At 45.9% G+C, this 57,671-nt stretch carries 57 protein-coding genes and 2 pseudogenes (1 of these 59 running past the window's edge); 30 read left to right on the plus strand and 29 right to left on the minus strand.

Translation table 11 applies throughout. The features are described 5' to 3' along the window. The 3 genes from MiSe_RS16350 to MiSe_RS16360 all read right to left on the minus strand — a co-directional run. The coding region (locus MiSe_RS16350; RefSeq protein WP_226581916.1) for a PAS domain S-box protein at positions 1-3,509 on the minus strand (3,509 nt) is incomplete at its 3' end. 227 nt (positions 3,510-3,736) lie between these two features. Then, a complete protein-coding gene (locus MiSe_RS16355; RefSeq protein WP_226581919.1) occupies positions 3,737-5,701 on the minus strand; it encodes a response regulator in 1,965 nt (654 codons plus the stop codon). Further along, complete coding sequence (locus MiSe_RS16360) at positions 5,701-8,796, minus strand: efflux RND transporter permease subunit (RefSeq protein ID WP_226581922.1); 3,096 nt, start codon at positions 8,794-8,796, stop codon at positions 5,701-5,703. The genes MiSe_RS16355 and MiSe_RS16360 overlap by 1 nt, the downstream gene beginning before the upstream one ends. 301 nt (positions 8,797-9,097) lie before the next feature. Here MiSe_RS16360 and MiSe_RS16365 point away from each other — a divergent pair, with 301 nt between their 5' ends. Both MiSe_RS16365 and MiSe_RS16370 read left to right on the plus strand, forming a co-directional pair. After that, complete coding sequence (locus MiSe_RS16365; RefSeq protein ID WP_226581938.1) at positions 9,098-12,238, plus strand: ATP-binding protein; 3,141 nt, start codon at positions 9,098-9,100, stop codon at positions 12,236-12,238. After that, positions 12,235-13,248, plus strand: coding sequence for a response regulator (locus tag MiSe_RS16370; RefSeq protein ID WP_226581941.1), 1,014 nt, complete (start codon positions 12,235-12,237; stop codon positions 13,246-13,248). Before MiSe_RS16365 ends, MiSe_RS16370 begins: the two co-directional genes overlap by 4 nt. 44 nt (positions 13,249-13,292) lie before the next feature. Here MiSe_RS16370 and MiSe_RS16375 read toward each other — a convergent pair whose 3' ends face one another. The 3 genes from MiSe_RS16375 to MiSe_RS16385 form a co-directional block, all read right to left on the minus strand. Beyond that, complete coding sequence (locus tag MiSe_RS16375) at positions 13,293-15,308, minus strand: efflux RND transporter periplasmic adaptor subunit (RefSeq protein WP_226581944.1); 2,016 nt, start codon at positions 15,306-15,308, stop codon at positions 13,293-13,295. 281 nt (positions 15,309-15,589) lie between these two features. Further along, complete coding sequence (gene iscB, locus MiSe_RS16380; protein WP_226581947.1) at positions 15,590-16,858, minus strand: RNA-guided endonuclease IscB; 1,269 nt, start codon at positions 16,856-16,858, stop codon at positions 15,590-15,592. Positions 16,859-17,167: 309 nt separating this feature from the next. Further along, positions 17,168-17,470 (minus strand): YkvA family protein, encoded by a 303-nt coding sequence (locus tag MiSe_RS16385; RefSeq protein ID WP_226581950.1) that lies wholly within the window; start codon positions 17,468-17,470, stop codon positions 17,168-17,170. A 456-nt stretch (positions 17,471-17,926) separates the two neighbouring features. Between MiSe_RS16385 and MiSe_RS16390 the strand changes: the two genes are divergently transcribed. The 5 genes from MiSe_RS16390 (at position 17,927) to MiSe_RS16410 (ending at position 21,818) form a co-directional block, all read left to right on the plus strand. Beyond that, positions 17,927-19,174: an RNA-guided endonuclease InsQ/TnpB family protein gene (locus MiSe_RS16390; RefSeq protein WP_226581953.1), complete on the plus strand. Its 1,248-nt coding sequence runs from the start codon at positions 17,927-17,929 to the stop codon at positions 19,172-19,174. A 140-nt stretch (positions 19,175-19,314) separates the two neighbouring features. Continuing rightward, positions 19,315-20,028 carry a MotA/TolQ/ExbB proton channel family protein gene (locus MiSe_RS16395; protein WP_373872804.1) on the plus strand — a complete coding sequence of 238 codons (714 nt, stop codon included), beginning with the start codon at positions 19,315-19,317 and terminating at the stop codon, positions 20,026-20,028. Positions 20,029-20,061: 33 nt separating this feature from the next. Continuing rightward, positions 20,062-20,751, plus strand: coding sequence for an ExbD/TolR family protein (locus tag MiSe_RS16400; RefSeq protein WP_226581959.1), 690 nt, complete (start codon positions 20,062-20,064; stop codon positions 20,749-20,751). Between the two features lie 88 nt (positions 20,752-20,839). Next, positions 20,840-21,202, plus strand: a complete 363-nt coding sequence (locus MiSe_RS16405) for a phage holin family protein (RefSeq protein WP_226581961.1) — start codon at positions 20,840-20,842, stop codon at positions 21,200-21,202. Positions 21,203-21,422: 220 nt separating this feature from the next. Beyond that, the gene (locus MiSe_RS16410) at positions 21,423-21,818 is read left to right on the plus strand and encodes a phage holin family protein (protein ID WP_226581964.1); all 396 of its coding nucleotides are present in this window, start codon (positions 21,423-21,425) and stop codon (positions 21,816-21,818) included. 411 nt (positions 21,819-22,229) lie between these two features. Here the strand turns inward: MiSe_RS16410 and MiSe_RS16415 are convergent, their stop codons facing one another. Beyond that, entirely contained in the window at positions 22,230-22,595 is a 366-nt protein-coding gene (locus MiSe_RS16415) for a hypothetical protein (protein WP_226581966.1), read from the minus strand. Between the two features lie 160 nt (positions 22,596-22,755). Then, on the minus strand, positions 22,756-24,621 hold the full coding sequence (locus MiSe_RS16420; protein WP_226581969.1) for an aspartate kinase: 1,866 nt from the start codon (positions 24,619-24,621) through the stop codon (positions 22,756-22,758). A gap of 319 nt (positions 24,622-24,940) precedes the next feature. Here MiSe_RS16420 and MiSe_RS16425 point away from each other — a divergent pair, with 319 nt between their 5' ends. Genes MiSe_RS16425 through MiSe_RS50980 form a run of 3 tightly spaced genes read left to right on the plus strand, consistent with a single transcriptional unit; the run spans position 24,941 to position 26,090 of the window. Then, on the plus strand, positions 24,941-25,627 hold the full coding sequence (locus MiSe_RS16425; RefSeq protein ID WP_226581971.1) for a Uma2 family endonuclease: 687 nt from the start codon (positions 24,941-24,943) through the stop codon (positions 25,625-25,627). A gap of 13 nt (positions 25,628-25,640) precedes the next feature. Next, positions 25,641-25,925: a type II toxin-antitoxin system Phd/YefM family antitoxin gene (locus MiSe_RS16430; RefSeq protein WP_226581974.1), complete on the plus strand. Its 285-nt coding sequence runs from the start codon at positions 25,641-25,643 to the stop codon at positions 25,923-25,925. Between the two features lie 42 nt (positions 25,926-25,967). Beyond that, positions 25,968-26,090 (plus strand): hypothetical protein, encoded by a 123-nt coding sequence (locus MiSe_RS50980; protein WP_264196526.1) that lies wholly within the window; start codon positions 25,968-25,970, stop codon positions 26,088-26,090. Positions 26,091-26,185: 95 nt separating this feature from the next. On the opposite strand, the gene MiSe_RS16435 is transcribed toward MiSe_RS50980, so the two are convergent. Continuing rightward, positions 26,186-27,001 (minus strand): helix-turn-helix domain-containing protein, encoded by an 816-nt coding sequence (locus MiSe_RS16435; protein ID WP_226581991.1) that lies wholly within the window; start codon positions 26,999-27,001, stop codon positions 26,186-26,188. 226 nt (positions 27,002-27,227) lie between these two features. On the opposite strand from MiSe_RS16435, the gene MiSe_RS16440 reads away from it, so the two are divergent. From MiSe_RS16440 to MiSe_RS16450, 3 genes are all read left to right on the plus strand, one after another. Further along, positions 27,228-27,656 carry a hypothetical protein gene (locus MiSe_RS16440; protein ID WP_226581994.1) on the plus strand — a complete coding sequence of 143 codons (429 nt, stop codon included), beginning with the start codon at positions 27,228-27,230 and terminating at the stop codon, positions 27,654-27,656. A 123-nt stretch (positions 27,657-27,779) separates the two neighbouring features. Next, positions 27,780-28,031 (plus strand): hypothetical protein, encoded by a 252-nt coding sequence (locus tag MiSe_RS16445; RefSeq protein ID WP_226581996.1) that lies wholly within the window; start codon positions 27,780-27,782, stop codon positions 28,029-28,031. A 4-nt stretch (positions 28,032-28,035) separates the two neighbouring features. Next, a complete protein-coding gene (locus MiSe_RS16450) occupies positions 28,036-28,998 on the plus strand; it encodes a hypothetical protein (RefSeq protein WP_226581998.1) in 963 nt (320 codons plus the stop codon). A gap of 113 nt (positions 28,999-29,111) precedes the next feature. Here the strand turns inward: MiSe_RS16450 and MiSe_RS16455 are convergent, their stop codons facing one another. The 5 genes from MiSe_RS16455 to MiSe_RS16475 form a co-directional block, all read right to left on the minus strand. Then, positions 29,112-29,303, minus strand: coding sequence for a hypothetical protein (locus MiSe_RS16455; RefSeq protein WP_226582000.1), 192 nt, complete (start codon positions 29,301-29,303; stop codon positions 29,112-29,114). Positions 29,304-29,387: 84 nt separating this feature from the next. Continuing rightward, complete coding sequence (locus MiSe_RS16460; protein ID WP_226582003.1) at positions 29,388-29,543, minus strand: HNH endonuclease; 156 nt, start codon at positions 29,541-29,543, stop codon at positions 29,388-29,390. Position 29,544: 1 nt separating this feature from the next. Next, a complete protein-coding gene (locus MiSe_RS16465; protein ID WP_226582005.1) occupies positions 29,545-30,000 on the minus strand; it encodes a hypothetical protein in 456 nt (151 codons plus the stop codon). A gap of 18 nt (positions 30,001-30,018) precedes the next feature. Next, on the minus strand, positions 30,019-30,411 hold the full coding sequence (locus MiSe_RS16470; RefSeq protein WP_226582008.1) for a hypothetical protein: 393 nt from the start codon (positions 30,409-30,411) through the stop codon (positions 30,019-30,021). A gap of 175 nt (positions 30,412-30,586) precedes the next feature. Then, positions 30,587-30,829 (minus strand): hypothetical protein, encoded by a 243-nt coding sequence (locus MiSe_RS16475; RefSeq protein WP_226582011.1) that lies wholly within the window; start codon positions 30,827-30,829, stop codon positions 30,587-30,589. A gap of 155 nt (positions 30,830-30,984) precedes the next feature. On the opposite strand from MiSe_RS16475, the gene MiSe_RS16480 reads away from it, so the two are divergent. Further along, positions 30,985-31,251 (plus strand): hypothetical protein, encoded by a 267-nt coding sequence (locus MiSe_RS16480; RefSeq protein ID WP_226582013.1) that lies wholly within the window; start codon positions 30,985-30,987, stop codon positions 31,249-31,251. A gap of 179 nt (positions 31,252-31,430) precedes the next feature. Here MiSe_RS16480 and MiSe_RS16485 read toward each other — a convergent pair whose 3' ends face one another. Continuing rightward, positions 31,431-31,673 carry an acetyltransferase gene (locus MiSe_RS16485; RefSeq protein WP_226582016.1) on the minus strand — a complete coding sequence of 81 codons (243 nt, stop codon included), beginning with the start codon at positions 31,671-31,673 and terminating at the stop codon, positions 31,431-31,433. Positions 31,674-31,952: 279 nt separating this feature from the next. On the opposite strand from MiSe_RS16485, the gene MiSe_RS16490 reads away from it, so the two are divergent. From MiSe_RS16490 to MiSe_RS16505, 4 genes are all read left to right on the plus strand, one after another. Next, complete coding sequence (locus MiSe_RS16490; RefSeq protein WP_226582018.1) at positions 31,953-33,311, plus strand: NAD(P)/FAD-dependent oxidoreductase; 1,359 nt, start codon at positions 31,953-31,955, stop codon at positions 33,309-33,311. A 110-nt stretch (positions 33,312-33,421) separates the two neighbouring features. Continuing rightward, entirely contained in the window at positions 33,422-33,715 is a 294-nt protein-coding gene (locus tag MiSe_RS16495) for a hypothetical protein (protein ID WP_226582020.1), read from the plus strand. A 74-nt stretch (positions 33,716-33,789) separates the two neighbouring features. Further along, positions 33,790-34,005 carry a hypothetical protein gene (locus MiSe_RS16500; RefSeq protein WP_226582023.1) on the plus strand — a complete coding sequence of 72 codons (216 nt, stop codon included), beginning with the start codon at positions 33,790-33,792 and terminating at the stop codon, positions 34,003-34,005. A gap of 71 nt (positions 34,006-34,076) precedes the next feature. Continuing rightward, on the plus strand, positions 34,077-34,394 hold the full coding sequence (locus MiSe_RS16505) for a hypothetical protein (protein WP_226582025.1): 318 nt from the start codon (positions 34,077-34,079) through the stop codon (positions 34,392-34,394). A 6-nt stretch (positions 34,395-34,400) separates the two neighbouring features. Here the strand turns inward: MiSe_RS16505 and srmL are convergent, their stop codons facing one another. From srmL to MiSe_RS16525, 4 genes are all read right to left on the minus strand, one after another. Continuing rightward, positions 34,401-35,423 (minus strand): PheS-related mystery ligase SrmL, encoded by a 1,023-nt coding sequence (srmL, locus tag MiSe_RS16510; RefSeq protein WP_226582028.1) that lies wholly within the window; start codon positions 35,421-35,423, stop codon positions 34,401-34,403. A gap of 118 nt (positions 35,424-35,541) precedes the next feature. Further along, positions 35,542-35,736 (minus strand): hypothetical protein, encoded by a 195-nt coding sequence (locus MiSe_RS16515; protein WP_307731443.1) that lies wholly within the window; start codon positions 35,734-35,736, stop codon positions 35,542-35,544. Between the two features lie 79 nt (positions 35,737-35,815). After that, entirely contained in the window at positions 35,816-37,405 is a 1,590-nt protein-coding gene (locus MiSe_RS16520) for an NAD(P)H-hydrate dehydratase (RefSeq protein ID WP_226582088.1), read from the minus strand. Between the two features lie 62 nt (positions 37,406-37,467). Further along, complete coding sequence (locus MiSe_RS16525; protein ID WP_226582030.1) at positions 37,468-38,436, minus strand: hypothetical protein; 969 nt, start codon at positions 38,434-38,436, stop codon at positions 37,468-37,470. A 114-nt stretch (positions 38,437-38,550) separates the two neighbouring features. Here MiSe_RS16525 and mnmA point away from each other — a divergent pair, with 114 nt between their 5' ends. From mnmA to MiSe_RS16555, 6 genes and pseudogenes are all read left to right on the plus strand, one after another. Beyond that, entirely contained in the window at positions 38,551-39,657 is a 1,107-nt protein-coding gene (gene mnmA / locus MiSe_RS16530; RefSeq protein ID WP_226582033.1) for a tRNA 2-thiouridine(34) synthase MnmA, read from the plus strand. A 46-nt stretch (positions 39,658-39,703) separates the two neighbouring features. After that, positions 39,704-40,174 carry a hypothetical protein gene (locus MiSe_RS16535; RefSeq protein WP_226582037.1) on the plus strand — a complete coding sequence of 157 codons (471 nt, stop codon included), beginning with the start codon at positions 39,704-39,706 and terminating at the stop codon, positions 40,172-40,174. 453 nt (positions 40,175-40,627) lie between these two features. Further along, positions 40,628-41,383, plus strand: a pseudogene (locus MiSe_RS52710) (DUF6745 domain-containing protein); the annotation flags it as partial. Positions 41,384-41,570: 187 nt separating this feature from the next. Further along, positions 41,571-42,749, plus strand: coding sequence for a sulfate adenylyltransferase (gene sat / locus MiSe_RS16545; protein ID WP_226582040.1), 1,179 nt, complete (start codon positions 41,571-41,573; stop codon positions 42,747-42,749). A gap of 66 nt (positions 42,750-42,815) precedes the next feature. Beyond that, a complete protein-coding gene (locus MiSe_RS16550; protein ID WP_226582043.1) occupies positions 42,816-45,155 on the plus strand; it encodes a caspase family protein in 2,340 nt (779 codons plus the stop codon). A 335-nt stretch (positions 45,156-45,490) separates the two neighbouring features. Further along, positions 45,491-45,970, plus strand: a complete 480-nt coding sequence (locus MiSe_RS16555; RefSeq protein ID WP_226582045.1) for a hypothetical protein — start codon at positions 45,491-45,493, stop codon at positions 45,968-45,970. A 169-nt stretch (positions 45,971-46,139) separates the two neighbouring features. Here MiSe_RS16555 and tenA read toward each other — a convergent pair whose 3' ends face one another. The 3 genes from tenA to MiSe_RS16570 all read right to left on the minus strand — a co-directional run bounded on the left by tenA (position 46,140) and on the right by MiSe_RS16570 (position 48,518). Then, entirely contained in the window at positions 46,140-46,802 is a 663-nt protein-coding gene (gene tenA / locus MiSe_RS16560) for a thiaminase II (RefSeq protein ID WP_226582050.1), read from the minus strand. A gap of 248 nt (positions 46,803-47,050) precedes the next feature. Continuing rightward, entirely contained in the window at positions 47,051-47,923 is an 873-nt protein-coding gene (locus MiSe_RS16565) for an S-methyl-5'-thioadenosine phosphorylase (RefSeq protein ID WP_226582053.1), read from the minus strand. A 442-nt stretch (positions 47,924-48,365) separates the two neighbouring features. Beyond that, the gene (locus MiSe_RS16570; RefSeq protein WP_226582093.1) at positions 48,366-48,518 is read right to left on the minus strand and encodes a hypothetical protein; all 153 of its coding nucleotides are present in this window, start codon (positions 48,516-48,518) and stop codon (positions 48,366-48,368) included. Positions 48,519-48,564: 46 nt separating this feature from the next. Between MiSe_RS16570 and menD the strand changes: the two genes are divergently transcribed. Continuing rightward, positions 48,565-50,346: a 2-succinyl-5-enolpyruvyl-6-hydroxy-3-cyclohexene-1-carboxylic-acid synthase gene (gene menD, locus MiSe_RS16575; protein ID WP_226582056.1), complete on the plus strand. Its 1,782-nt coding sequence runs from the start codon at positions 48,565-48,567 to the stop codon at positions 50,344-50,346. A gap of 169 nt (positions 50,347-50,515) precedes the next feature. Further along, on the plus strand, positions 50,516-50,977 hold the full coding sequence (locus MiSe_RS16580) for a hypothetical protein (RefSeq protein WP_226582058.1): 462 nt from the start codon (positions 50,516-50,518) through the stop codon (positions 50,975-50,977). A 366-nt stretch (positions 50,978-51,343) separates the two neighbouring features. Here the strand turns inward: MiSe_RS16580 and MiSe_RS52035 are convergent, their stop codons facing one another. The 5 genes and pseudogenes from MiSe_RS52035 to MiSe_RS16605 form a co-directional block, all read right to left on the minus strand. Beyond that, positions 51,344-52,213, minus strand: a complete 870-nt coding sequence (locus MiSe_RS52035; protein ID WP_307731444.1) for a Uma2 family endonuclease — start codon at positions 52,211-52,213, stop codon at positions 51,344-51,346. Then, positions 52,196-52,969, minus strand: a pseudogene (gene tatC / locus MiSe_RS16590) (twin-arginine translocase subunit TatC); the annotation flags it as partial. The pseudogene tatC and the gene MiSe_RS52035, both read right to left, overlap by 18 nt. Positions 52,970-53,132: 163 nt before the next feature. Continuing rightward, complete coding sequence (locus MiSe_RS16595; RefSeq protein WP_226582061.1) at positions 53,133-53,297, minus strand: hypothetical protein; 165 nt, start codon at positions 53,295-53,297, stop codon at positions 53,133-53,135. Between the two features lie 117 nt (positions 53,298-53,414). Next, positions 53,415-53,564, minus strand: coding sequence for a hypothetical protein (locus tag MiSe_RS16600; RefSeq protein WP_226582064.1), 150 nt, complete (start codon positions 53,562-53,564; stop codon positions 53,415-53,417). Positions 53,565-53,579: 15 nt separating this feature from the next. Further along, entirely contained in the window at positions 53,580-53,846 is a 267-nt protein-coding gene (locus MiSe_RS16605) for a hypothetical protein (RefSeq protein WP_226582067.1), read from the minus strand. 143 nt (positions 53,847-53,989) lie between these two features. Between MiSe_RS16605 and MiSe_RS16610 the strand changes: the two genes are divergently transcribed. Further along, positions 53,990-54,226, plus strand: coding sequence for a hypothetical protein (locus MiSe_RS16610; RefSeq protein WP_226582070.1), 237 nt, complete (start codon positions 53,990-53,992; stop codon positions 54,224-54,226). Positions 54,227-54,411: 185 nt separating this feature from the next. Further along, the gene (locus tag MiSe_RS16615; RefSeq protein ID WP_226582072.1) at positions 54,412-54,651 is read left to right on the plus strand and encodes a hypothetical protein; all 240 of its coding nucleotides are present in this window, start codon (positions 54,412-54,414) and stop codon (positions 54,649-54,651) included. Here the strand turns inward: MiSe_RS16615 and MiSe_RS50990 are convergent. Then, positions 54,648-54,770, minus strand: coding sequence for a hypothetical protein (locus MiSe_RS50990; protein WP_264196534.1), 123 nt, complete (start codon positions 54,768-54,770; stop codon positions 54,648-54,650). The two genes, MiSe_RS16615 and MiSe_RS50990, sit on opposite strands and share 4 nt — an antisense overlap. A 195-nt stretch (positions 54,771-54,965) precedes the next feature. Here MiSe_RS50990 and MiSe_RS16620 point away from each other — a divergent pair, with 195 nt between their 5' ends. Beyond that, entirely contained in the window at positions 54,966-55,166 is a 201-nt protein-coding gene (locus MiSe_RS16620; protein ID WP_226582075.1) for a hypothetical protein, read from the plus strand. Between the two features lie 307 nt (positions 55,167-55,473). Further along, the gene (locus tag MiSe_RS16625) at positions 55,474-55,710 is read left to right on the plus strand and encodes a hypothetical protein (RefSeq protein ID WP_226582076.1); all 237 of its coding nucleotides are present in this window, start codon (positions 55,474-55,476) and stop codon (positions 55,708-55,710) included. 71 nt (positions 55,711-55,781) lie between these two features. Here the strand turns inward: MiSe_RS16625 and MiSe_RS16630 are convergent, their stop codons facing one another. Further along, positions 55,782-57,671: the 3' portion of a lytic transglycosylase domain-containing protein gene (locus tag MiSe_RS16630; protein WP_226582079.1), read on the minus strand. It continues 309 nt past the right edge of the window; only the last 1,890 of its 2,199 coding nucleotides appear in the window; its start codon lies off the right edge, out of view — the gene reads right to left on this strand; it ends in the stop codon at positions 55,782-55,784.

Below are 57,671 nucleotides of genomic sequence, written 5' to 3' on the forward strand. Positions count from 1 at the left end.
TCCCTGGCAGAGCCTGGGAACGAGGGTGGCTGTGCCTGGGAATGGCGTTCCCTGGCAGAGCCTGGGAACGAGGGTGGCTGTGCCTGGGAATGGCGTTCCCTGGCAGAGCCTGGGAACGAGGGTGGCTGTGCCTGGGAATGGCGTTCCCTGGCAGAGCCTGGGAACGAGGGTGGCTCTGCCTGGGAATGGCGTTCCCTGGCAGAGCCTGGGAACGAGGGTGGCTCTGCCTGGGAATGGCGTTCCCTGGCAGAGCCTGGGAACGAGGGTGGCTGTGCCTGGGAACGAGGGTAATGGGTATTGTCTGGTGTTTTAACTTTTAAACAGACGCTTCCTTCTTGGGTAAATTTAATCGCATTAGAAAGCAGGTTAATTAATACTTGGCGTAACTTGAGATCATCGGTTTCAATGTATTGAGGAACTTCAGGCGAACGCTCAAAAATCAACTGCAATCCTTTATTGTTCGCTTTGAGGCGAAACATATCTGACAAACCGTTGAGCAAATCGTAAAGATTGAAGCTAGTTTCGTTGAGGGTGGTACGTCCTGCCTCAATTTTAGATAAATCTAAAACTTGGTTAATTAAAGCGAGCAAGTGTTCGCCGCTGCGGATAATAATGTCGAGATATTTTTTGTGTTCCGGTGCTAGTTTTGGGCTGTTGTTTATGAGTTGAGAAAAGCCCATAATCGCGTTGAGGGGGGTACGCAATTCGTGGCTCATATTCGCCAAAAAGGTGCTTTTGACACGATTGGCGACTTCAGCGGTTTCTAGAGCTTGTTGCAGCGCTGCTTGGGCAAGTTTTCGCTGGCTAATATCTTCAGCTACAGCGATCGCATATTTGGGTTCGCCATCGGGCGATCGCACTAAAGTGCCAATCAGATTTACCCAAATAATCGAGCCATCTTTGCGGATATAACGCTTCTCCATCGTGTAACTATCCATCTCTTTTTCCCACACGCGGCGAACGAGTTCTAGTTCAACATCGAGATCTTCCGGGTAGGTAATATCTTCCCAAGTTCGCTCGAGCATTTCCTCATAGCTGTAACCCACGATGTCGTAAAATGTTTGGTTGATCCGCACAAACTCACCGTCTAAACTCGAATGGCAAATGCCGATGGGCGCTTGCTCAAAAGTGGCGCGAAAGCGTTCTTCACTTTCTCGCAGTTCCAGTTCTGCTTGTTTGATATCGCTGAAATCGCGGGCGACAGCTAAGGCAAATTCGATGCTGCCATCGCAGTTAAATTCAGGCACAATCCGAACTTGATAAAATTTACAGCCAAGGGGTGAGGGAAAATAAAACTCAATCCGCTGTTCTTTCTCCGTCGCGAATACCATTTGCAAAGCGTCTTCCCAAAGCTTGGCAAATTCCAGGGGCATTCCCAACTCTCGATGGCTTTTACCAATAAATGCTTCTGGGGAGATTCCCGTTGCTAATTCTGCGGCTGGATTAACGTATACGTGGCGCAGTTGCCGTTCGAATCGAGCAATTACATCGGGGGAATTTTCCACCAAGGCTTTGAATTCTTGCTCGCGACGATATAAAGCTTCTTGCTTCTGTTTAAGTTCGGTGATGTCGCTGGCTGTTCCCGTCCTGCCGACGATATTGCCCTGTTCGTCCCGCAGCGGCATCGCGTTAAATAACAGGTGAATCGGTTTATTATCTTTGGCTATATGAGTCGTTTCATACTGGAAGATTGACTCTCCTTTCATCAGTTTTTGCTCAACCGCCGCATCTTTAATTCTTTGTTCCACTGTGAGGAAATCTGCGAACGGACGACCGAGCATTTCCATCGGATCGTAACCGTAAATTTGTTTCACCGCTGAGTTGACAAAGGTAAAGCACCCTGAAGCATCCACCGAGAAAATCAAGTCCTGGGATGTTTCAACCAAGTTGCGATATTTTCGCTCGCTGCCAGCAAGTGCCACTTCAGCTTTTTTGCGTTGGGTAATATCCATCACAATTCCCAACAGTTGGATCGCCATTCCAGATTCGTTTAAAACTACTTCTGCCCGCAGGTCAATGTAGCGAATTTCACCATCGGGTCGCACAATCCGTAACTCGTTTTCGTAGGGTATTCCGTGGGCGATCGCGCGCTGTACAATTTCCTGAAAAGTAGCGCGGTCATCGGGATAAATCATCTCCACGATTTGGGGATAAGTCGGTTCGGGTTGTTTAGGATCTAAACCAAATATGCGAAATTTTTCTTCTGACCAGCTAATTTCTCCAGTCAGGATATTAAATTCCCAACTGCCGACATGGGCAACTCGTTGGGCATGGGCAAGATTGGCTTCGCTCTTTTTGAGTTTTTCTTCTGCCAGTTTGCGATCGCTAATGTCGCGAGAAATGCCCACAACCCCGATAATATGACCTTGGGGATCTCGCCAAGGGGATTTCGTGGTTAGCAGCGTCCGCATGATGCCGTGTTGGGGTACGAGTTCTTCATAAGTTAAAGATTCGCCCGTCGTCATAACTTTCTGGTCATCTGCCATTATCTGGCGGGCTACATTTTCGGGAAAAAATGCCGTATCGTCCTGACCAATAATTTCCTCCATTGATTTAGAAAACCAGCGGCTGACTGTAGAATTCGCGACCATATAGCGCCCCTGTTCGTCTTTGACAAACACGACATCGGAGGTACTGTCAATCAGGGAACGCAACATATTGTTGCTTCTTTGAAGTGCTTTTTCTGCCTGGTTTTGTTGGGTAATGTCGTTGGCGATGGAGAGAATGCAGGGAATGTCCCCAATCTGGATCGCCTCTGCCGACACCAGCACCAATCTGATTTCGCCAGACTTGGTGCGAAACTGGCATTTTTGTTTGTAAACACTGCCCGAAGTTTGCAATGCCGCAAGGAAGCACAAGCGTTCTTCTTGATTGACCCAAAAATTGAGTGATTCAGCCGTTTTGCCCAGTACTTCCTCTGGGGTATAGCCCATCATGCTGCAAAAGCTACGGTTAACTTCGATCAAGCAATCTTCTGCCAAGCTGGCGATCGTCATCGGACTGGGACTCGACCAAAAAGCTTTGGCGAATTTTGCTTCCGAAAGGCGCAAAGCTGACTCCGCTATCTTACGCGATCGCACTTCTTGCAGAAGCAAAGCATTTTGATCTTTCAGTTGTTTCGTGAGATATCGCAGTTTTAAATGAACGTTGACCCGAGCAATAATCTCCTCATGTTGCAGCGGTTTGGTTACGTAGTCTACCGCCCCCAAACTCAACCCTTTGACTTTATCCACCGCTTGGTCGAGAGCGCTCATAAAAATTACCGGAATGTCATTCGTTGCTTTTGTTGCTTTCAAGCGGCGGCAGGTTTCAAACCCATCTATCCCCGGCATCAATATATCCAGCAAAATGATATCTGGTAAAACCCTTTGCAGTCTTTGCAGCGCTTTTTCTCCGCTCGTAGCTACCAAAACCTCAAATCCATACTCAATCAGCAAATCTGATAAAACTTTGATGTTAGTCGGTTGGTCGTCTACGATTAAAACTTGCGTCTTCTGCTGTAATTTCATAATCTATTTACCACATCTTATGAAAATTTCTTATTGATTTTAACTAGCTTAATAAAAATATAAAATAAGTTTATTTTTTTATGATATTTTCACTTTCTCAAATCCTGTACGCTTGGATTATGGTATAGTCCAAAAATTTATCCGGCAAGTTTTACGTATAATCTTATACCAGCCAAAAGATGGGCATACAGTCTTGAGATAGCCGCTCAACCAAAAAAGGGCGGGAATCAAGTTTCGGGTAGATATGGCGCGATTAGCCCAGCGATCGCATCATCATCATACTGCGCGGCAAACTGCAATACAGTGCTAGCAAATCGAGCATATTTATAGTTTAACGCTTGCAGCCGATTTGCTTGGCGAATCACTTCCTCAAAGTTACCAATTTGAGCGGCTGCGTACAGGCTAACCAACTCTTCGCCGGGAGGCATTACCAAGTCTTCTGACTCGCTGGTATTAGGATCGATGGGACTGTTTGAGGTGGAAAAAATCCAGGACAGTCCGAGAGAATTCTCTATTTTTTCTAACAATTCCTCTAGTTGGAAAGGTTTAGCAATAAAATCGGTATAGCCGGTTTGTTCGTCCTTCTGGTTCTCCAACTCGAATATCCCACCAGAGATAATCAGGATCGCCGTATGCTCAAAAGCGGGCAACGAACGCAGTTGGCGACACAGATCAAAACCATCCATTCCAGACATCTTTAAATCGGTCACAATCAAATCCGGTTGATGGACAATGGCTTTTTCTAAAGCTGCTTTACCAGAACTAGCTTCAATTAACTCAAAGCCAAGCGGCCGCAAAAGTGCCACTATGATGAAGCGTTCCTCCTCCCTGTCGTCAACGACCAAGATTTTTCGCCTTTTGCCTTCGTAACCCGTCACGATTGATTTGGGTTGTACTGGGGGTGGTGTGGGGTGTGCTTTTACAGAAATCGGCAGTGAGATCTCAAACCAAAACTTACTCCCAACACCCAAACAACTTTCTACTTGGAGAGAACCTCCCATCATCGAGACTAACTTATTGGTGATGCTTAATCCCAGACCCTCACCCGTCGCGAGTTGCGATATCTCGCCCACTTGCTCAAACCGGAGAAATATTCTTTCTAATTGGTCGCTGGCAATGCCTATGCCTGTATCTTCAACTTGAAAGCGAATTTTGGTAATGGGTAATTGGTAATTGGTAATTGGTAATGGATTATAACTTTCGCTATTACCAATTACCTCAATTTTGAAAATAACGCTGCCTTTGTTGGTAAATTTAATCGCATTACTCAACAAATTCATCAAAATTTGACGCAGGCGCTTTTCATCACCATTGACGCAATCGGGAATCTGCCCTTCTGTTTGGTAGGTGAAAAAAATACTTTTTTGTTCGGCTTTGATTTGAATGATTCTTGATAAATTAGCCAGAAAATCAGTCAAATTAAAATCTATCTTAATTAACTCTAGTTTTTGATCTTCAATATTAGACAGATCTAAAATGTCATTAATTAGACTCACCAGGTGAGAACCGCACTGCTGAATCAGGTGAATCCGTTCTTTGTGACGGGGAGTTAGATCTGGCTCGCGCAAAAGAATCTGAGCGTAGCCTAGAATGCCGTTGAGGGCGGTTCGCAGTTCGTGGCTCATGTTAGCCACAAAAGCATTTTTAGCTTGATTGGCGACTTCGGCAGCTTCTTTGGCGGCTTTTAGTTCGGCGGTGCGTTCTGCAACGGTTTGCTCTAGAGATTTATTGAGTGTTTCGAGTTGTTCGTTAAGCAGCTGTAGTGCCTGATTTTTTGCTTCTAGTTGTTGTTCTTGGGTATAGCGACGCAGTGCTTCGCTGACGGTCAAAATCAAGTCGGTTTCGTCCCAAGGTTTGGGAATATAGCGGTAGAGGTTAGCACGATTGACGGCATTGACAATGGCTTGAGTATCCGCTTGTCCGGTTAAAAGAACGGTCATGGTTTTGGGATAGTAAGTATGAACTTGGATCAGCAATTCATCTCCCTTCATCCCCGGCATCATCTGGTCTGAAATTACTAGCGCTACGTCAACATTATTTTCTTGCAACTCTGCGATAATCGCCAGGGCATCTTTGCCGCTGCTAGCAATTGCCATGTAATAATCTTTACCAAAAAATAGCCTTAACTGATCTTGGAGGATCCTTAAGACGATTTCTTCATCATCTACACAAATAATTGCTAGCTGATTCATCAAATTTCCCTATCCTTACCTCCAAATAGACGCGCCGCTGCCGACTTGGCGATCGCGTAAAACACCGGCACGACGTAAAGGCTCAATATCGTAGAAACCAACATCCCGCCCAAGATTGCCATCCCCAAAGAAATGCGGCTAATCGCCCCTGGACCAGTTGTAAATGCCAAGGGCATCGAACCTAATAGGGTAGATAATGCTGTCATCATAATCGGGCGAAAGCGTACTCGTCCCGCCTCTAGCGCTGCTTTGACAATCGGTAATCCTTGGTCGCGCAGTTGATTGGAAAATTCCACCATCAGAATCGAGTTTTTGGTGACGATGCCGATGAGCATAATTAACCCAATCTGACTGTATACATTTAAATTCATTCCCGATAGCTGGAGCGCCACAAACGCTCCCAAAAGCGAAGGCGGTACGGCGAGGAAAATAATCAAAGGATCGAGAAAGCTTTCAAATTGGGCTGCCAAAATTAGGAAAGTAAAGACTAAAGCCAACCCAAAAATAAACAGCGTCGATTGTCCTGCTTCTCTCAACTCTAACGATTGTCCCGCCAAAGCGGTGCGAATTTCTGGGGGTAGTTCTTGCCTTGCCAAATTTTCCAATGCAGCGATCGCCTCCCCTAAAGTGTATCCCGGCGCGGGAGAAGCCGTAATCGTGGCAGCACGCGCGCGGTTAAAGTGATTAATTTGCGGCGGTGTAGTCGAGGGAGTAACCGTTACCAGATTAGTCAAGGGAATTAATTGTCCCTGGTTAGATCTGAGGTAAATTTCCCGAATATCTTGCGGCGTGGCGCGGAACTGCTTTTCTGCCTGGACGACGACTTCATAGCGACGATTTCCCTGATTAAAACTGGTAATTTCCTGCCCGCCTAAAAGTATTTGCAGCGTGCGCGATATTTCCCGCACCGAAACACCTAAATTAGCAGCTTGCTCGCGGTTAATCGTCAAGGTTAATTCTGGTTTATTCAGTTTTAAATCCGTATCGGCATTGACTAATTGGGGCAGTTGTCTGGCTTTTTGGGCTAAATTTTCCGCTGTGGCGGCAAGTGTTTCCAATTCGCTTCCTTGCAATACAAATTGTACCGGCTGACCAAACCCAGACCCAGGTAATGCGGGTGGGTTAATTGGTAACACCAGCGCGTCGGTAATTTGAGAAAACCTACCAAACAATTGACCAATTGTTGCTTGTTGCGATTGTTCGGGTTTGGGACGTTCCGACCAAGGTTGCAATCTGGCAAAAGATATTCCTTGATTGACTTGTCCGACTCCAGTGCCACCGCCGAATGCACCGATAACAAAGTAAGTGCGGATATTGGGGATGGAAGAGAAAATCTTTTCCACTTGCTGCATCACCCCGTCGGTATAGTTAATCGTAACGCCTTGGGGAGCGCGGACGATGGTGAGAATTGAACCTCGGTCTTCGTTGGGTAACAGTTCCGAAGGCAATTGTAGATAAACCCAGGCAGCTAGTCCGATCGATACTAAAAAGCTGAATACGACTGCGGCTTTTAAATGCATCAACAAACGCAGCGATGATGCATAACCATCCCTGACCCGGTCTAAAACCCAATCGAAGGCGTCAAAAAACCATCTTGACCACCAGGGTAATCGGGTTTGCTGGCGCAGCACTCGCGCGCACATCGCCGGCGCCAGAGTTAAGGCGACGACGGTGGAAAATACAACTGCCCCGGCGATAGTAATGGCAAATTCGTTAAATAGGCGTCCCGTGGTTCCCGTGGCGAAACCGACTGGTAAAAATACGGCGATCAAAACAACGGTAGTAGCAATCACTGCAAAGACAACTTCCGATACCGCCGCATAAGTTGCTGGGAAGGGAGCCATCTTTTTTTCTTCCATGTAGCGGACGATATTTTCCAGCACGACGATGGTGTCATCCACGACAATCCCCGTGGAGATGGTGAGGGAAAATAAAGTCAGGGTATTAATGGAAAACCCTAAGGCGAACATCAAGGCAAACGCGCCGATAATCGAGACGGCGATGGTGACGGCGGGAACTAGAGTACCGCGCCAGTCTTTGAGAAAGAGAAAGATTACCAGGACGACGAGAAAGACAGATAGGTAAAGACTGCCCCAAACTTCATCGATCGCCAGTTGGACAAAATTGGAAGTATCGAAGGCAATTTGGTATTCCATCCCGGTGGGAAAAGTCGGGGATATTTCTTGGAATTTGGCTTTAGCGCCGTTGGCGACTTCGATGGTGTTGGCGTTGGAGAGTTTGACGACGCCTAATGCTACCGCAGGTTGACCGTTGAAGCGGACGAAAGAGCGATCGCTTTCGGCGCCAATTTCCGCTCGCCCCACATCTTTGAGCGTGACTTGAGAACCATCAGGATTGCGTTTGATTACCAACGCTTCGTATTCTGGGGGCGTTTGCAGGCGTCCCAGGGTACGGATCGAATATTCCGAACTTTGCCCTTCAATTAAACCTGAAGGAATCTCGACGTTTTCGGCGCGCAGTGCCTGCTCCAGATCCAAAATCGTCAGGTTGCGCGCTGCTAACCGCTGGGTATCGATCCACAAACGCATCGCATAACGACGTTCCCCGCCGATAGTGACGCTACTCACCCCAGGGACGGTTTCTAAAGCGTCCACAACGAAGCGGTCGGCGTAGTCACTTAATTCTAAGGTAGAAAAATTGCTACCGTAGAGAGCAAACCAGATAATCGGGGAAGCATCCCCCGATTGTTTGCGGACAATGGGTGCTTCTGCGTCATCTGGAATATTTCTAGCGGCACGGGCGACGCGATCGCGCACGTCTTGGGCAGCTGATTCGATATCGCGATTGAGTTGAAATTGTACGGTAATGTTGCTAACCGATTCCCGACTTTCGGAACTAAGGGTTTTAATTCCTTCCACACCGTTGAGTTCGGCTTCCAGAATTTCCGTTACTTCTGTTTCTACTACTTGAGGACTCGCACCGGGATAAACCGTGGAAACATTCACCACCGGCGGGTCAATGCTGGGATATTCCTGCACTGGCAGGCGGGTATAACCCACCAACCCTACCAAGACGATGAGCAACGAGCAAACAGAAGCAAAAACGGGGCGCTTGATAAAAAAGTGGGTAAACATGATGGGTCGTGGAGCGTGGGTCGTCCGTCGTGGGTCATATTCCGTTTGTAGTAGGCGCTTTAGCGCCCCCGGGGGCTTGACCGCTTGACCGATTGGCAAAATTTATCTGCCGCAGGAGCGATTGCGAAATGATTTGTGAAGCTTTAGTCGATCCTACGAAAGGGTGCGCCTGATGCCGCAACATCTGACTCACCCTGCCTATTTAATTTTATAATTATTATTCAAGCTTTTCACAATTTTTTCACGCACATGTTCCAGATCCCCCTGTAAATTTAAACTAAGTGCAAATCCCTAATCCGATATGGAGTTACCAAAATTTATACAAGCAGAACAACTAGATTTATCCAACTGCGAAACCGAACCCATTCATACTCCTGGTAACATCCAGCCCCACGGCGTCCTGCTGGTTTTACAAGACCCACAGTTAAAAATTTTACAGGCCAGTCGGAATACCCAGGAGTTTTTGGGGATGCCGGCTCAATCGTTAATTAATCGGGAATTAAGTATTTTATTTGAGGCCGAGCAAATTGATAGGTTAAACTCCTATGCATCGCAGGAAAATATAGAAATTTTTAACCCAATTAAAATATCAATTGAAGTGCATGGGCAACGGGTATTCTTCGAGGGTAATATCCATCGCAATGATGGAGTATTAATTTTGGAATTAGAGCCAGCAAACTCTAACGATACGGAATTACCTTTGGGATTTTACCAGTTAATTAAATCAACAATTTTAAAGCTTAAACAATCTTCAGACTTTCGCGAAACAACAGCAATACTTGCCCAGCAAGTCCGCAAGGTGACCGGGTATGACCGCGTGATGATTTATCAGTTTGAACCCGATGATAGTGGCTTTGTGATTGCAGAAGATAAGCCAGAAGAGCTTGAGCCTTTTTTGGGTTTGCATTACCCGGCTTCAGATATACCTGAATTGGCGAGAAAACTTTATTATAACAATTGGCTCCGGTTAATTGTAGATGTTAATTATCAGCCGGTAGAAATCTTCCCAAAAAATAATCCTATAACTAACGCTCCACTCGATTTGAGCTATTCAATTCTCAGAAGCGTTGCCCCCGTTCACGTGGAATATTTACAAAATATGGGGGTTAGTGCTACGCTATGTATTTCTCTAATCACAAAGAAAAGGCTTTGGGGTTTAATTGTTTGCCATCATTATTCGGCGAGAACCGTGACTTTTAAAATCAGGAAATTTTGCGAATTTTTAGGGCAATTAATGTCGGTAGAAATAGCGTCAAGACAGGAAAGAGAGTCGGAGCGATACCGAGAAAGAATTAAAATAATACAAGATAAGTTAAAGGGGATTTATTGCAGCATTGACCAAGGTAAACTAATAGAATATTTTCAGGAAAATGCCGAAAATTTATTAGAGTTGGTGAATGCCAAAGGGGCAGCAATTTATTTAGAGGATAATTTAACTTTACTTGGTACAACTCCACCGGCACAAGCCGTGGGGGAATTAAAATTTTGGCTGGTGAAATATAGCAGAAAAGAAATATTTTATACGAACCATCTGGCTCAACTTTATTCAAAAGCAAAGGAATTCAAAGACATAGCTAGTGGCTGGCTGGCAATTTCTATTTTTCTCAATCAAACTTCTTATCATATTTTTTGGTTCAGACCTGAGTTGATTCAAACAGTAAACTGGGCAGGAGATCCGGATAAAAATATCTCGGTTGGGTCAGAGGTCAGCGTGCAACTTTCACCGCGAAACTCTTTTCAGTTGTGGAAACAAACCGTAAGAGAAAAATCAATACCCTGGAAACAACTGGAAATTGATGGGGCAATGGAATTAAGGAATACTTTAATGCTAGCGCTTTTAGAGTTTTCTAAAGCGGCGCTGCAAACAGCAGCAGAACGAGCAGAAGTAGCGAACCGAGCCAAAAGTCAATTTCTGGCTAAAATGAGCCACGAACTGCGGACTCCCCTCAACGCAATTTTGGGTTTTACCCAACTCATGACCCGCGATACTTCGCTTTTACCCCAACAGCTAGAGCCATTAAAAATTATTAATCGCAGTGGGGAACATTTGCTCGCTTTAATCAACGATGTTTTGGAAATGTCGAAAATTGAAGCAGGCAGTTTGACACTGAATGAAACCAGCTTTGATTTGTATCAGTTGCTGTTTTATATTGAAGATTTGCTGCGGATAAAAGCTTTAGAAAAAGGGTTGGAGATTGTCTTTAAACGGAAGCCAGAAGTACCTCAATATATCATTACCGATGAAAGTAAGTTGCGTCAAGTTTTGATTAACCTTATAGGTAATGCGATTAAGTTTACTGCTTCTGGTAGCGTAATTGTGCGAGTCAAAGCGGGGATGGAAGATCGCCATTACCCTCGTTCCCAGGCTCTGCCAGGGAACGTGGCTCTGCCAGGGAACGTGGCTCTGCCAGGGAACGTGGCTCTGCCAGGGAACGTGGCTCTGCCAGGGAACGTGGCTCTGCCAGGGAACGTGGCTCTGCCTGAGAACGCCATTAGCAATTACCAATCCTTAATTTTTGAAGTAGAAGATACCGGATCTGGAATTGCTGCCGAAGAACTTGAATCTTTGTTTGACCCCTTCGTGCAAACTGAAACAGGACGCAAGTCAATGGAAGGAACTGGGTTAGGTTTACCCATTAGCCGACAATTTATCAGATTAATGGGAGGAGATATCCAGGTTCGCTCTCAATTGGGTATGGGAACGATTTTTACATTTGATATCAAATTGCGCTTGGCTGATGCGGCTGATGTTGAAACAAATTTAAACGCCAAGCGGGTGATTGGTTTAGCAGCTGGACAACCCGAATATCGCATTATGGTGGTTGAGGATGTAGAGGAGAACCGCCTTTTTTTAGTCAGACTTTTGCAAGCGGTAGGTTTTGACGTGCGTTCAGCTGAAAATGGCATTGAAGCACTTACTTTGTGGGAAACGTGGTCACCCCATCTGATCTTAATGGATATGCTAATGCCCCAGATGGATGGGTATGAAGCGACTCGACGCATTAAAGCGACGCTTAAAGGTCAGGCTACTGGGATTATTGCCTTGACTGCAAATGCTTTTAACGAGGATCGATCGGCTATTTTGCAGGCGGGATGCGACGATTTTATGCGTAAGCCTTTCCAGGAAGAAATACTCTTTGAAAAGATGGCTCATCATTTGCGAGTGCGTTATCTTTATCAACAGGACTCTCCTGGCGCGATCGCAGCCAACCAAAACCCAGATTTACCCTATAGCATCGATGCTGCGTCCTTACGGGTAATGCCCCGCGAATGGGTAGTACAGCTAAACCAAGCTGCACTGGCACTTAATCACGAACGCATTATGGAGCTAGTAGAGCAAATTCCTCAAACCGAAACCAACTTAATTACCACCTTAACAAACTGGGTTGATAACTTTCGCTTAGATATAATCATCAATTTAACAGAAACCGTACTTAAATGAATGAACTTACTGCATCTACATCCCCAGGGGATATTCTCATCGTTGACGATGCTCCAGAAAACCTGCGACTTTTATCAGCAATCCTCAAGACACAAGGATATCAAGTCAGGCAATCGATCAACGGACAACTCGCTTTAAGAGCAGCCCAGTTAAATCCACCGGATTTAATTTTGCTCGATATTAGTATGCCCCAGATGGATGGCTATGAAGTTTGTAAACATTTGAAATCTTCTGAAAAAACTCGCCATATTCCCGTAATATTTATTAGTGCCTTAGATCGCGAAGTCAATAAGGTGAAGGCTTTTGAATTAGGGGGCGTGGACTACATTACCAAGCCGTTTCACCTCAAGGAAGTATTGATGCGCGTGCAGCATCAGATTGCGCTGCATCGGTTACAAAACCAACTGCAAGCCCAAAATTCCCGACTTCAGCAAGAAATTACCGAACGTCAGCGAGCCGAAGAAGAAATTCGCTTTCTCCTAACTACCACCAAAGCGATTAGCAAATCCCCAGATTTTCACGCGGCTTTAAAGATTACCCTGCGCTATATTTGTTTGATGATCGGCTGGGATTGCGGTGAGATTTGGAGTCCTAATAGCGAGGGAACTAAACTCGAAAGCAGTATTTGGTTTGTGAGAGATGCCAAACAAGAAGCCTTGACCCATCCGAGCGAAACTTTTAAATTTGCCCATAACTTTGGACTCCCGGTACGAGTTTGGTCTTCTAAACAGCCTGAATGGATAGAAAATGTTTTAGTCCAAGACATTTCGGCTTTTCTCCGCAGCCAAATGGGGTCTAATATGGAACTAAAAACCGGGTTGGGCATTCCTATTCTTGTAAATGACAGGGTTTTAGCGGTTTTAGTTTTGTTCAAAAAAACTCGCTCTCAAGCGGAACAGCGATTAATTGAGGTGGTGAATACTGTAGCCGCGCATTTGAGCGAGTTTATTCAGCGCAAGAAAATTGAAGCTGAATTGGTTGTAGCTTATAAAGAACTCAAGCGGCTTTAGAGAATTGGTAATTGGTAATTGGTAATTCTCACCCGCACACCTGCTCACTTGCTCACCTGCTCACCTGCGCCTCTGCCCTCTGGCGATCGCTCCTCGCCGGGAAGCGGTACGATGGGAGCGCCGTCCCTCAGTTTTTGAGTGCCGGAGACGATGATTTGAGTTCCTGCTTGCAGTCCAGATACGACTTCGGCTTTGTCGCCTTTGACCAATCCTAATTGAATTGGTTGCCGTTTCGCGACGGGGGTAGGTGCAGGGGACCCGGAATTCTCCCCTGGTGCTTGGTTCCTGGCGACATACACAAAGCGCTCTTCCCCTTGGAAAATTATCGCCGTTGTGGGGATGACTACCGCATTCTGTCGCGAATTCCAAATAATTTTGGCGCGGACAAATTGCCCGTCTCTTAGCTGTCTGCTGGTGTTATCAAATGTCGCTTTGGCGAGGATGGCTTGGGATTGGGTATTGACTTGGGGTGAGATAAAGCCGAGCGGTCCAGTCGCGATCGTTTCCCCTTTTGCTCCTGTTAATTGTACTGACAGACCTGGTCGCAATTGCGACGCTCTTTCTATCGGTATCGAAAGGTGCAAATCCAAGGCTTGGTTCTGAGTCAGAGTAGTTAAGGTATCGCCTTTTCTGAGATATTCTCCCCGCTTCACGGGGATGTCGCCGATGATACCGGCAAACGGGGCGCGCAGGTTGCTGTCTTCCAGGCGCACTTCCGCTGCGCGCACTTGCGCTGCGGCTTGGGCGACTTGGGCTGAGCCTTGGGCAATTTCTTCGGGACGGCTGCCGTTTTGCAGCTGGCGTAGGGCTTGTCGTTCGCGTTCGACGGCGGCTTGGAGGCGATCGATTTCTTCGGGACGGCTGCCGTTTTGTAACTGTCTTAAGGCTTGCTGTGCTTCGGCGACGGTGGCTTCGGCTTGGGCAATTTCCTCGCGCCTAGTGCCTGATAGCAACAAGTTTAAAGCTTGCTGGGCTTCTCTGACTGCGGCTTGTCGTTGGGCAATTTCCCCTGGGGAGGTGCCATTTTGGACTTCTGCCAAACGGCGAGAAGCTTCTTCCAGGCTTGCTTGTGTGGTGCGGTATTCTGCGATTACCTCTTGCAGGCGCTGTTGGGAAATTGCTCCCTGCTGTGCCAAAGATTGATTTGCCTGCAAGCGCTGGCTTGCCAAATCTACCCTTGCTTGGGCTGCTTGTACTTGTGCTTGTGCTTGGGCGATTTGTTGCGGGTTAGATGTTTGCGCCGCCGTTAGCTGGGCTTGTGCTTGGGCCAAACGCGCCCTGGCTTGGGCAATTTCTTCTGGACGAGATCCGGCACGGGCCTCTGCTAAACGGGCTTGTGCTTGGGCTAGACGGGCGCCTGCTTGGGCAATTTCTTCCGGACGAGATCCGGCACGGGCTTCCGAGAGACGCGCTTGGGCTTCGGCTAGACGCGCTTGGGCTTGGGCGATTTCTTCCGGACGGCTACCGACTTGCAATTGTTTGAGGCGAGCTTGGGCCGCGAGTTGATTTGCCCTGGCTTGGACTAATTGGGCGTGCAGTTCCTCGCTTTCCATGCGGGCGATGATATTGCCTGGGCGGACAAAGTCTCCCGCTTTGACTAAGAGTTCGCTCAAGCGCCCGTCAATTTCTGGACGTAACGGTAGAGTGCGCTGGGCTTGCAATGTGCCGACAAATTCAGAACTCTCTTCCCAGCTGCTTGTTTGTACGACTGCCAGCTTGACCGGGACGCCTCTCGGTCCGGATCGTTGAGCCGATGCGGGGGTGGGGGTGCTTTTTGTCTGCCACCACTGCCAAGCAAAACCGCCACCTGCGACTAAAAGAAGCAATGTCAATGCTAATGATACGCCGCGAGTGCGCCCCGTTTTTGGCGCTGGTGGGGGAGTGCGGTCTGTATTTGGTAGGGTGGAAGATTGCTCGAGTTCCTGCTGGTCTGTTTCATCGGCGACGGGTGACCATAACCGTTGTGGAGACCGATCTATATCTGCACTGACCCGATCCTGTTCCAGGAGGGACGGTTTTGCAGATCCATTCACCGAATTGGAGTATTGCTGGCGATCCATCGTTTTTTTTGCTCCAGCCTTGGGGTGTTTTGCTCAACTCAGTACTGATTTTTGAGTAATTAGAAATACTTTATTTAACGCTATTGATATAACTTAACATTCTTAGCATGATAGTATTTGGTGTTTGTAGCCGTCTATCCGTAGGCAGATTTAATTTTAATCGGGGATATAGGTATAAAAAGCCACCTCCTTGCCCGAAGAGCGGGCAAGGGGGTTAAGGGTGAGAAACTGTAACTTGTTTGCTGTACAGATCTGTACATTTATGGTCATTTTGTAAAGGTTTAGGCATAGTCGTAACCATCCCGACGATGAACGGGCGTTAAATATTCCAATTTGATTGACCTCCGTTTTTTGTCGATGACGAACTCACCGTAACCATGAGACATGGGACAGACTCGTGCGGTAAAAGTCCCAAAGTATTTACCTTTTGGGACATCGGCGCGCACAATATCACCTGTGGAAAAACCGTGAATGGGACGCAATGGGCGATGCTTAATCGGATAGCCTTCCTTGTTTGTCTGGCAACGTTGTCTGCCACCGAAACCAGTGGCTTTTACTTTGAGAATTCTGGTTGTCACTAGGAATATAGTTTCAACCACACCCACACAAGCTGCATCAATCCAGTGTGCTTTTGGTAAATTAAATTGCATCCGGTTGAACTTGGTTTGTCCGCCAGTTCCAGTGGTTACAGGTAATTGGAAAGACTTCAAGACATTAAACAGTGCCCATCTGGTAGCGTTGACCGCTGCGGCATCTTTGAGCGGTGTTTTTGCCTGACGCAGCAAGCGGTGCAAAACTTCTGGCTTACTTTTAATAAAGTCTTTGATCTCCTGATTTCCTTTGGCACAGCATTTGTGGCAAGCCAAACAGAGATTTGATATCCGGTCTGAACCACCTTTGGACTTGGGTTGGATATGCTCAATTTCTAGTGGCATATCTTTGGCACCACAGTAAGCGCATTGGCGATTCCATTTCTCCAACAGGTACTCACGGCACTCATAACCTTGTAGAGTTCCCTGTTGATATTGGGTGCCAGAAATTTCTGGATTTTGAATCGCTTGCGTGTCGAACTTGACCAGTTCAAGAACAATCGCACCAATAGGAGCAAACTTTTGTAATCGTTTGACCCAGGTTGTGGTTGTCAGAACGCGATGCTGCAATGATGGAGCCAACCAACCCTGAGGACGAAAGCGGTTGAGAAACCTGGCTTGCCGATAACGAGTATGGCGGTTTCTGCGTCCTCTACGCACTCTAGATCGATGTGCGATCGCATCTTTGATTTGTTGCCCCCGATGCTGTAACTCCATTCCCCAGATCGCATTTTGTTGGTTGGTTACTAACGCTATACCTGTCAACTTTGAGCCTGGATCAATTTTGAGCGTTAGCGGATAAACATTTGGATGATCGATCGCCCGCTTTAAAATCAAAGTGAATGGATAGCGCCGATACACAGCGGCTTTTCCAGATTCTAGTAGTTTACGAGCTTTGGCTGGATGAACTGGATTGAGAGGTGTCAATTTAGCATCGATTAGCAGTGCGTAATTTGACATATTCTGTCAACCTTATTGCTAAGTAATGTTTGCAAGGACAATGATTTAAGAGCTTTTTAGGAAGGCAGCACTACAGCTATAAACCTGTTCGCTGATTACTTAACTGCCTTCGACAGAGGAGGCAGCGCGGTCTTGGGGGAAACCCCCATGAGCGACTGCCGTCATGGTGCTGGCGTTCACACCAAGGTGTCATGACTCAAAAATCGTAGCTTTCGCTGAGTCTGCACGCTCCGACTTGTCCACAAATGACTAGATGTGTCTAGTTTTGGGTAGGTTCTTCGGAGCGGGTGATTTAATTGAGAGCGATCGCTATTTGAGGGGAACGGCATCCACGTCAACGGTTTCGCCGTCTTTCTTGGCGCTAGATGCTTGATCGGAATTTTGAGTTTGACGCAGTTTGACTTGATCGACCAACAGCTGGGATACTTCAGAAACGAGCAGCGTCATCACGACTGCATCGTCAATCCAGCCCAGAATTGGCAAAAAGTCGGGGGCAAGATCGATGGGGCTGAATAAGTAAAGGAAAGTTCCCAAAATCAACCACCAGCGGTATTTGGGATTGCGAATCGTGTTGCGATACCAGTTATAAAAAGATTGGACGATATTGTTCATTGGATTGCCCTCGCAGTTACTTTTAATTGTGGCAAATGGCTTATTTAGTTGCGGGTGTGGATCTCCACACGAGGTTTTGATGGCATTACGATAGAGTAGCTTCTGGAATTTAGTTTGGAGCAAAATTGATTTTTTGTCGTCAGTCTGAGGGATAGGGAGACAGAAAAGAGGACGCTAAGGACGCTAAGGACGCGGGGAATTTTCCACTCTCGGTGTCCTGGCGTCTCAATGTCAGAGCGTCCTCTTCATTAATCTGCCCAACGGTGCTTTTTTCTTTAACTAATGAGGGGTTCGGGGAGCGATAAGTCCCGCGTTCTGAAAGGTCAGCGTCGGGATACATGGACTCCCCGCGTCGATTGAGGGGTACTGCTTCGCCGAAGCAAGCTACGATGCCCCGAAAATCGACATACGATATGCTAATTCTAACATAAAACACAAATCTGTTAGAATATCTATATGTTGAACTTGACCTACAGCTACCGAATCTATCCAGACCTTGACCAGCAAGCAAAAATGCTCGACTGGTTGGAGCAATGCCGTCACGTCTACAACTACGCTCTGGCAGAGCGAAAGGATTGGATCGGTTCGCGCAAGTGTCAGGTCAATGCTTGCAGTATCAGGCAGGAATACATTGTTCCTGCGGACGCTCCCTATCCCGACTACTACAAACAACAAAACGCGCTTACCTTAGCGAAAGAGGATATTCCACAACTCAAAGCAGTTCACTCTCAAGTGTTGCAAGATGCCTTGAAACGACTGGATAAATCGTTCAAGTTCATGCAAGAAAGAGGGTTTGGCTTCCCCCGGTTCAAAAAGTTTGGTCAGTATCGTTCGTTTGTATTTCCGCAGTTCAAGTCGAATCCGGTCAACGGGTTTGAAATCAAACTGCCGAAAATTGGAGCGATGCCCATCAACTTGCATCGACCGATTCCTGAAGGGTTTGAGGTCAAGCAAGTGCGGGTGGTATTCAAGTCGTCGGGTTGGTACGCTCAACTGATTCTGCAAGCGGATGTTTCCGTCCCTGAAGTGATGCCGCATGGTGAACCCATCGGCATTGATTTGGGGCTGGAAAAGTTCTTGGCTGTATCGACGGGAAAACTGGTAGAACGCCCTCGCTTTTTTGTGGACTTGCAAAGCAAGCTTCGATGGCTGCAACGCAAATTGAAAAACAAGAAAAAGGGTTCTGCCAATTACCGAAAAATACAAGCTAAGATTCGCATACTTCATGAACACATTCACAACGTTCGTCGTGAATTCCATTTCTTGACCGCTCACAAGCTTTGCGACATTGCCGGAATGATTTTTGCTGAGGACTTGAACCTCAAGATGACCAGTCGTGGAATGTTGGCGAAGCACTGCCTGGACGCGGCGTGGGGTAGCTTTTTGGAAATTCTCAGTTGGGTTAGCTGGAAGCGTGGTGTTTACTTTGCTAAGGTTGACCCCAACGGAACCAGTCAAACTTGCCCCAACTGTGGAACACACACCGGGAAAAAGGAACTCAGTGAGCGCGTGCATAATTGCGCTGAATGTGGATATAGAACCGACCGAGATGTTGCAGCCGCTCAAGTGGTGATGCAGCGAGGTCTTGTATTTGTAGCCGATGGACAGTCGGTGATACTGCCTGTGGAGGAAGGTTGCGTGCGTACCCCGATGAAGCAGGAAAGCCCTTCTGCGAGGAAGGGAAGCCCGCGCTCTACCCGTTAGGGTGAGCGTCGGGAGGATGTCACGTTGCCCTAAACTGGTAACGGTTCCTGGGGCGATCGCAACGTTGAGTCGGTAATGTAAGGAGGAAACGGAAAGCCGTGAACCTGATTAAAGATTTTTTCGAGAAGGGCGGGCCAGCAATGTGGCCTTTGCTGGTACTGTCGATTTTATCCGTCAGCATCATCTTGGAGCGCTTATGGTTTTGGGCAACAACCCTGACCAAGGAACGCGAAATCGTCAACCGGGTTTTAGAGGCGGCGAGTCATGATTGGCAAGCGGCTAGGGATATTGCCAAACGGGCGACGAATAAACCGATCGGAAGATTTCTGTATGCACCGTTGCGGCTAAACCAACCCGATCCGGAAGTGTTTCGCCTCGCCCTAGAGGCGGCGGCGGATGACGAGTTGGGTGCAATGCGGCGGGGGGACAAAATTTTAGAAGCGATCGTGGCTTTATCGCCGCTGTTGGGTTTGTTTGGTACGGTTTGGGGTTTGATTAATTCGCTGCTTTCGATTAGTAAAAGCCAATTAGGCGTAGCGCCTACGGATGCGGATCCGACATCGGGAATTGGTCGGGCTTTAACCGATACTTCCCTAGGCATTGGCGAAGCGTTGATCAGTACGGCTAGCGGTTTAATTGTGGCGATTACGACTCTGGCATTCTATCGCTTGTTTCAAGTCTTTTTGTTCAACCAAATCAAGATTTTTCGCAAGTCTGGGAATGAGTTAGAGTTACTTTACCGCATGGCTTGGTCTGGTAATGAAAATGGTTATCCTGCCAATAAAAACAGCAATTCGGGAATGTCAAAGCCAAGTGTAGATAGTCCTAGCAGTAATATTGAAAGTGCTGAATAATTTTCACAACTGTCATCTTTCCCTATTTAGACCATGAAAATTAACCTGGATGCCGAATCAGAAGATGTCCGCATTGAAATCGTCCCCCTGATAGATGTTATTTTTTGCGTTTTGACATTCTTTATGCTGGCGACTTTATACTTTGCGCGCTTGCAACTCAACCGTCAGCAAGCGGTTAATGTAGATTTGCCGAAAGCTAGCACCGGCACGACGCCGCAACAACCGGATCGGCTAATTGTCCGCATCGATCCGCCTTATGGTCAAGTTTATGTTGATGATATGGTAAATCCGCCGGAGCCAATTATCTCAAAAGACCAACTGCGAGAAAAATTGCAGCAGTTTCGCGCCGCTAAGCCAGAGGGATTGATGGTTCTTTGGGCTGGCAAAGATGTGCGGTACGAGGATGTAGTTCAGGTGTTGGATCAGATGCGGCAAGTGGGAGGCGATCGCGTCGCACTGGCAACCATACCCGAATCTTTGAACCAATTACCAGGTTCGGGTTCGCTTCCCCCTACGGGTATCCCCGGCTTGCCTGGTGGTGGCGTTAATCCCGCTGTTCCTTATAATCCCTATGGCGTGCCAAATCCAGTTACCCCGTTTAACCCGAATCAGCCCCAATTGCCAGCACAACCAGGCGTTACTCCGGTTCCGCCTGGGGGGAATTTTCCCACCCCACCAGGTACAGGGGTAGCTCCCACACCCACTTTGCCCGGACGCAATTGATTAAAACATTCCGATTAATTGACTGCTTTTGCAGTTTTTTGCTGTAGGGTCGTGTTGGCTTTCCATGGGTTAATTAAGAGGTTTTGAGATGAACCCAGATCTGCTTAGACTTTTACTCACTTGGCTGGCTACAACTGCCAGTTTGCTGATTGTTTCCAGCTTGCCTTTGGGGGTGGAAATAGACAGCTTTCAAAAAGCGCTGCTTTCGGCAGCGGTTTTCGGCGTTTTGAATGCTTTTTTAACCCCAATTTTACAGCTTCTGGCTTTGCCAATCACAATTCTGACTTTGGGTATATTCGCCCTGATCGTCAATGCGATCGTTTTTGGTTTAGCAGCATGGCTCGTAGAAGGGTTTCGCTTGCGTTGGGGTATTTGGAGTGCGCTTTTAGGTTCGATTGCTCTGAGTATCATCAATAGCATCGTTTTTCAAATCGCCCGCGTCCCTCGGTAAGAAATCTAAATGTTCCCGGGAAGTCCTGCAATCAAAGAACCGCCAAGAAGCCAAGAACGCCAAGAAGAGGAATGGAGGGGGTGTCCAAGTCTGTTTGGTATTCCTGCCAAAAGGTAGAGAGGATTTACGCCATTTTGCAGATGGAACCCTTCAATCGATGCGTTACGGTACTTATTGTGGTTGTTTTTACCCCACGCCGATCAGATTTGAGGGGTTTAATATGGATTTCGTCGATATTCTGATTACTTGGTTGGTTACGGCTTCTAGTTTGCTGATTTTGACTAAACTGCCCTTAGGAATTGAAATCGATAACCCTGGCATCGCTTATGTTTCGGCTGCCGTTTTTGGCATTTTAAATACGGTTATCACTTTCTTTACTTTAACGCTGCCGAGTACCCTCACCTTTGGTTTGTACGGATTTTTGATTAAAATTCTCACCCTAGGTTTGTTCTCGTTTTTTATCAACGTTATCGCTTTGACTATTGCCGCTAGATTGGTCACCGGCTTTCGTTTGGAAAAGGGGATTGCTAGTGCTGCTTTCGGCGCCATCGCTCTCTCTTTAATTAGCAGCTTAATCTACACTCTCTTTATCAATCCCAGCCCCCCTCTTGCCTAACTCTCTCCTTCTTTTCCTCCAACTGAGATTTCCTCCCTTGGAGGATTTCTCTTTTGAGCTAAAAGCTTAATTTAGGTCATACCATGCCTAAAGATTGTACCCTATTTTTTATATAACAGGAACTAATCGTTTTTGTCAATTCCTGAAACAACGCATTTTCGTGATTTAATTGAGAATAATTTTTAATCTTTTTTAGTCGCAATAATCTAAAAGCGTGAAAATGGCGTTTTTTACAATTTGTAATATAAAAATTTTTAGTGTTTCGCAACGGTAGAATAGGGAATACAGCGAATAGGATATTTGTGAAACTGATATAGCGGTATTGAGTAGGGGCGGGTTTTACCAGGGATGTTTGGGAAAAATAAATAACTTTAATCAACCCGCCCCGGTTGTTGGGAAAACCGGGTTGCTTTAATTCAAGACCTTGCAAGCGCCTTCTAGGCGTTGCTGTAATAGGGTATTTAAAGCAGCCTGCCGTTGTTTTAAACTAACAATCTGGGGATGTGTGTCGATAAACTTTGTTTTTGCCTCGATTAGTTGAATTTCTAGTTTTTGGGCTTCATTTGTAATGGTTTGGACGCCAGGAAAGACGCCCAAACTGGCAACATCGATGGCTTTTACTTGGCGCTGACGTAACTTGTAACAAGCTGCTTGCTGAGCTTCTTGTTGAGTCCGCGCAACGTACCCGATCGGTCGAGTAGAACCGAAGCAGCTAGCTAAGGCAAGTGAGAAAGAGAAAGTTGCAATGATGAGCCAACGCGGCTTTTGTGGAAACATACGATCGGTTTTGTGAGATAGTCGCATCAAAGAAACCCGGTTTCTTCAACAACACCTTCGTCAAAATCCGACACCCTTAAGGGTGCGGCTATACAAGCAAAGCCCGCGAAGGCGGGCTGTAACAATTTCAGACCGTTATTCAAGCAACCGGGTTTCTAGGTTAAGCCGGAACTTGGATTTTCTGACTACCGGAAAGACCGAAGGCGCTGTGGATGGCTTGCAAGGCGGTGACGCCTTGGTCTTGGTCAACGACGCAGCTGATTTTAATTTCGGAGGTGGCGATCATTTGGATGTTGATTTGGTGTTGGGCGAGGGCTTCAAATAATCGGGCGGCGACACCGGGTTGTCCTTCCATTCCAGTACCGACGGCGCTGACTTTGGCGATCGCATTATCCACGACAACTTCGCCGCAACCGATTTCTTGGATAACGGCTTCCAGGGTATTCTTAGCCGCAGCTGCATCGCCAGAGGCGACGGTAAAGGCAATATCGCGACGGGGAGTACCATCAACGATGCGACAGCGTTGGGATTGAATAATCATATCGACGCTGATATTTTGCTTGGCCAATGCTTGGAATATCTTTGCCGCCATTCCCGGACGATCGGGGACGTAACGAATGGCAATGCGCGCTTGATTGAGGTCGAGGGCGACACCGCGTATTGGGGAAGAGGACGCGGGGAGGTGGGGAGGCGGGGACGCGGGGACTTCTTGACTCGACCCGTCTCCCTGTCTCCCCGTCTGGGCGTCTCTTCGTTTAACGGGGGAACTATTGACATCGAAGGTGGAACAAAGGGCGGTGATGGCGCGATCGCAATCATCGGCATCGACTACGCAGCTGACTTTGACTTCCGAGGTGGAAATCATTTGGATATTTACACCCGCATCTGCGAGGGTAGCGAACATTTGGGCGGCGACGCCGGGGCGTCCGATCATTCCGGCACCGGCGATGCTGACTTTGGCGATTTGTGCATCTACCATTACTTCAGCTGCAGAGGGGATATCGCTGTTACCTCGAAGGACGGGTGCGATCGCCGATGCGACTGCTTCGGCTTTTTTGAGTACGTTTTTGCTAACGGTAAAGGCGATATCGTTAGTAATGCTTTCGTGAATCGACTGAATAATTAAATCCACATCCAAATCTTGGGTGGCAATTTCGCCAAATAAACGTGCCGCTACCCCAGGACGATCTGGTACGCGCAACAGCGCTACTTTTGCTTGATCCGTATCGAATTCCACTGCATCGACTGGGTGAACCAATTCTAAACCTTCGATGGCGCGGGGTTGAAGTGCGGGTGCGACGACTAAAGTACCTGGTTCATCGGTCCAACTCGAACGCACAACCAAAGGTACGCCATAATTGCGAGCAATTTCTACGGCGCGGGGATGCAAAACCTTTGCGCCCAAACTTGCTAATTCCAGCATCTCATCGCAAGTAATTTGATCCATTAATTGGGCGTCTGGTACAAGGCGCGGGTCGGCGGTTAAAATACCCGGAACGTCGGTATAGATTTCGCAGCAGTCTGCACCCAATGCTGCCGCCAAAGCTACCGCAGAAGTATCCGAGCCGCCTCTACCCAAGGTGGTAATTTCTAACTCTTCCGTACAGGTAATGCCTTGAAAACCTGCGACTACGACAACTTTACCGGCATTCAGGTGGCGTTGCATCCGTTCGGTTTCAATGCGTAAAATGCGGGCGCGGGTATGTTCCGCTTCGGTGACGATGCCGACTTGCGCGCCAGTGAGAGAGATTGCGGGTTGTCCTAATTCTTGCAGCGCCATGCTGAGGAGGGCAATCGAAACTTGCTCGCCGGTGGAGAGTAGCATATCCATTTCGCGGCGACTGGGATTAGTAGAGATTTCGTTTGCCAGTTTAACCAACCCGTCGGTAGTTTTGCCCATCGCCGAAACCACGACTACCAGCGAGTTACCCGCAGAGACTGCTTTGAGCACCCGCTGTGCGACGGATTGAATGCGTTCAACCGAACCAACCGACGTACCACCGTATTTTTGGACTATAAGTGCCATAACCTGTTTTTCCCAAGCGCCTCCGTTTCAGAGATGGGTAGAGGCGACCGACCTAATTAAAGGTATCAGACTATTGGGACTAGAATCCGTATGCATTTACATTTTTTTTGATTGCACATAGAACTTACGCCAAGAAACCGGGTGTCTATGAAAGGCAGAAACCCGGTTTCTAGCGCCAAGAAACCGGGTTTCTATGGAAACCCGGTTGCGTAAGTCCTGTGCATAGATGGTGTGCGATCGCTGCTGGCGTAGGTTGGGTTTCGTTCCTCAACCCAACCCAGGCTAAAATTGCGATCAAACCCCAGTTTTTATTAATGCCATGACTGCTGCAATTCCTCAAGTCATTCAGACAGATAGCGTAGAAACTTTACACCATTGGAAACCCGCCACTTGGGAAGATTACGTAGCCTATCGCGATGATACAACTAATGAGAGAATGAGGTTGTTTTTCAACGAAAAGTATCTTTTAGTAATTGATATGGGTTGGGAAGGAATCGACCACGCGACTATCAGCGACCTGTTTACAATACTGATTGCTTTCTGGTTTAGTCAAAATCCAGGCCAAATTTTTAGTTCATTAGGGCGTTGTTTGCTTGAGAAACCTAAAAAGAAAGCAAGTGCGCCCGATTTAGTACTTTACTTAGGTAAAGACTATCCTCGTTGGCAAGAAGGAGAACCGCGTCGAATTGATTTAGATCGGTGGCGAGTTCCGGACTTGGTAGGGGAAATTGCCGATACAAGTTTGGCAACGGATCTGGATGAAAAGAAACATCTGTATGCTGAATTGGGAATTCCTGAATATTGGGTAGTTGATGTCCGAGGTCAACGGTTGTTTGCGTTTCAGTTGCAGGAAGATGGTGAGTATAAAGAATGCACTATTTCTTTAGCGCTGTCGGGATTACCTATTTCTTTATTAGCGCAAACTTTGTCCCGGTTGCAGTCAGAGACAAATGGCACTGCTGCTTTGTGGTTCGCTCAACAAATTACTAATTTAAAGACAGAGTAGGTAGGGGAAAAAGGTGCAATCGGATATCGTCGCTAAGAAACCCGGTTTTTCTAAAAAACCGGGTTTCTGGAACCAGATGCAAAAATGCCATGATAGACTCAATACAGATACACTCCCCCTGGTAAATATGCCCAAGTACCTGACTATCCAAGAAGCACAACAACAGTTAGCAAACTTGCCAAATGAATTGGTAGCTGAACCAGCTATTATTACTCAAGATGGCAAACCCGTGATGGTCGCCATGAGTTTGGAACAGTTTGAATCTCTATTAGACCTCGACAAAAAACAAACTCTTTGACAGGCGAGACGCCTATCCCACAAGAGTTATTGCCGAAGTCTATTGGAAACCATCGATATTATTGCCGAGCGAGAATTTATGGCAGAGTTGCGAGAAGGTATTCGACAAGCAGATGCGGAAGAAACGATTAGTTTAGAACAATTAAAGGCTAAGTTAGGATTTTAACAGCACCAAGTTATCCCGATTGCACAAACCGATGAGGAATAATAGCAATCAAGTGAGAGAATAGGAGCGGGTTTTGGGCGATCGCGCGTTTTTCCTCATACCTGACTCAACATTTCCAAGAACTGTTGCACAATTAGATCTGGTTGTTCGCTGCAAGAGGTGGAGTCGTAGTGCTGGATGATGGGGATACCGTGGGATTGGAGGATGCGATCGCGTTCTTGATCTACCTCACCATCAACCTCAAGAATACCCCACTTGCCCTTGTGGAAGATGAGAAAGTCAGGTTCTTGATTTTCTCTACCTTCAGTAGTTGTAAGCCTTGCTTTAGAATTGGGGAAAAAGAGAACATTGGCGCGATCGAGTGCTTCGGCAATTTTTACTTCTGCTTCTGAGCGAAATTGTAAATCATTCCAGTGATAGAATTGTTCTTCTGAGTTATTCTGAATTTCCTGTTTATCTCCATTTTCAGTTGAGTCAAAATTATCATCACATATGATTGTGCCAGTTAAATCACCTTGACATGAATCGGAATCGCTTAAGTTTAAATTATTAGCACATAGCCTTGCACCACTTAAGTCTGCTACGCTTAATGTTGCTCCAGAAAGATTTGCACCACTGAGATTAACTTCAATTATGTGATTTCGACTGTTTACTTGAGTTTGCCGCAAGTATCGCTTTATAACTGATGGAAGATTGTCTTTTTTAACCTTTTCTCCAAATGCCTGTGATAGCAGCTTCCACAGTTTAGCGCCAGCATCTTTAATATAATCATATTCATATTCGGAGCTTCCGGCAATTTCCTTATAAGACCGTCCTTCCCAAGATTGACGAAACACGAGTTCTTGAACTTTGTTAAGGCGTTGATAGTTTAGGACAATTTCTACAAGCTCTAGAGCTTCGTCAACGGTCATGTGTCAAAATGCCTCAGTCGTGGAATGTTAAGCCGGCGTATGGTTAGTGAAAACCCTTAGAGATGGGATCTATCCCTGGATACATATTTTACCGCAACGGACCGCAAATCTTACTTTTTTATTACTTTTTTATTACTTTTTCTCACCGTCAAAGCTGAGCCAGCATTGCTACCTTGGTCAAAGAAAAATCAATAAACACTTATTCAGCAAATTTGAGTAGTTTTCTATGGAACCTGTATCGCTGACAGCTGGTGCGATCGCCACCCTCGTTTTAACCAAAGCTATTGAAAAGACCGGCGAAAAGCTAGGGGAAAAGGTATTGGAGAAGGGCGGGGAGTTGATGCAACTACTCAAGCGTAAGTCTCCTGATACGGCAAACGCTATTGAACTATCCCAACAGCAGCCATTAGACTACGGTAAGGCTGTTCTTGAGTTAGAAGCAGCCACTCATGACTCCGAAGTTGCCAAAGCAGTCGAGGAATTAGATGCAGAAGTAAAGGCAGACTCAAAACTTGCTCAAGCAGTAGAAGCTTTGGCAAATGCCCTCAAGTCTCAACCGCCAACTGTTCATAATTTCGGGAAAATAGCCGAGGAAATTAAAGAAATTAAAGCGTTTTTCCAGGGAGGTACTTTTACTGGTGACTTCAACTTTTGACTGAAGTCGCCCGATGATCCGGTAAAGCCGCCGACTTTTGATAGCTTTGTCGAAAACATTGCTAGCAAATATCGTTATTTGGAAAATCTACCCCCTCGAATCGCTGATCGGAAATGGGAAGTTTTGAAATCAGCTTCTGCAAAAGATTTTGGGACAATTGAACTAAAAGTCCTTAAGTTAGTTGTTAGCTATTGCTGCTACTTTATGAAAGGTTATCCGACGCCTTCATCCGAATACAGAGAAAGTAGCAAACAAGGTTATTACTCCTTGGCGATAAAGATAGCTCATGAAGGTAAATTAAGGTTAATTGAGCCTAAACTAAGCTCGATCGTTAAAGACCGCATAATGTCTGATATAATCCAAGCAATGGAGTAAAAAAATGAATTTAAAATATCATGTGTCTAGGGATGAAAAACGAAAATTAATTAGGAAATATTTTGAATGTTTAAGGCAGCGAAGCACAACCACTGAATCATTTGCTAAACAAGTTATTGCCGATTTAATTTCTCATTGGAAAGAGAAAAGAGCGCCAAAAGAAGCAATTTGGGCTTATTTTTTAATCCTAGCCTTATTAATTTCACTTGTGATACATCCTTTTTTGACTTTTTTACTAATTATAGCGGCTGTTTTAATCTCGAAGTCAAGAGTGTCACCCAATATAACTCCGCCCGTTTCTGACGAGGAAATCGATCAATGGTTGTTAGAAGATAAAAGAAAACTATTCAAAAAAGCTCCTGATGAATTAGACGTTAAATTAGTAAGTGAGGATGAGAATACACCGGAATTGCTAAATGTAGTAATGAATCAAGACAATCCTATAGAACTTAGTAGTGGATTTGAATTAGAAAATGAGGACAAAGAAAATGATAATAAATTTATAGTAATTTTACGAAGGTTAATAGGAGAAGATTACTTTGTTGAAAAAGGACTAGACGGCAAGACGAGACACAGCATTCATATATTTATGGTGATTTTTTTATGTAGAAACTTCCTGAGTTACTATAAGTGTCATTGGAACTTTATTAGGGGGGTAGCAACTTTAGTTGAAACGGGTGAATATCTCTATGACACAATTGTTTCTGTAAATACCCAGGAATTATCATCGGCAAGCTTATTGGATGGCGACGGAAAAAAGGTAATTTTTAAGAAACTTTTGCAGATTAACACTACAGATGGAAAGGGAATTGAGTTCCCAGCTATATCAGACATAAGAGTGAGTTACGAATCAAGTGGAGAGAACGATATTACAGAAGTCAGAGATGCAGCACATATCATTCGTGAAATGTTAAGAGAAAGACGTATTGACATACAAATAACCAAGCCGTTTGATGCCGATGATTGAGAATGATTGGCGATCGCATAACTCACTTAGCAACATTCTCCGGTTGCTTTTGAAAAGTATTTTGCAGTGCGATCGCATAACTAGAGAATACTAAAATAGGATGCGATCGCATTCTATATTTCCGCTGGGGGATGAAGTCCAGCCATAGCCAATAGACGACGCAAATTAACAACACCCGTTCTGTTCAAACGAAGTGCATTAACTGTAAATCTGCCACAAGGAGTTTTTCCAATAACTTCAGTGAAGTCCTCACTCCAGCTAAAATGCTCTGTCCAAACTTGTTTTCGCGGATTAAACAGAGCCACTTTTTCACCTGTTTCAGGATCGACATCATCAGTTTTGGTATGCTTGTAACCGTTACAACCAAAACAAGCCCAAGCTAAATTTTCTCATGTGGTTTCCCCACCTGCTTGACGGGGTTTTATATGGTCAACTGTAAGACCATCGATAGAGTAATCACCTGGACTCCGGCAATACTCGCAGCAATTTTTTGCTCTTGTTGAAACAGCTTGTTTAATAGCAAATGTAACTCGATCAGATGTCATTCTATATTGTTTCCTCTGATCTAAACTCACTGTTCAAGGTTGCCAAATCAACCTTTCTGATTTTAGCTAATTCAATTAAAGCTCTGACTCGCTCCACATTTAGACTTTCTACCCGTTCTTCATAGGCTAATAATTCATTGTGTTCTCCTGAAGTTAGTTCATCCCATTCAATGCGATCGCGTAAATCATCCAGTCTTTTTTGGTCATCTGGGGGTAGTCGGCGCCCAATGATTTGCAGTAATGCACTTTCTTCAGGAGTTGATGGTTTATCATCTCCTACTTGATTAGCCTTTAAGCACAAAGATTCCAGTAATTCAACGGCTTCAACTAACATTTCTTTTGGCAATTGATCGACCAATTCAATTGCTCTTTGGCGAAGTTCTGTTGGTGTTGTCATATTACACCTCGCTAGTTCATCATTCTCCCATTCTAGCGGTGTCAGAGAACAGTAGGACATTCATTGCGATCGCCTAACTCACGTAACAACATTCTCCGGTCGCTTTTGCAAAGGGTTTTGTTGTGCGATTCCTTCGGATAGCTTCGCTAACGCATCCTTCTCCACTCTAAAACTACCGTAGAGAATCGCAATCTCAAAAATATCTGTATGAATCACAGCTCTTTTGCGGTGTGCATCCTCACCCAGATGAATACCAATTAAATCGGCTAAAGGTTCGCCTACTTCCTCTTCATCATGCACATTCCACCCAATCTCGCGACAGTCTTGAAAGATTAGGGAATAGGGTATGCGATCGCCCATCGGATCGTACAAGCATTCAACTAACACCTCAGCACCCCACATAGAGAATTTTACATTTGTTACGAGGGATGTTAGTTCACCCAAACCGAGCAAATTATAGTCATCTGCCATATTAATTACTCACTATTTCTCCATTCTTTCTACAGCGGATTGCTTTTCGAGTGAGGTACAGCCTTTTGGCGCCTTTTGTGTAGCGGCACCCTTAAGGGTGCCCGCACACTGCTGCCAAGGTGTACCTCATGCGGCTGCAATCGGCTATAATTGATCGCTAAAAATAGCCGGTTCTCTACCACATAACATCTGTTGGAGTTGCTACCCCTGTGCGGAGGCAAAGAAACCGGGTTTCTAGGAAAAATTGTCGCTTTGTAGAGATCGCAGCAAGAAACCCGGTTTCTAGATTGGTTGTAGCGATCGCATTCGCGTTATTGTGCCAGTTGGCAGATTGTCCACTCGGGCGCTGTGGGAACGCCGGTGCGGTATTGTGCGGGAAACGCACGCCATAACTCTCGCTGGGAAAGAACTCTAGCACTTGGTGTCACATCGATGGGGACAGCGGATACCTTCTAACTGAGGTCAAATCAAGGAGTGACACAAACAGCGTCCAAAGGGTGAGCGGGTTTTTTTAATCTAAAACATAGCAGGAAATTCGCTAACCAAAAGCTGTAAACAAGGAGCATCAATCTTATGACAACCGATACCAACATGCCAGTAGTAGCTATTGTCAACGATCTAGAAGCGCTAATCTCAGAAATAGACAATAACCCCGAACTCTCTCCTTGGGTGGTGCGCCTAATACTAAAATCGATTAAAGATAAAGCTAAAAAAATGGCAACCGAGTTTCCGCCTAGACTTACTTCCGTATCCGAAACAGAGAATTCAGAAGTTTTCTCCGATTTACCCTTTCTTAGTACAACAAAAGTCAAGGTTTTGCAACAGCGGCGGTGTGTTTGAACGTGAGGAGAAGGCGAGAAGCGGTGACGCGGAAAGAGTTGTGGAAAAATTAAAAGCGTCCCCGCGTCCCCGCGTCCCCGCGTCCCCGCGTCCCCGCGTCCCCGCGTCCCCGCGTCCCCGCGTCCCCGCGTCCCTATGTCCGGTGCGTCTTCTTCTCCCAAGTGGGGAATGTCGATTTTCTATCCAATTGCGATCGCGGCTACAGATCGGCGAGTACGTTCTTGATAGTGTGAATCTAGCCAGCAAATTGGTAGGGCTTCACCAGAGGTAAAAATTAGCTCTGACTTCAGGAAGGTTTCCGGGTCTTGCAGTTCTTCCCCCGCGTGGTATCGCCCTATAATCTCTTTCGTGCAAGGGTTATAGAGATCATCCACTGTCAGCACTTCTACCAAGTCGCCACTGCGAAAGTGTTTGAGAAACATACCATCTCTCCTTTTATCACTAATAGCTGACCCTATTAGTCACATAGCACATTTTTGCTACCAGAAACATTAATATTTGTCAAGTATATACCTAACCCGTGGGGGGATAGAGTCTGATGTATTCTCTGCGAGCGATCGCGGGAACCATATAAATACCAACCTGCTTGTCTTTTCTGGCCAGCACATTAAGATGGAATAAATTCTGTAAAGAAACATTGCCCGCAGGTTGACAAAAATTAGGTTGTCAGCAGACTCAATCGAAGGAAGGAAGTAGTTGTTATGGTAAATGGCGCAGAAAATCAGTCTCCTCACCACGTAGCGATTATCGGTGGTGGTTTTGGCGGACTTTATGCTGCTAAAGCACTCGGTAACGCACCCGTGCAAGTGACGCTAATCGATAAACGCAACTTTCATTTATTTCAACCGCTGCTTTACCAAGTCGCAACGGGGACATTATCTCCGGCGGATATTTCCTCGCCACTGCGCGCCGTTCTCAGCAACAATAAGAATACCAAAGTGCTGCTGGGAGAAGTCACCGATATCGATCCGGATGCCCAAAAAGTCATCTTGCGCGGCGAAGAAGTAACTTACGATACGTTAATTGTAGCGACGGGTGTGAGCCATCACTACTTTGGCAAAGACGAATGGGAAACCCTTGCACCGGGATTAAAAACAGTAGAAAATGCCTTAGAAATGCGGCGGCGAATTTTCTTGGCGTTTGAAGCAGCAGAAAAAGAAACCGATCCGGAAAAACGACGTGCTTGGTTAACATTTGCGATTGTGGGAGGAGGGCCGACGGGTGTAGAATTAGCGGGAGCGATCGCCGAACTCGCCTACAGTACCCTGAAAAAAGATTTCCGCAACATCGACACGGCGGAAACCAGAATTTTATTGCTGGAAGGCATGGATAGAATTCTGCCACCCTACAAACCAGAATTATCCGCCAAAGCCGCAGCATCGCTCAAAAAATTGGGCGTAACGGTGCTAACAAAGGCGCTAGTTACTAACATTGAAAATCACGTACTGACAGTAAAGCAAGGCGAACAAATCGAACAAATTCCAGCGCGAACGATATTATGGGCAGCAGGGGTCAAAGCATCGCCCATGAGCAAAGTTTTAAACCAACGCACGGGTGTAGAACTCGACCGAGTCGGGCGCGTCATAGTCGAACCAGACCTTAGCATAGCAGGAAATCCCAATATTTTTGTCATTGGCGATTTGGCTAATCTTTCTCAAGACGGGAAACCCTTACCAGGTATAGCACCCGTGGCGATGCAAGAAGGGGAATATGTCGCTAAATTGATCGAACAAAGATTGGCAGGTAAACCAGCACCGCCCTTCCGTTATCTTGATTTTGGTAGCTTAGCAGTCATCGGGCGCAATGCGGCAGTAGTAGATTTGGGTTACGTGCGGTTTACAGGTTTATTAGCGTGGTTGTTTTGGGTATTTATCCACATTTACTATCTGATTGAATTTGACAACAAATTGATAGTAATGATTCAGTGGGGTTGGAACTATTTCACCCGCAAGCGCGGCGCGCGTTTGATCACTGGTAACGAATCCCTGGGAATTGTTGCTGTTGATGTTAACGGCGATTATTACGTGCCAGGGGAAAGTAAATCAACGGTTGAAGTGTAAGCATTTCAACCCGCCCGGAAATAAATTTCCGGATTACTGTAGAGACGTTACATGTAACGTCTCTACAAGTCGTAACGTCTCTACAAATCGGTTAAAACCGACTGAAACCCATGAATTTAGAAACCCGGTTTCTCGCAGAAACCGGGTTTCTGTCATCAAGCACGTGGCGTGAGCGATCGCGTTACTATAAATGTATACCACTTATAATGATATATATGGCAGGAAGGAAAAAATTAGACCGCACCAGTCTGCACGCTAGAGTTGCTCCCAATACGCCGGATAAGCTAAAAGAAATAGCTTTTAAACTTGGCTATATCTACGACGAACAAGGCTCTACCGGACAACTTCTCGACGCGATCGCTGAAGGTAAAATTATTTTGGTTCAGTCGGCTAAAAGTGGTTGACGTTTATTTATAAGTGGTATACGCTTATGAGCGAGGGAAATAAAAACTACCCCTCAACAGGAGGTGAAAACAACGTGACTCAATCTGGAGGTAACGGTCACAAGTCAGAGGTTCAGCCGGAAGAGATCAGGATTTTTGAGCCTGCATATCTGCCAGATCAAAATTCAGAAACCGATGAGCCAATAGGCTATGTTGAAATCGGACTCACAGAAGATGAGGATGAGGGGGAATTCACTCCCGAACTCCCCCCAGAGTTGCGAGATGATGAATCTGAGCAACCACCCAACTAGCGACTAGCTAGAAGCTCCCAAGCTCCAACCTTGGGGGCTTTGACGCTTTGTTGATTACTCAAATTATATCAATGCACGATCTAAGATTAATCGTTCCAGACTATTACCGCATCGTAGAGTGCCGCGAAGGTCGCTGGTTCTTCAAAAAAACGACTCGGTTCTACAACTTGCTGCCAATAGCGGTTGATTTTCAAGATTTAGAGTTGTTGTATGGCATTTCAAAGCAGCAGATTGTGAATGAGATGTTTCGCATGAAAGAAGGTCAGACTGGCTTTTATCTCGCAAACTTAAGGCAAAAGCGATACTACTATTGCGGTATAGATGTTGCGGATATTAAAGCAATGTTGCGCTCTCTTGGCATCGGTCGGGACGATCCGATTGATGATTAATCCATCTTAGGAGGTGAAAAAGCCAAGATGAATTTTTTGGTAAACCAACTCACGCAGTAAATTCGCTTGCTGATTACTAATCGATGCGTGCAAACTCTGCAAAGTCATCCGCACCAGCAAATTTTTTTGCTCGGGTTGAATCCCCAAACGTTGAATCGCTTGTTGCGGGAGTTGATCGTAGTGAGTTTCGCTCAATATCTCGACGGATTCTAAAAGTTCGGCATCTTCTCCCAACGCCTCTACAATTTTTTCGCAGATATCTTCCAACTCGGTATCGAGTCGAGTCACAATCGACATATCTCGACTAATCCTGGGTTGATTTGATACTGGATGATAAGGTTCAAGATTTGTCATTTGGATGGCTATTTTAGGATGGGTGCTTCGCAGCAAGCGAATATCATCCATTCCTTTAACTAACATCGCCAGACGATCTAATCCCCAACCCGTCGCCAATCCCGTATATCCTGGTTGTAATAAACCGGGATGCGCTTCCCCACCTTCTCCCACTTCGATCCAATTTCCATTTACTAACACCTCAATTTCTACACCGTTGCGGGTATAAGGATGCGATGTTTCGTTGAGACGGTAGGATACGCCTGGAAGAATTGCATCGAGAATAGTTTGGATGAGTTTGATTAAATTTTCCCTCGCCAGGTGCTGGCGATCGCTTATCCACCATACATCCATTTGATGAGGTTCCCCGACGTGACGTTTATCCACCACATCCCGCCGATAGCAGATACCGGGATGCACAATTAGTTGTTCGCCTTTGAGGTGGGTGAGTAAGTCTGGAATAATGGCAGTAGTGTGGGTTCTGAGTAACCTACCGTCGTCGAGGTAGCGGGTGTATTTCTGACTTCGCGACAAACTCTGTTGCGGAAAATAAAGCTTGTCGAAGTTATTGGCGACGGTGGTAATAGGGTGAGAACGCCATATCGTTACTTCTGGATAACCGGATGCTTGAAGAGACTCGGCGATTTTATAGACGATGAGATTTATAGCATGTATGCCATTTGCCTGGTTCGTCAAGTCCGGTTTTAAAAGTCCAGGTGGTTCATTTTTCGCCTCTGGTTATGCGTCTTTAACACATTATACTACATTATGTAGTAATGGGCAATCGCCAGCTGGGGTCAGAAACCCGGTTTTTCTAAAAAACCGGGTTTCTAAAGTTTTGAATGGCGAGGGATAAAATACCTAAAATCTTTTTGATATCTCTAATATAATACTCGCTTAGATCGATTGAAACTAATTGCCCTTCCAGTTTAAGAAATTGCCAAATTGTGCCAAGGGTTACGGCTCGATAAATAGTCTTAATTTGATTTCCTTCGCGTTCGTTAAACACCTGTGCAAATCTTTAATTAAGTCATTTAATTTAAAGTCACTATAAGCCATAAATTAAACCTCTTGAAATCAACTACGATTCAAACTATCCCACGCAACACGGGTATCAAATATTGCGTCAAGGTAAAGGCATCAACGCCTAATTCAGTGCGTTCTTTTGCTGCTAAAATTCCGGCTTGAGCGTGCCACCATGCGCCTGTTGCGACTATTTCTGCTATTGGCATTTGTGGGGAAGATGCTTGCGCGAGCAGTCCACCGAGTAGTCCAGTTAACACATCGCCGCTACCGCCACGGGCAAGGGCGGGAGTGCTTTCGGGGATAATATATATAGAACCGGAAGGATTGGCGATCGCAGTCCTAGCTCCTTTCAACAATACCACTGCATTGCTTTGTTGCGAGGCCAGGGAAACCGCTTCTATTCTATCTTTGGTTGGCTCGGCAATATCGGGAAATAAACGTTTGAATTCGCCAGCATGAGGCGTGAGAATTGTAGGTGCTTCTCGCGGGGATAGTTCTAATTGGGCAAGGATATTTAAACCATCGGCATCTAATACTAAAGTGCGATCGCTTTCCAAAACACTTTGCACAACTGGGGTAGCATCGGTAGTTAAACCGGGACCACATGCGATCGCGCTATAGGAGTCCAAGTTTATCCCATCTGGGAGGGATGCGATCGCGCCCGTTTCTGTTTCCGGACAATCTACGATCAAAGCTTCCGGTAAATGGGATACCAACAGCGGTTTTAGCGACGCTGGTACGGCAATTGAAAGCATTCCGACACCGCTTCCCCTTGCACCCAATCCGGTTAAAATTGCTCCCCCAGCATAGCGACGAGAACCGCAAATTAAGAGTAAATGTCCTTGTTTATATTTATGGGTCACTGGCGGACGAACTAAGGGCAAATTAGCGTAAGCATTTGCTTTCGTCACGCGCTGAATTTTGGGCGTTGCGCCCAATACTGCCGCAATATCTGCTAAAGGTATATCAAAACCAATTAATTCTGCTTTGCCGATATATTCCAAAGCTTGGTCTTGCAGAAATGCCTGTTTCCACAACCCCAAACACAAGGTTCGAGTTGCGCGAACTGCCGTTCCCAATACTTCTCCCGTATCCGTATGCAAACCGGAAGGAATATCGATGCTGATGATTGGTTTAGACCATGAATTTAACTTGTTTATGGCATCTGCAACCGAGTCGGAAAGGGGTCTTTCTAACCCAAATCCAAATAACCCATCAATAATGATATCGCAATCTTGCAGCGGTTCAATTTGGTCAAAAAAGGGAATGGTGAGACTGCGTGCATATCTGGCGTGCTGGGATGTTAATTCTTTGAGTTTGGGAAAAGCAAGATAAACCGAAACTTTATAGCCTTGAAAATGCAATTCGCGAGCCACAACTAAAGCATCGCCACCATTATGACCGGGGCCAACTAAAATGCCAATATTTAAAGATTGGTGATTGGTAATTGGTAATTGGTTCTCGCTGCCTTTTAATGGATAGAGTTCCTCAATTCGACGCGCAATTAATCCTGCTACTTTTTCCATTAAAGCTGCAACGGGCATTCCCGCAACAAATACGCGCTCTTCAATTTGGTGCATTTGTTCGGCGGTGACTACAAATTGAGCGATTTTGGATTGGTAATTGTTATTTGAATTATGCACCCCTTTCATTTTTCCCCCTTTCTCCCGATTACCCATTACCCTCGTCACCAGGGATCTGCCTAGTAACGCCATTACCGACTGTAATAAATTTGTGCATTCTCCATACCAAAGTCCTGTAAATAGCGATGCCAGTTTTCGGCGGTTTCTCGGTTGCGAAATGGCCCGACCATGACATACGAGCCATCCGCTTCGTTGCGCCTGGAAATACCTTCTTGACTGCCAAAATCGGGAGCCATTTGTCTTACTTGCGCTTCAACTACGGGCAGTTCTTCTTCGCTGCATGGAATGACTACTGCATAGTAATCATTGTCAACTGAAGCAACGGGTCGGTCATCGCCTACAGCTTCAAATCTAGCCCAACTTTCTTCAAATTCAACGAGATCGACGCGAGGAATAAGGCGGCGATCGCGCAGTCTATTTGCTAAGCGCAGCGCCCGATCTTCGCTGTCAAATATTCCGGCGCGAATCACTGTTCTTCCCCGGTAGCGCACAAAAAAAGCGCTGTCAGTTAATTCCCGCACTTCTCTTAAAATGCGCGGATCGCTGCTAATGACGTAGACAAAAAACTGACGCGCATAACGCCTCGTATCAACCGTAGCAATGTCAGCAATAATGCCTCGGCTTTCCAAATCTCGAAGCCGATCTTCTGCGGTTGAACGGCGTCTGTATATGGCTAATTGAATAACATCTCTTCCTTTAAAGCGTACCCGCGTTGCCGATCTTTCTACTCGTTGAACCGCTTCTAATAAGTTGCGACTATAACGATCCACATAAACTAGATAGCCGTCAATATCGCCTCGCCTTCGCGCCGCTTCTGGGTAGTCGCGTTTGACCGCCGTTGGCGGGACTGACTTGGCGAGGGTGGTGGGGGAAGCGATCGCTATAGTACCCCCTAACAGTAAACCTCCCCAGAAACCCGGTTTCTTGAAGAAACCGGGTTTCTTCACATATGTCGAACGTCCTCTCATGTCCATTCCTTCCTCATCCTCAAATTTTACCCAGTTTGACGCAAATTTTACAGTCAGTGTACTATAAGACATCTCTCAAGAGTTCGCACTTTCAAAAGCTTCCACAACCATCCAAGATTTATCTCAAAGTGTTAACTTAGAAAAAGTTAGTTCTATGGATGTTTAGTTCGAGTCGATTTCAATGCTATGAACAGAGTAGTTGTTGGCCTTTCTGGTGGCGTTGACAGTTCAGTAGCAGCCGCCATTCTCCATCATCAGGGATACGAAGTTGTTGGTTTAACCCTTTGGCTGATGAAGGGGAAAGGTCAATGCTGCTCTGAAGGTATGGTAGATGCTGCGTTTATTTGCGAACAGTTGGGTATCCCCCATCACATCGTCGATAGCCGCGATGTGTTTCAAGCCCATATCGTAGACTATCTCGTCGCCGGATACAGCGACGGCATTACGCCCCTGCCTTGTTCCCAGTGTAACAAGACGGTGAAGTTCGGCCCGATGGTAAAATATGCCCGCGAACAGTTAGGCATCGATAAAATTGCTACGGGTCATTATGCGCGAATTAGTTACAATTCTGACCTCGGTCGCTATCAGTTGCTACGGGCGGTGGATCAAAGTAAAGACCAGTCGTATTTCTTGTACGATTTGACACAAGATTTACTGGCAGCTTCTGTATTTACACTAGGAGAAATGCACAAAACCGAAACGCGGAAAATTGCGGCAGAATTTGGGTTGAAGACTGCGGATAAACCGGAAAGTATGGACTTGTGCTTGGTAGAAGCTAATGGTTCAATGCGCGAGTTTTTGGATAAGTATTTAGCTGCGAAAAAGGGCGATATTGTTGACAGAGAAGGGCGCGTATTGGGTCAGCACGATGGTGTCCATCATTACACGATTGGACAGCGCCGGGGGCTGGGAATTGCGGCGGCGGAAGCTTTGTACGTGATTGGGATCGATGCGGTGAATAATAGGGTAGTGGTGGGCGATCGCACGCATCTCACCCAACCCGAATGCACCGTCTCTCGCGTCAACTGGGTATCGATTGCACCCCCGACTACACCGATTCGCGCCGAAGTCCAAATCCGGTATCGCACGACGCCTGCACCCGTGACGGTGATTCCTTTGATGGACGGGCAAGATGCCCATCCCACAAGAGTGTGGGACGGGCAAGATGCCCATCCCACAAGAGTTAAACTGGTGTTTGACGAACCCCAATTAAGCATTACTCCCGGACAAGCTGCTGTTTGGTACGACGGGGATATCTTGTTAGGTGGCGGAATTATCGAACGGCAAAATTAGCAACAAATTTTGTCTTTGTATGTAGTAGTTATTTCCTTACAGCGGCTTGCAGCCGCGTGAGGGAAAGCGTTATCGCTTCGTTTGTGTAGCGGCAGCATTAATGCTGCCGCTACACAAACGAGAGCCACAAGGGCTGTACCTCATGCGAGTGCAATCCGCTATAATAGTAGAGGCTAAAATGTCGCCGAACAAAATTGAAAACCTCATCCCTGAACAAGAAGCGCTGATTCCAGTATATCGGGAAAAGTGGAGACAAATTGCTCTTTCAAGCAAGCCAATTGATAGGGAAAAAGCGGCTGAAGCGATAAAATCAGCGTATATTGCGATTGGCTATAAGCAGCCTAGAATCCTTTTTTTTGATAGCCCAAGTGCTGCTATAGAAACTATTGTTCATAACAGCGATCTCAAGAGAGAACGGGGAAACAAGCTGGGAAGCCAATTGAGGAGACACTTGGACATCCAATTGTGGAGTCATATCACGTCCTTAAGCAACGGTTGTGTAACTGCTAATAGCTAATCGCTAATGGCTGCTGTCAGGCAATTGGCAATTAGCTATTAGCAATTAGCCATCGATACACTACCGATCTCTCGCGGACATGATATCAACTCAAAAGCCAACTGGACAGTCAACTAGCAAACCAACTCGAAACCCAACTGATGAGTCAACTTTTACTCGAATTGATGAGTCAAGTGGGTAGATAACTCAAGTTGCTAGTTATCTCTCTGGGAGCGGCTAATGGCTAATGGCTAATGGCTAATGTCAGTAAAAATCCAAGATTAGCAAGCTGGCAATTAGCTATTAGCAACGCCCTTGTTTATAACTAGCAACTTGCGTTAGATATTTGGTAAGTCAACTGGGAAACCAACTCGACAGCCAAAATCCCGTTATTTTCGGTCAAGTATCAAGGTGGACGCTATATGATATGTTGGTTAAAAAGTTGGGTCATAATATTTTGACCCGGAAGGATGGGCATGTCGCGGCAGTTTATTTGATTTTTGTATTGCCGTTTTAAATTGCGATGGCGACCAAAATAGATGGGAAAAGTTTCAGTTGCTAGCCAAGGAATGTGGCTGGATATTTCCTTATGAAAATACTTGCCTTGTATGCGATCGCCCAATTAAACTGTCTTTTGATAGCGAACATCGCCTTCACGCTGAAGCAGACCTCGCTATTCAATTTGCTGATGGATTCAGCATGTATGCCAATCACGGTCAAGGCGTATGGTTACCTAAAAAATATGGGAAACTTCACCCAAAACAGTGGCAAGCACAATGGCTTTTAGAAGAAAAGAACGCTGAAGTGAGGCGAGTATTAATTCAGGGAATAGGTGACGAGCGCATCTGCCAAGAGTTGCAAGCAATTGAATTAGATAATTGGCAAGAATACACTTTATTAAAAATAAATGCCGATGTTGATGAAGAGCAAATGTATTTAACGCAAGTTGCTAGTTATCTTTTTAGGTCCCAAGACAGGCTAATGGCTAATAGCTAATGGCTGGTAGACCAGAAAAATATTCCCATCAGCAATTAGCAAGCTGGCGATTAGCAATGCAAGCAACCCACGATAGTTATAACTAGCAACTTGGGTTATTTATTAAAAATGACTTGCCCAAGCACCGGGCATATTCACGCCTTGCGCGTTCCACCTGATATGACATCGGCGAGGGAAGCAATTCGGTGGGTGAATTGGGGCATAGACCCAGAAGAATTTTCCGTGCAAACCTAACTAAGCCATCGCTCGAATTTCCAAAATCTGCTCGTCGCGCATCTCAATAACATCCACCCCTTGGAAAAATTAGAAACCCATTCCTGGCTGATGGTAAGATAAAAAGTTGGTTAAATTAGGCCGCTGCCAGCTTACATCAGCGGTTAACTCGTTCAATCAGTCGCTATTCGCAGAAGAAGGAATCACTTTGAGTCAGCATCTAGACGGCATCCTCCCTCACGGCGGTCACTTAATTAATCGCATTGCTACCCCGCAAGAAAAGCAAGAATTTCTCGCGCAAGCGAATTTCCTGCCCCGCGTCCAACTCGACGAGAGGGCGTTTTCTGACTTGGTGATGATTGCCATTGGCGGTTTTAGTCCGCTGCATGGCTTTATGGAAAAACCAGACTACGAGCAAGTCGTCACCGATATGCGCCTGATCAATGGTCTGCCTTGGTCAATTCCGGTTACCCTGTCGGTAGCGGAAGCAGTGGCAGAACCGTTAAAAGAAGGCAGCTGGGTACGTTTGGACGACCCGAATGGGCGATTTGTCGGCGTTTTAGAATTAACCCAAAAATATCGTTACAACAAAGCTCACGAAGCGGTGAATGTCTACCGCACCGACGATATCAAGCACCCAGGCGTGGAAGTGGTTTATAACCAAGGGTCGATTAATTTAGCCGGACCAGTTTGGCTGCTGGAACGCGACCCCCATCCCCAATTTCCCAAATATCAAATCGACCCGATTGAGTCGCGCCGGATGTTTAAAGAAAAGGGATGGAAAACGATTGTCGGGTTCCAAACGCGCAATCCTATTCACAGAGCGCACGAATATATCCAAAAAGCGGCGATGGAAACCGTGGATGGGTTATTCCTGCATCCGTTGGTGGGCGCGACGAAGGATGATGATATTCCAGCAGATGTGCGGATGCGCTGCTACGAGATTATTCTGGAACACTACTACCCCAAAGACCGGGTAATTCTGGCGATCAATCCTTCGGCGATGCGCTATGCTGGCCCGCGGGAGGCGATTTTCCACGCCATCGTCCGCAAAAATTACGGCTGCACCCACTTTATCGTGGGACGCGACCATGCGGGCGTGGGCGACTACTACGGCACTTATGACGCTCAATATATTTTTGATGAATTTGAGCCAGGGGAAATGGGCATCGTGCCGATGATGTTTGAACACGCCTTCTACTGCAAGATTACCGGGGGGATGGCGACGACGAAAACGAGTCCCAGCACCCCCGAACAGCGGATACACTTGTCGGGAACGAAGGTGCGCGAGATGCTCAGACGGGGAGAACTACCGCCCCCAGAGTTTTCCCGCCCTGAAGTTGCGGCAGAACTAGCAAGAGCAATGCGAGTTCCCACCGAGGTTTAACTTGCTTTTAGTCGTTAGTTGCTAGATTTTAGTGGGTAACGCTCACAAAGAACTCAGATTTATCCAATGAAGCGACGAGCCTTTTTGCAACGAGCTGGTATAGCGCTGGCAGCTATGGGTATTAGCGAGGCTGGTTTATTGCGCTTTACCCGCTACTCCCAAGCGTTAGCGCAAACCAGTTCGCGCAAGTTGGCGCTACTGGTGGGTATTAATCAGTATCCCCAATTGCCCGCGCTTGCGGGTTGCGTCACCGATGTAGAACTGCAACGGGAACTGCTAATTTATCGGTTTGGCTTCCAAGCGCCGGATGTTCTCGTTTTAACCGACGGACAAGCGACGCGACAAAATATCGAAACTGCTTTCATCGAGCATCTGGTTAAACAAGCTAAACCGGGCGATGGGGTAATTTTCCACTTCAGCGGGTATGGTAGCCAACTGGTGGTGACAGGCGAGACGCCTATCCCACAAACGCCTATCCCACAAACGCCTATCCCACAAACGCCTATCCCACAAACAGATACGCCTATCCCACAAACAGATACGCCTATCCCACCAACAGATACAACCCAATTACCCATTACCAATAACCCATTACCAAAAATCCAAAATTGTTTGATTGGGGTTGATGGGTTGCTCTCAACTAAAGATACTTCTGGGGTGAACGTGCTGGCACAAGAGACGCTGTGGTTGTTGTTGCGAAGTCTCCAAACCGATCGCATCGCCACCATCTTAGATACCAGTTTCACTGACCCCAGCCTCAAGGGATTTATCCCACCGTTACTGGGTAATTTACGGATGCGATCGCGCCCGACTCTCCCAGGCAATCAACTCGACGCCAAGGAACTCGCGTTTCAAGCCGAACTCGCTAGCCAAGTCAAAACTAATAGGATTCAAAAATTACTCGGTACTGATAAACCCGGACAACTTTTAGCCGCTTCTGACTCCAACCACGTCGCCACAGAAGTGCAGTGGAACGGTTTCAGCGCCGGGTTATTTACCTACGCCTTAACCCAACATCTCTGGCAGGTAACAGAAGCGACAACCGTTCAGATCAGCATCAGTCGAGTTTCCAGCAGCGTCAAACAAGTTGCAGGCGATCAACAGCAACCTAGCTTGACCTGTCCCCGCGGCGAACAACAAACCCAAACTTATCACCTTTTGCCCGATCTAAACCCAGGCGCAGAGGGTGCAGTCATCGGGGTAGAAGATAGTGGAAAAACTGCATTATTGTGGCTCGCAGGACTCCCCGCCACAATTTTAGAATTCTACGGGATTAATTCTCTTCTAACTGTAGTTTCGCCGCCCAACTCAGACACCGAAAAGACTTTACCAACAACCTTGTTACAGATGCGTTCTCGCGAAGGTTTAAAAGCTAAGGCGCGAATTCTTTCTACTGATGGGGATAAACTACAGCCAGGACAACTCGTACAAGAATCGATTCGAGTTTTACCCCGCAATATTGGTTTAACAGTCGCCCTCGATGCCAGTTTAGAGCGAATCGAGCGCGTAGATGCCACCAGTGCGTTTGCCAACTTGTCTCAAGTCTCGTCAGTTATCGCTGGAGAACAACCCGCAGATTGTTTATTTGGTCGAGTTGAAAATACTGCTGTTTCATCGATTCCCATTCCTCAATATGGTTTGTTCAATTTAGGAAAACAACTGATTCCCAATACCAGAGGGGAACCAGGGGAAGCGATTAAAACAGCAGTGTATCGATTGACACTTAAATTGCGAACCCAACTAGCGGCGAAGTTATTGCGCTTGAGTGGAAATGAAGCATCTTCTCGCTTAGCTGTAAAGGCGACGCTGCAAAGGGTTGATCAAGGGGAACAGATGTTAATGCACAAAGTTACCCGCCTCGCATCGAGGACAAATACCAGTAACGCGGTGTTGTCGATGGGTAATAATGATACAAGTATACTGAAGATTCCCAGGGGGAGCCAGATTCAGTACCGACTGGAGAACGAGAGCTTGCACCCAGTCTACGTGATGTTGGTGGGAATGGATGGTGGGGGGAGTGCGATCGCATTATATCCCCAAAAAAAAGAGAGCTTTGACCTGGTAATTCTTCCCGGAGAATCTATTACCATCCCCCAAATTTCCAATCCCTTCAAATGGATTGTTTCTGAACCCTCTGGACTAGCAGAAACCCACCTGATTTTTAGTCGTGCGCCTTTTATCCAAACACTCGCCGCTTGGGATAGCATGAATCATCCACGAGGAGATCAAAGGCGAATTGCACGCTTATTCAATCCCCTAGAAGTAGCGCGTGCCGTTTTGCAAGACTTGCACCAAGCGAGCGCAGTTACAACCGAGACATTAGGTATTTCTTCTGATAGTTGGGCGATCGATGTCAATGCTTGGGCGACGCTGAGTTTTGTTTATGAAGTTGTTGGTAATGGGTAATGGGTAATGGGTAATTGGTAATAGGAGATTCTGTAGGTTGGGTGAGGTACCTCACCCAACCTACTTTAGGCAATAAATTTAATGACGATTAACTTATATCATGTCCAGTAGCAACGGTTGTGTAACTGCTAATAGCTAATCGCTAATGGCTGCTCTTTTGGCAATTGAAAAGCGAGCAATTAGCAAGCGAGCAATTAGCCATCCATACACTACCGATCTCTCGCGGACATGATATTAAACCAAGGTTCCCTAAAAAAATTTTAGTAAATAATCCGGATTTACAGGCTGAAGTTTGGCAGGATTAATTAGAAGATTGAATTCCTAGGGTGAAGTTTATGAAAACTAAGCAATCATCTTTGAAAAAATTAACAACATTCGGTATAATGGCTTTAGCTGCTACATCCTTATCAATGATGAGTACTACAGCGTTTTCAGTTCCTGCTGTAGCGCAACAAATCAGACCGCGCATTGCCAATCCCAATATTGCCCTAGAGGGAGATTGGACGTTGTTTTGGCGCTCCAACGGCATTACTCATCGCGCTAGGCTATCTATGGATGGTAATTTTGGCACAATGGTCGTGAATGTTCGTCTTCCGAATGGGCGACTGATTGCGGCTCAACAACGGATGACGCTAACGCCTACTTCTAATGGCTTTATTTTACGCGGTAGCAGACCCACTTACCCAGGAACTAGAACTCCCAATCCTAATTACGAACCCGATGAATTTGAGATTCACCCTACTCGTAGCAGTTCTTTAAATGTGAGAAATTGTAGCGCTGGTTTCTGCGTTCCAGTGACGATGCGATCTTTGTAAGGTTATTCCAACCGCCACAGAAACCCGGTTTTTCAAAAAACCAGGTTTCTGACAGCGGATTGCTTTTCGTATGAGGGAAAGCCTTATGGCTTCGTTTGTATAGCGGCAGCATTAATGCTGCCGCTATACAAACGAAGGTGTACCTCATGCGCCTGCAATCGGCTGTATATTAAACCTCCCACTCTTGCTGATGGTAGCCCATATCCCAAAACAAATATTCCATTTTTGAGGTGATGATAAAATGGTGTTTCACTGCTTCTTTTTGCGGTTGTGTTAACCCAAGAGCCAAGTTATCCATAACAGGCAAAACAGCTTTGACAACCGCTTCAAATTCATCGCTGGCATAGGTATCAATCCACTGCTGATATAAAGGATTGACCGACCCTTTTTGCACTAATTCTTTACCAACTTGCCAATAAATCCAATAACAGGGTAAAAACGCACCCACCGCTTCATAATAAGGCAGTCCTAACGCCACCCGTAGCAGATAAGAAGTATAGAGCAAACAGTTAGGAGCAGGGGGGGTATTGTATACCTGTTCTGACGTCAACTGCCACGCTTTAAAAAAGCTATCGTGCATGCTCCGTTCGACTAAAATAGCATTACTGGCATGGTCGCAGAACATCAAAAAATCATCGTCGCTGTCTGCTTTTGCACCTAAAATTGCCAGTCCTCTAGCAAAGTCTTGTAAGTACAAAGCATCTTGGATGGCATAAAAGCGAAAAGCAGATTCATCCAAGGATCCATCGGTTAACCCTTGGACAAAAGGATGAGCCAAAATTTTGCTATAAATCGCTTCAATCGAGAGCCACAAACTATCTGTAAAGTTCATAAAAATGGCTGGCTAATGGCTAATGGCTAATTGGTAATTGGTAATATCATATCCTTAAGCATCGGTAGTCAGGCGGGGCAGGTTTAACGAAATCAGGACTTATAACTGGTTAGTATTACCCGCACCTACAGTATCAAAAACACTTGCACAACCTTTGCTACCGGAGATGATATAATTGCTGATTTTAGATTGATTTTAATCAAATTGGCAATTAGCAATTAGCCATTAGCAATTCCCAATTCCCAACTTTACAAATACTTTTTCAACAACACACCCATCTTTTCCTTGGTCGCTGCTGAAACTTTATCCAAGGGCGTTAAAATTGCATACTTCAACGCCGAATGAGCATCTGAAGCGGGGGGATTTTGGCTGATGCGTCCCACGGTTTCTTGGATGGCTTTTTGGGCGTTAACTGCATTGCGTTGTAAATTGGCAATTACCATTTCTACAGTTACGCTGTCGTGGTCTGGATGCCAGCAATCGTAATCTGTAACTAAGGCTAAAGTTGCATAGGCAATTTCTGCTTCTCTGGCTAACTTTGCTTCGGGTAAATTGGTCATGCCGATAATTGTTGCACCCCAACTGCGATATAAATTCGATTCGGCTTTAGTAGAAAATGCGGGGCCTTCCATACATACATAAGTGCCGCCGCGATGCAAAGTTACGTCTGGTAATTCTAAACTGGCAACCGCATCCGCGACAACGCCAGCCAGATTTTTGCACACCGGATCGCCAAAGGCAATATGCGCCACAATTCCTGAGCCGAAAAAGGTGGAAATTCGATTTTTCGTCCGGTCGATAAATTGATCCGGCACTACCATATCTAGCGGTTTTGCTTCTTCCTTGAGGGAACCCACCGCCGACGCCGAGATTAGATACTCGACGCCCAAACTTTTCATGGCATAAATATTCGCCCGAAATGGTAACTCGGAGGGCAAAAGGGTATGGTTGCGTCCGTGACGTGCGAGGAAGGCAACCCGCGTCCCTTCTAAAGTTCCCAGGATTAAAGCATCGGAAGGCGACCCAAAGGGGGTGTCCACTCGCACTTCTTCCACGTCCTTGAGGGCGTCCATTTTGTAAAGTCCGCTACCGCCGATAATCCCAATTTGTGCTTGAGCCATCTTATAAGCTTTTTTCCACGCTGCAATGCCAAGCTATTGTACCGGGATACTGGATCTGTGGCAAAAGGGAGAGGAAGAGCTCCAGGAGCTCCAGGAGCAGGGGAGCTGGGGAGCTCCAGGAGCAACTTTCTCCACAACTGTCTAATAATTTAATCAGCGATACGGATAAACATTGGTGAGCCGCTGTTCAACTATATTTTTAATTAAATGAATCAGCCAAATCGTCGGGATTTACGCAAAGAAACCGGGTTTCTATGCTCAGATATTGCACCAGGGCTAACACCTTAGTTTCTGGCAAATAGCTAAACTTGAAAGCCTAGATTTTTCGTAAAGAAACAAGGGTTTCCAGGCAGGTTGAGAATGGTGCAAGATGTGAGTATGAAAACTCGTCGCTGGGAAACTAAAGATATGCCTCCCTTCCGCACTCGCGTTCGCTGCCAAGTTACTTTGGTGATAGGCTCGTCGTTAAAAAAGATTTGATTTGACGTAAAATAGAATTTTTACTCATTCCCTCTAGCTGATCGACGATTGCTAAAGCATCGGCGTAGCGTCCTTCAAGGATGCTTTGTCTTAAATCTATCAGTTCTTGCGTCATAATAATTACCAGCACTTATTTTCGCTGACAATTATAGCAATCGCCAATGCCAGTTGATTTTCGCAATACTAACTCAGTCTGGGCTTCCATTTTAGTCGAAACTCTCCAAAGACTGGGATTAACCACCGCCGTTATTTGTCCGGGTTCTCGTTCAACGCCGCTTGCTGTCGCGTTTGCTCAAAATGAAAAAATAGCAGCAATTCCCGTTTTAGACGAGCGTTCGGCAGCATTTTTTGCTCTAGGAATTGCGAAAAAATCTGGGTTACCTGTAGCCGTTGTTTGTACATCTGGAACGGCGGGAGCGAATTTCTATCCAGCAATAATTGAAGCGAGAGAAAGTAGAGTACCTTTGTTAATTTTAACCGCAGATCGCCCCCCAGAATTACGGGATTGTCATTCCGGACAAACGATTGACCAAGTGAAATTATATGGCAATTATCCCAACTGGCAAGCAGAATTAGCCGTACCGTCTCTGGAAATGGGAATGCTGCGATATCTGCGGCAAATAATAGTATATGCTTGGGAGCGATCGCAAATTCCTACCCCCGGTTCCGTCCACCTCAACATCCCCTTCCGCGACCCCCTCGCACCCATTCCCCAATTCGAAGCCCAAACTTTCCAATCTCAGTTAAAAGAAGACTTCTTTACTAGCATTACCCCCATTACCCTCGTTCCCTGGCTCTGCCTGGGAACGCCATTATCCTCGTTCCCTGGCTCTGCCTGGGAACGCCATTACCCACTCCAAGAATGGCTGCAATGTGACAAGGGTATAATTATTGCGGGGGTTGCACAACCTGCAAAAGCCCAGGAATATGTAACAGCGATCGCTTACCTTTCCCAAACCTTAAAATGGCCTGTTCTAGCGGAAGGACTCTCACCTTTAAGAAACTATGCCGACCTCAATCCTTACTTAATTTCCACCTACGATATGATTTTACGTTCGCCACAATTAGCACAACAATTGACGCCAGAAATAGTCATTCAAATCGGAGACTTACCCACGAGTAAAGAACTGCGGGAATGGTTACAAATTACTCAACCAAAACAGTGGATAATTGACCCCAGTCACCACAACCTCGACCCCCTCCACGGTAAAACCACTCACCTGCGACTATCAATCGAACAATTAACCTCTGTCCTCCCCTCGTCGCCGTCCAAGCGAGAGGTTCCATATCTTGATTTGTGGTGTAATTTTGAAGTAAAAGTTAGATCGGCAATTGACCAAAAAATGGCTACCGAAAACGATCTATTTGAATGTAAAATACCTTGGTTACTCTCAGAGATATTGCCATCGGGTACGCCGATTTTTATTGCCAATAGTATGCCCGTGCGAGATGTAGAATTTTTTTGGAAAACCAATAAATCAGCCGTGCAACCATTTTTCAATCGAGGGGCGAATGGAATTGACGGCACTTTATCCACTGCATTAGGAATTGCCCATCAAAACCAAAGTAGCGTCATGCTAACGGGAGATTTAGCTTTGTTGCACGACACGAATGGGTTTTTATTGAAAAACAAATTTGTCGGGCATCTGACGATAATTTTAATTAACAATAACGGCGGCGGCATTTTTGAAATGTTGCCAATTGCCAAGTTCGATCCGCCCTTTGAAGAGTTTTTCGCCACTCCCCAAGATATTGATTTCTCTCAATTGTGCGCTACCTATGGTGTGGAACATCAATTAGTGACTGATTGGGAAAAGTTCAAATATCTGTTAAATCCTCTACCTGTTGGGGGGATGAGGGTGTTAGAATTGCGAACTAACCGGAAGGCAGATGCTAGATGGCGGCAAGATAACTTAAGGAAATTTTCATCTGGCATCGGCTAATCTGGGTTGGTGAAACAATGCGATCGCATTCGAGGCCATCACCTTTGTTTCTTGGTATATCTCTAGTTTAAAATCGACGATTTTTCCTAGAAACAAAGGTGATTTGCGTCAGTCCTGATTCTGATTGTTGACCCCTAAAATTGACTTGGCGTGAGGAGATTTAAGCAAAATGTCGTTAAGTAAAACCCTGTTGAAGTTGTTACCTGCAACTGCTATTGTTATCTTGATCGTAACCGGAGCCATTTTTAGTTCGGCGGATGCGGTTCAGCGATGGGTGAGACTAATCAGCGACAGCGATACTGCCATTTATATCGATGCTGCTTCGATACAAGGTAGAACGCGATCGCGTTTTTATTGGCAGCAGGTTGTTTTCAACCGCCCACAATCGCTTCAACTTTATAGTTTTGGTCCCGCTTCTAGAGTCCCAGTCTACGGATTTATGATCTATAGTTCCGTTGACTGTCGCACCAAAATTACCCGTTTTCGCCGCGTCATAGCCCTTGACAGAAATAACAGAATCATTGTCGAAATTAACCAAGATAACTACGGCAGGTTAGAAAACCTTAATCGTACTCGTTCATCCGCAAGGCACGCAGCAAATTACGCTTGTGCGCGTCAAGGTCGTCGGTAATGAGCCAGCTCAGAAATAGCCCCGAAATAGCCCAGAAATAAATTTCTGGCTAGTCAGTTAAAACTGACTGAAAATCTTTGTAGGGGCACGGCGTCGATAACTTTTGATTTCTAGCAAAAATTGTCTAATGCCGTGCCCCAAAAGCTGATTCGTAACCTGTGTTAACACGCGTAGGGGCACGGCGTCGATAACTTTTGATTTCTAGCAAAAATTGTTTAATGCCGTGCCCCAAAAGCTGATTCGTAACCTGTGTTAACACGCGTAGGGGCACGGCGTCGATAACTTTTGATTTCTAGCAAAAATTGTTTAATGCCGTGCCCCTACAGGCTGAAATTTATTTCAACGCTTGGGTGCAAGATTCAATATTTAACCAGCATTAGGCAAACGAGCTTGCCTAAAAAGTAACTCAGGAATTAACTCCAATCCTTCAAACAATGGATCGGTAAGTTCCATTTCTCCTCTGTAAGTCCGGGGGCGAGCATCTGAATAAAATACTGTGATACTTCTAGCTTGACAATCGACCAACCAAACTCTTAACACTCCTGCCTCTAAATACTCAGTTGCTTTGTCTACCAATTCTCCAAATGTTTGTTTGGGTGAAATCATATCGATGACCAATTCGGGAGCAGTTGGGCAAGCTTGATCCTCCATCCAACCTGCTGGTAAACGTTCGTAGGATACGTAACACAAATCTGGCACTTCTGTCCAATCTCCACCCGTTCGTTTGATATTTATTGCCCGTTTGATAGCGACTTCACCCCTATCTTCGCACCATAAATCGAGGAGTGTAAATAAAGCGCCAGTCACTTTAGAAAGAAAGCGCTGCGGCAGCATTTCTGGTACTGCTTGTTCCTCTACTGGTGGCGGGGGTAGAGATGCTTCGGATGTAAGTTGATTTTCTGTGGTTGTTTCGGTTGCTTCTAATTGAGTGGTTTCCTTCTCTGGTTCATCGACTTGCGTCTGATTTTCGATATCCGTATCCTCAACTTGACTCGTTTGATTTTCTACTTCTATTTGGCTCAAATCTGCTAAATCTGAAACACCATTTTGGGTATTTTCCTCGTCTACTGTTGGGGTTTCTTCAAGTACTTCTATGGTGGCAGGTTCTGTAACCGTGTCGGAAGGAGCTTGTGCGATCGCATCTGTCACAGTCGTTTTGTTTACTTTTGTAAATGGGCTACTTATCGCTCCAATTAACCTACCCCATCCCTGAGAGTTTCCCAACAGCGCCACCATAGCGATACCGCCGAAGTATAAACCAACGACTGCGCCTGCTAAAAGCGTTTGCGTTATCGGATCGGTAGAAGGCGTCAAAACTGCTCCTAAAACCGCTGACCCTAGTAAAACGTATCGCCAACCAGAAAGCATCTGTTTAGCAGATACAATCCCCAACAACCCCAATAAAATTTGAATAACTGGAACTTGAAACGCTAACCCCGTACTCAACAAAAGTAGCAAAACAAATTCAAAATATCGGTCAATTGACCATAACTGCTCTACAACATCCTCCCCGTAGTTCATGAAGAAATTAACCGCCGCTGGAATTAGCAGTAAATAAGCAAATACCAACCCAGCTAAAAACAGAAGGGTAGATCCAGCAACGACGGGTAAAATTAGCCGTCGTTCCCGCCTCGTTAATCCGGGGAGAATAAATTGGATAATTTGGTATAAAATAACCGGAATCGCCACCAATAAGCCGCTGTATCCCGCTACTTTCAGCGAGACAAAAAAGAATTCTCCAGGTGCTAATTGCAGAAACTTGATGCCCCGTGCGGGCGCTTCTAGCAGTTTGACCAGGGGTTTTACAAACAGAAAACACCCAACTGCGCCTACCACTAACGCAATTAAAGAGTAGAATATCCGCTGCCGCAATTCCTCCAAGTGGTCGAATAGGGACATCTCGACATCATCGGGGAGGTCGTCGAGATAGTCTATTGTTGGGTCTGCTAAACCTTCCTCAATTGAGGATTCTACTAGATCTAGAGGCGTCATGGGTTTGCGTTTATCCGAGATTCTTTGCATTATAGAACAGCAAGGGAAAACCCTGCATCAATAGACCAGGGTTTTCCCGTGAGACTTTTAGTCTCACGTTTGATAATTGATGATTTTAGATTTTTATTCAGCGCCCTCAGGTATGCGCTAAAGGGCGTGGTTGTTAAACTGTCGCTAAGTTTTCAAAAGAGAGCCAGTTGCGCTTGGGCTTTTCGGGTTCCGGTAGGTGTTTTTTCAGATATGCCTCCGCCATTTTTTTGGGGTCAATTCCGTTGTAGCGAATTAAATAGTTGATTGCATTTTCGGTTGCACTAAAGCTGCGTGGCATTGAACGTAGAGTGCTTGCCAAAATTTCGTTTTTTCCTTGGACAATGCGACCAATGCAGTCTTGTTCAATTTGCCATCCGCTGCGGGGATTGTATTTTTCTTGCTAGCACCAAACCTCCTACTCGACGCACATCCAGTCCTCGGTGCGCCGCAGGTACATTCCCAATGGGCAGTCGTTTTTGTCAAGCTCTACAGTTTTTTTAGCAGCAGTCAGCGCTTCGTACATGTCTTGGTGCTTGCAGTTTTCACCTGTGTGGCGTCGCCGCATTTGCCAGTCGGGGCATCAGCAGGCATCATAGGAAACTGAATACTGATTGCCATTTTCCAGGTTAAAGCAGATAGCGTACCATTCTTTCATCTCCCACCTGTATTTTTCTTGGGGTGCGGTGGTGTCGGTGGCGGCGGAGGGTGTCAGTTTTTCGATTTCCCCTTCTAGCCTCGTGATTTCGAGGGCAATCTTCCCGATCAAGCTGCGGCAGTTGAGGCGGATAAACGCTGCCAGCTTTTTGGTGAGTGCTGCCAGTTTTTTAGTCAGGTTGGATCTGTTCATGTTATAATAAGAGCAATTTGTTTTTATTGACGGCGCGGTGTTTTTTCACCGTGCTTTTTAGTTTACTTTCTGTAAACAACGGATGTCAAGGGTTGTCAAACCAATTTTTTGTGATATTTTAGTGGTGTAGAGTTATCGATTTTATGGCTCCTGGTTTTTCTCCTACCAATAAAAACAATCTGGTGACCGGCAGATTTGAGCCTGTGCCAGCTCCCTTGTGTTCAAAGATGCGTAGTTTCCGCCTTACTAGAGAGGGGGATGTGGCTTTTATGGCTGCTGCTGCTGATTTTGGTCTTCCCCCTGGTGTCTTGGCTCGGCATATTATTGAAGAGTGGTTAGAGTCTCAAAAAAAAGCCCCCGTTGCTTCCGAGGGTGGGTAAGCAAACTATGGGGATAAACGCTGCCAGTTTTTTAGTCAGCGTTGCCAAGTTTTTGGTGACTTTGTTCAGACTGTTCGTATATAATCAGAGCAGAATTGTTTTGTTTACAGCGGTGCGGTGGTTTTCCATCGCACTTTTTAGTTACTCCATAAATAATACTGTGGGAGTACATAGGAGGTCTGTTTGTGACAGTACCAATTAAGGATTCCCAGTCGGGGAAGTTTAGCAAAGGCCAGTTTTCACGCAAAGGGTTGCAATTCAGGCTGAAGCCTGCCGATCATGATGATTTCATTCGTCTTTGCAGAGAGCGCGATCGCATTCCTGGCGAGTTGCTTAGAGAAATTGTTACTGAGTGGCTGGAAGCTCAAAAAAAGTCCTCCAGTGTGGTGGTGGGGGATGAGAAAATTACTCAGCGATTTACCTAAGTTGCATTCGTGATTTCGAGGGCAATCTTCCGGATCAGACTGCGGCAGTTGAGGCGGATAAACCCTGCCAGTTTCTTGGCAAGGGCTGCCAGTTTTTTGGCAAGGTTTGTCAGAGTCATATTAAGCTTGATCAAGCCCCGAGCGCGGCCTGCTAGTATTACTGCCTTCATGTTTATCATAGAGATGAAGTATTTTTGTTTGCCCTACGGTGGTTTCTCCACCGTACTTTTTATTTGAGCCATAGGCGCTTGTGGGCATCAATAGTCTGCTGTGGTTTTTTTGGTATACTTGGGGGGTAGGGTTTGGGGTTAGGCATGGCGGTTCCTTTTAAGGATGCCCAGAGTGGGCGCTTTACAAAAGGGCAGTTTGCGAGAAAGCACTTTTCTGTAAGGCTGAAGCCTAAATACGATGAGGCTTTCCGCCAAATTTGCATTGAGCGCGATCGCATACCTGCCGAGTTAATCCGCGAGATTATTCAAGATTGGATAGAAGCTCAAAAAAAAGCCACTTCGTAATAGTAAAGAAGCATTGAGTCAGCATATCGCTTCCCCCAGTCGCAACGCAGCTTTTGCCGTTAAAACCCAGAAACCCGGTTTTTCCAAAAAACCGGGTTTCTGAGACGCTTTTTTTAAAGTTTTGTAACAATTCACCGAAATCTACTCTCTGCGAACTGAAGCTACTCGTTTGAGATAACTTCGCAGAGATTGTTGCACGTAGCTGGGTAGTCGGTAATTTTTTCATTACCAATCACCCACTGCTGATGCAATTAAGGGTGATCTACTATCCAAAACATATACACATAATTCATCAAGGCGCAAGACAATGATCAGGATTTGTTTATACCTCAAAGAAGACAATAACAACCCGTCCAAACAACAAGTGCTTGAAGTTAACAGAGTCCCTGCTATGGGAGAATTTATCGACTTGGGGTTTAATCTTTATCGGGTTTTTTTGGTTTGTCATAGTCCCTATAACTCCGACTTTCAAGCTTCTGTTGCTGCGTTAAAAACCGATTGGAATAATTGCGAGAATTTAATCGATCAGAATGACATGAATTGAATTGCTAATTGCTAATTGCTAATTGCTTAGCCGTTAGCAATTAGTGTGGCTACCCGACCGGGTATGATTTATTACTTTGTTGGCAACTGTTCTAATTTTTGAGCGATTTCTGGATTGTAAAATCGCAGGTAGTTCCAGTAGTTTCCAAACACGTGCTTGACATAACCTTGGGTTTCTGGAAAAGGAATGTCTTCCACGAACTCATCGGGATCGTTTAAGCCATATTTTTGTATCCACTTCGATACATTTCCGGGGCCAGCATTATAACTCGCGACGGCTAAAAGCGAATTATTTTTGTAGGTTTCGTGGGTGTGATCGAGATACCAAGTGCCGAGGTTGATATTATCGTTGGGATTTTCTAGTGCATAATTTTTCAGGTTAATTTGTGGCGCTATCCATGCAGCGGTAGAAGGCAAAACTTGCATTAACCCAATCGCATTGGCAAAGGAACGGATGGTGGTTTCAAATCGCGATTCTTGTCGGATGAGGGAGATGACTAATAAGGGGTTAAGTTGACGCTGTTTTGACCAATTTTCCACCAATTCTAGATAGGGGAATGGATAAAGGGCTTGCCAGTATTCGGGTTGTTTTTTGAGTGAGGCTAATTGGGATTTTTCTTCATCCGTATCGCGCCACCATCCCAAACTTTCAAGTTGAGTAATTCCTTGGATATTTTGCCCGACTCCTAACAGCAGGACGCCGTCGGTAAATTGTTCGGCGATCGTCGGTTGAATGTAATTGCTAAATTCGGCTTGCCAGAGGGACCGCGCATCTTTTTTCTGTCCCAATTGATACAGTTCTTTCACAGTTTCAGAACCTGCTGGCAACAAGGGTTTTTCCGGCGGGCGCACTATTTGGGGAATTAACTGGCGTACTGTGGTAAAAGTCCCCACATTCCAACCTAATTCGCCAGCGGACCGCCATGCATAGTATGATTCCGGATAGCGGCTGATGACGTATTCGTAAGCAGTTTTGGCTTCTCCGGCACGCCCCAATTTAGCAGCCCATTTGCCAACCCAGTAAGCTGCTTCGGGTGCTAATTCGCTTTCGGGATGTTCGCGAGAAATTGGCTGCGCCCATTGCCAAGCACCTAAAAAATCCCCGGCTTTTGCTCTCTGACGCGCTGCATCCCAACGGAATTGGGCGACTTCATCGGAATTGCCGTATTTTTTCAGCGCTAATTGACGCGCTTGCGAGGCCGACTTGGTACTTTTGATTTTATCTAGAATTTTGGCTTTATCTAACAGCGCTGCACCAGCTTGATCGGGAAATTCTTTAATCACTCGATCGAGATAAATTAGCGCATCTTGCTGTGGAGATATGCGGGATAAACGTATTAACCCCAAGCCTGTATCTTTAGCGGTGGGAAAGTCGCGGATTAACTGTTGATAAAGCGCTTCCGCTTCATTTTTAAACCCACCCAACTGCTGTCCCCTAGCGGCGCGATAAACGTTGCGGGGCGTCGCGGGTGCTTTAGCATAAGCTTTTCCAGATTGCCCGTATTCTCGGCGCTGCCAGAGGAGAAAAGCAATAGCTTCCCAATCTTGCGGTTTTAATTGCGCCCCATGTTGAATCGTGAGTTGATTTAAAACAGTACCGATATCGCGGCTATCTTGGTCGTGTTTGAGTAACAACAATAACAGCGATAATTGATTGGGAGTTTTCTTTAATCGTTCGCGGGCAATTTCGATTGTACGGGGATGACTGGGGAAAGAAGCGATCGCTTGATCCCAAAGTTTCGCATCCTTGCGTCCCAAAACAAACAGCGCTTCCGCCGCTAGCGGGTTTTCCGGATATTTTTCTAATAATTCTTGCCAAGCAGCCTTTGCTTTGGCGTTATCTGGGATACTTTCATAAGCTTGGGCGCGCTTCATAGCCACGTGAGCAGCCAAAACCGGGTAATCTTGTTCTAATCCTTCTAATAAAGACAGCGCCTTTTTGCCTTGCTTTTGGGCGATCAA

The sequence above is a fragment of the Microseira wollei NIES-4236 genome (genome assembly GCF_020521235.1).
In the GTDB taxonomy this organism is placed as follows: Bacteria; Cyanobacteriota; Cyanobacteriia; order Cyanobacteriales; family Aerosakkonemataceae; genus Microseira; species Microseira wollei.

Coding starts and splice junctions, on each gene's coding strand:
- MiSe_RS16355 (WP_226581919.1), bottom strand. CDS start 5,701: ATGAATCAGCTAGCAATTATTTGTGTAGATGATGAAGAAATCGTCTTA.
- MiSe_RS16360 (WP_226581922.1), bottom strand. CDS start 8,796: ATGTTTACCCACTTTTTTATCAAGCGCCCCGTTTTTGCTTCTGTTTGC.
- MiSe_RS16365 (WP_226581938.1), top strand. CDS start 9,098: ATGGAGTTACCAAAATTTATACAAGCAGAACAACTAGATTTATCCAAC.
- MiSe_RS16370 (WP_226581941.1), top strand. CDS start 12,235: ATGAATGAACTTACTGCATCTACATCCCCAGGGGATATTCTCATCGTT.
- MiSe_RS16375 (WP_226581944.1), bottom strand. CDS start 15,308: ATGGATCGCCAGCAATACTCCAATTCGGTGAATGGATCTGCAAAACCG.
- iscB (WP_226581947.1), bottom strand. CDS start 16,858: ATGTCAAATTACGCACTGCTAATCGATGCTAAATTGACACCTCTCAAT.
- MiSe_RS16385 (WP_226581950.1), bottom strand. CDS start 17,470: ATGAACAATATCGTCCAATCTTTTTATAACTGGTATCGCAACACGATT.
- MiSe_RS16390 (WP_226581953.1), top strand. CDS start 17,927: ATGTTGAACTTGACCTACAGCTACCGAATCTATCCAGACCTTGACCAG.
- MiSe_RS16395 (WP_373872804.1), top strand. CDS start 19,315: ATGTGGCCTTTGCTGGTACTGTCGATTTTATCCGTCAGCATCATCTTG.
- MiSe_RS16400 (WP_226581959.1), top strand. CDS start 20,062: ATGAAAATTAACCTGGATGCCGAATCAGAAGATGTCCGCATTGAAATC.
- MiSe_RS16405 (WP_226581961.1), top strand. CDS start 20,840: ATGAACCCAGATCTGCTTAGACTTTTACTCACTTGGCTGGCTACAACT.
- MiSe_RS16410 (WP_226581964.1), top strand. CDS start 21,423: ATGGATTTCGTCGATATTCTGATTACTTGGTTGGTTACGGCTTCTAGT.
- MiSe_RS16415 (WP_226581966.1), bottom strand. CDS start 22,595: ATGTTTCCACAAAAGCCGCGTTGGCTCATCATTGCAACTTTCTCTTTC.
- MiSe_RS16420 (WP_226581969.1), bottom strand. CDS start 24,621: ATGGCACTTATAGTCCAAAAATACGGTGGTACGTCGGTTGGTTCGGTT.
- MiSe_RS16425 (WP_226581971.1), top strand. CDS start 24,941: ATGACTGCTGCAATTCCTCAAGTCATTCAGACAGATAGCGTAGAAACT.
- MiSe_RS16435 (WP_226581991.1), bottom strand. CDS start 27,001: ATGACCGTTGACGAAGCTCTAGAGCTTGTAGAAATTGTCCTAAACTAT.
- MiSe_RS16440 (WP_226581994.1), top strand. CDS start 27,228: ATGGAACCTGTATCGCTGACAGCTGGTGCGATCGCCACCCTCGTTTTA.
- MiSe_RS16450 (WP_226581998.1), top strand. CDS start 28,036: ATGAATTTAAAATATCATGTGTCTAGGGATGAAAAACGAAAATTAATT.
- MiSe_RS16460 (WP_226582003.1), bottom strand. CDS start 29,543: ATGACATCTGATCGAGTTACATTTGCTATTAAACAAGCTGTTTCAACA.
- MiSe_RS16465 (WP_226582005.1), bottom strand. CDS start 30,000: ATGTCCTACTGTTCTCTGACACCGCTAGAATGGGAGAATGATGAACTA.
- MiSe_RS16470 (WP_226582008.1), bottom strand. CDS start 30,411: ATGGCAGATGACTATAATTTGCTCGGTTTGGGTGAACTAACATCCCTC.
- MiSe_RS16480 (WP_226582013.1), top strand. CDS start 30,985: ATGACAACCGATACCAACATGCCAGTAGTAGCTATTGTCAACGATCTA.
- MiSe_RS16485 (WP_226582016.1), bottom strand. CDS start 31,673: ATGTTTCTCAAACACTTTCGCAGTGGCGACTTGGTAGAAGTGCTGACA.
- MiSe_RS16490 (WP_226582018.1), top strand. CDS start 31,953: ATGGTAAATGGCGCAGAAAATCAGTCTCCTCACCACGTAGCGATTATC.
- MiSe_RS16495 (WP_226582020.1), top strand. CDS start 33,422: ATGAATTTAGAAACCCGGTTTCTCGCAGAAACCGGGTTTCTGTCATCA.
- MiSe_RS16505 (WP_226582025.1), top strand. CDS start 34,077: ATGCACGATCTAAGATTAATCGTTCCAGACTATTACCGCATCGTAGAG.
- MiSe_RS16520 (WP_226582088.1), bottom strand. CDS start 37,405: ATGAAAGGGGTGCATAATTCAAATAACAATTACCAATCCAAAATCGCT.
- MiSe_RS16525 (WP_226582030.1), bottom strand. CDS start 38,436: ATGTCTTATAGTACACTGACTGTAAAATTTGCGTCAAACTGGGTAAAA.
- mnmA (WP_226582033.1), top strand. CDS start 38,551: ATGAACAGAGTAGTTGTTGGCCTTTCTGGTGGCGTTGACAGTTCAGTA.
- MiSe_RS16550 (WP_226582043.1), top strand. CDS start 42,816: ATGAAGCGACGAGCCTTTTTGCAACGAGCTGGTATAGCGCTGGCAGCT.
- MiSe_RS16555 (WP_226582045.1), top strand. CDS start 45,491: ATGAAAACTAAGCAATCATCTTTGAAAAAATTAACAACATTCGGTATA.
- tenA (WP_226582050.1), bottom strand. CDS start 46,802: ATGAACTTTACAGATAGTTTGTGGCTCTCGATTGAAGCGATTTATAGC.
- MiSe_RS16565 (WP_226582053.1), bottom strand. CDS start 47,923: ATGGCTCAAGCACAAATTGGGATTATCGGCGGTAGCGGACTTTACAAA.
- MiSe_RS16570 (WP_226582093.1), bottom strand. CDS start 48,518: ATGACGCAAGAACTGATAGATTTAAGACAAAGCATCCTTGAAGGACGC.
- menD (WP_226582056.1), top strand. CDS start 48,565: ATGCCAGTTGATTTTCGCAATACTAACTCAGTCTGGGCTTCCATTTTA.
- MiSe_RS16580 (WP_226582058.1), top strand. CDS start 50,516: ATGTCGTTAAGTAAAACCCTGTTGAAGTTGTTACCTGCAACTGCTATT.
- MiSe_RS52035 (WP_307731444.1), bottom strand. CDS start 52,213: ATGGTGGCGCTGTTGGGAAACTCTCAGGGATGGGGTAGGTTAATTGGA.
- MiSe_RS16595 (WP_226582061.1), bottom strand. CDS start 53,297: ATGCCACGCAGCTTTAGTGCAACCGAAAATGCAATCAACTATTTAATT.
- MiSe_RS16600 (WP_226582064.1), bottom strand. CDS start 53,564: ATGCGGCGACGCCACACAGGTGAAAACTGCAAGCACCAAGACATGTAC.
- MiSe_RS16605 (WP_226582067.1), bottom strand. CDS start 53,846: ATGAACAGATCCAACCTGACTAAAAAACTGGCAGCACTCACCAAAAAG.
- MiSe_RS16610 (WP_226582070.1), top strand. CDS start 53,990: ATGGCTCCTGGTTTTTCTCCTACCAATAAAAACAATCTGGTGACCGGC.
- MiSe_RS50990 (WP_264196534.1), bottom strand. CDS start 54,770: ATGACTCTGACAAACCTTGCCAAAAAACTGGCAGCCCTTGCCAAGAAA.
- MiSe_RS16620 (WP_226582075.1), top strand. CDS start 54,966: ATGGCGGTTCCTTTTAAGGATGCCCAGAGTGGGCGCTTTACAAAAGGG.
- MiSe_RS16625 (WP_226582076.1), top strand. CDS start 55,474: ATGATCAGGATTTGTTTATACCTCAAAGAAGACAATAACAACCCGTCC.